The organism is Sphingopyxis terrae subsp. terrae NBRC 15098 (assembly GCF_001598815.1).
Lineage (GTDB): Bacteria > Pseudomonadota > Alphaproteobacteria > Sphingomonadales > Sphingomonadaceae > Sphingopyxis > Sphingopyxis terrae.
Window position 1 is genome coordinate 112,989 of sequence record NZ_BCZQ01000018.1, and the last position, 54,548, is coordinate 167,536.

A 54,548-nucleotide genomic window follows, 5' to 3' on the forward strand; every position below is an offset into this window, starting at 1 on the left:
GCGCAAACAGCGGTTCGCGCGCCGTCCCGACCGCGAGGGCGACGATGGCGGCGAAGGCGAGAGCAACGGCGGCCAGCACGCGCTTTTCGATCCGGCCCGCGCCGTCGACCGTCGCGCGGTAGAGGCCCGCGGCCGGAATATGGCGCGTCGCGGCGAGCGGTGGCAACGCAAAGGCAATCGCGATGAGCAGGCCGTAGGCGGCGCTGACCGCGAGCGGGAGCGGATAGACCGCCAGCCCCGGCTTGACCGGCAGGACGTCGCCCGCAATCGCGCCGATCGCCGCGGGGGCCAAGGCGCCCGCAATCAACCCGGCGGCAATCGCGGCAGCGGCAACCGCCAATATCTGCAAGCCATAGATACGCAGCACCGCCGCGCTGTCGGCCCCGAGCACCTTCAATGTCGCAAGCCCGGGGCGCTTGCCCGCAAGATAGCTGGCGACCCCGTTGCCGACCCCGATCCCGGCGATCACCAGCGCGGCGAGGCCGACGAGCGACAGGAACTGCCCCATGCGTTCGATAAAGCGCCGCGTGCCCGGCGCGCCGTTGCTACGGTCGGTCACCTCCCAGCCTGCGTCGGGGAAGGCCGCGCTCAGCCGCTTGCCCACTGCCACCGGATCGGCACCGGCGGGTAGGCGGACGCGATATTTGCTTTCGTAGAGGCTGCCGGGCTGGATCAACTGCGTTGCGGCAAGGTCGCCGAGGCCGATGATTGCCACCGGGCCCAGCGTAAAGCCTTCGCCTAGCCGGTCGGGCTCGTCGGCGATGATGCCGTCGATGCGGAAGGATTTGTCGCCGAATTTCACCGCGCCGCCGACCGACAGGTCGAGCCGCGACGCGAGATCCTTGCCGATCCAGATCGCCCCCGGGGGCGGCGGGCCGCGGCGCGCGCCGCTTTCGAGCCGCATCGTACCGTAAAGCGGATAGGCAGCATCGACCGCCTTGAGTTCGGAGAGCAGCGCGCCGCCGCCCGGTGCGTTCGCCATCGCGCGCATCCGCACCGTCGCCGATGTCGCGCCCGCACCGCGCAGCCCCGCGAGCTCGGCCTCGCTCGCCTGCCGCTGCGGCAGGCCGAATTGCAGGTCGCCGCCCAGGATCGTTTGCCCGCGCGTCGCCAGTTCGGCGGTGATGCCGCTCGTCAGGCTGCCGATGGCCGCCAGTGTCGCGACGCCGAGGAACAGGCATACCGCCAGCAGGCGCAGCCCGCGAATCCGCGCCGCCAGATCGCGCCGCGCGATACGCCACAGGGTGCTGATGGGAAGCATCAGATCCGGTGCTCCCCATTTCCGTTCGTGTCGAGCGAAGTCGAGACACCCATCGATGTTGCGCGTTCCTTCGCGGTGTCTCGACTTCGCTCGACACGAACGGGATTGAACTGCGGTTCCATCATCGTTCCTCGATCCGCCCGTCGTGCATCACGACGACGCGGTCGCAATGGTCTGCCAATTCGGGATCGTGGGTGATGATCAGCAGCGTCGCGCCGAGCGCCGCGCGCCGCGCGAAGATCAGTTCGATGATCGCATGACCGGTCGCGGTGTCGAGATTGCCGGTGGGTTCGTCGGCGAAGATGATCTGCGGCTCGCTCGCCATCGCGCGCGCGATCGCGACGCGCTGCTGCTCGCCGCCCGAAAGCTGCGCGGGATAATGGGTCAGGCGGTGGCCGAGCCCGACCGCGTCCAGCTCGCGCGCGGCGCGCCCGAACGGGTCGTCGATCCCCGCCAGCTCCAGCGGCACGGCGACATTTTCGAGCGCGGTCATCGTCGGCAACAGGTGAAAGGCTTGCAGGACGATACCGATCCGCCCGCGCCGCGCGCGCGCCAGCGCATCCTCGTCCATCGTTGCAAAATCGAGCCCCGCGACCATAACCGTTCCGCCGCGCGCGCGTTCCAGCCCGGCGAGCACCGCCATCAGCGAACTCTTGCCCGATCCCGACGGACCGAGCAGCGCGACCGAGGTGCCGGCGGCGACTTCCAGGTCGACGCCGCGCAAAATTTCGACGGGGGCCTTGTCGCTCCCCAGCGTCAGCGTCACATTATGGGCGGCAATCGCCATCGTCGGCGCGACGGGCGGTTGGGGGCTGTCGGTCAAGAAAGGACCCTTTGGAAATGAGAACGGCCGGATGGCGCTCTTTCGCCCTATATGGTTTTGCAATCGCCCTTTGCCAACCGCTTGCCGGATGCGGCTCGGCGGAGGCCCCCACGGCGCCCGCAGCGGGCAAGGAAAATCCGGCGAAGGCGGCGCCCGTGCTTCCCGCCGACGCGCCGCTCGTCATCGCCTTCGGCGATAGCCTCTACGCCGGTTACCAGCTCGGCCCCAGGGAAGGCCTCGCGCCGCAGCTTCAGGCGGCGCTCGCGGCGGACGGTCACATGGTGCGCGTCCAGAACGCCGGGGTATCGGGCGATACCACCGCGGCGGGGCGGCAGCGGCTGTCCTATGTTCTCGACAATGCGAAGGCGAAACCCGCGCTCGTGCTGCTCGGCCTCGGCGGCAACGACATGCTGCGCGGTATCGGCCCCGACCAGACGCGCGCCAATCTCGACGCGATGCTCGCCGAGCTCAAGCGGCGCGGCATCCCCGTCCTGATGACCGGGATGATGGCGGCGCCCAATCTGGGCAGCGATTATGCGAGCAAATTCAATCCGATATTTCCCGAACTTGCCGACAAATATGGCGCGAGCCTCTATCCCTTCATCCTCGACAATGTCGTCACCGACAAATCGCTGATGCTCGGCGACAATATGCATCCCAATGCCAAGGGCGTGAAAATCGTCGCCGCGTCGCTGGCGCCGCTCGTCGAACAGGCGCTGCCCGAGCCGCGCTAACCCAGCAGCTTGTCGGCGCGGGCGCGCCAGTTGGCGGCGAGCAGGTCCATCGCGGCGAGCGCGCGCAGCGCCGCCGGTTCGCGCTTGCCCGCCCCGCCGATCAGCAGGTGAAAGACGTGCTCGACGCTCCAGTCGGGCAGCGGACGGTCGATCAGCTCCAACGCGTCGCCTGCGCCGACCGCGCCATCCTCGATGACACGGTAATACCAGCCGCCGCGGCGAGAGGTGACGACGGTGGCGGGCAGCGTCGCGATGCCGAACCGGTGGCCGAGCTTCCAGCACGGCTGGCGGCCCTGGCTGATCTCGACCAGCGCGCTGCCGAGGCGATAGCGGTCGCCGATGCACGCCGCGCTCTCGGTCAGGCCCGATGTCGAGATATTCTCGCCGAACGCGCCGGCGTCCTGCAACAGCGCATGGTCGCCGATCGTCTCGGCCCACCAGTCATAATGATCGCGCGGATAATGGTGGATCGCCTTGTCGGGGCCGCCGTGGACCGAAAGGTCGGCCTGCTCGTCGCCCGCGATGCCCAGCGCGCCGACCGCGTGCCGTCCTTCGACCGCGCGCTTGTCGATCGCGCTCGGCTCGCCCTTCGCGCCGAAGCGGCGGGCCTTGCCGGTCAACAGGGCGTCGATCGTGTAGCGCATCGCCCTGCTGTGGCGGCTTCCCGCGCAAAAGAAAAGGGGCGACCCCGCGGGGCCGCCCCTTTCCGTTCGTCTCGCTGACCGAAGGATCAGAAAGCGAAGCCGACGCCGACCGCGAAGGCGTCGGTGTCGTCGAAGTTGTTGATGAACTGGTGGCGATATTCGACCTTGCCATAGACGTTCTGGGTCAGCTTGTGCTGATAACCGGCGCCAACATAGGGATCGTCGATCTGGCCGAAGGTGTAGCCGCCGGTCGCGTAGAGCTTGCCGTTCGTGCCGAGGTTGGCGCCCAGGCGCGCACCCGACGAGAACTGGACCTTGGCGCCGTCGATCAGCACCTTGTCGCCCGCGATTTCGACGCCGGCAAAAGCCTTGTCGCCCAGGTTGTAATCATAGCCGCCCGCAACGCCCAGGGTGGCGTCGTCCAGGCCGCTGCCGGTGATGTACCCGCCGCGCACTTCGACATGACCTTCGCCGTTCTGGGCGAGGGCAGGCGTGGCAACGACAGCCGAGAGGAGAGCGGCAGCAACTGCGAACTTCTTCATTGTCTTTTCCTTTTCTTTGACAGGGGGCGCCCTTTGGGTCGCGTCCCGTGTGCAAAGATGGCGTTCGCACCTGTCGTTTCAATGAACGCATCGTTCAGAAAATGACAATTTTATTACCTGTGTTGTTTTTGCAACACAGCATAGCTATGCAAGTCGGCCTCAGCCCAGCGCCGCCTGCTTCTCTTCGGCGATCCGGTCGAGTTCGGCGCGCGAGGGTTTGGTCGCCGCGCTCTTGAGCTGGCCGCACGCCGCCATGATGTCGCGCCCGCGCGGGGTGCGAATCGGCGCCGAAATTCCGCTTTCGAAGATGATGTTGCTGAACGCGCGCACCCGCTCGGGCGACGAACATTCATAGATCGCGCCGGGCCAGGGGTTGAACGGGATCAGGTTGACCTTCGCCGGCAGCTTGTACTGCTTGATCAGCCGCACCAGCTCGCGCGCATCGGCGTCGCTGTCATTCTTGTCCTTCAGCATCACATATTCGAAGGTGATGCGCCGCGCATTGTTCGCGCCGGGGTAGGCGGCGCAGGCGGCGAGCAGTTCCTCGATGCCGTATTTGCGGTTGAGCGGCACGATCTCGTCGCGGATTTCCTTGTTCACCGCGTGGAGCGAGACGGCGAGGTTGACCCCGATTTCCTCGCCCGCGCGCGCCATCATCGGCACCACGCCGCTCGTCGACAGGGTGATGCGCCGCTTCGACAGCGCCAGCCCGTCGCCGTCCATCACGATCTTCAGCGCGCCCTTGACCTCGTCGAAATTATAGAGCGGCTCGCCCATCCCCATCATCACGATATTGGTCAGCATACGGCCGTCCGCGGTATAATGGCCCGCGTCGTCATCCTCGTCGTCGATGTCGGCGCTTGATGCCATCGTGCCCTTCGGCCATTCGCCCAGCGCATCGCGCGCGAGCAGAACCTGGCCGACGATCTCGCCGGCAGATAGGTTGCGGACGAGCCGCATCGTGCCGGTGTGACAGAAACGGCAGTTCAGGGTGCAGCCGACCTGGCTGGACACGCACAGCGTTCCCCGATCGGCGTCGGGAATGAACACCATTTCATATTCCTGGCCGTCCGCCGCCGCGAGCAGCCATTTGCGCGTGCCGTCGGTTGAAACCTGCGCGGTGACGACGGTCGGGCGGCCGACGATGAAGCGTTCGGTGAGCCAGGGGCGCATCGCCTTGGCGATGTCGGTCATCGCGTCGAATTCGGTGACGCCGCGATGATAGATCCAGTGCCAGATCTGCTTGGAGCGCAGCTTCGCCGCCTTGGCGTCGAGCCCCGCCTCCTCGAGCGCGGAACGGATGCCCTCGCGCGTCAGTCCGACAAGGTCGACGCGGTTGCCGCCGCGCAGGGGAACGGTGCCCGTCGTAACGGGATCGATGTGGCCGGGGATCTGCATGATGCGCGGCCCTATAGTCGCGATGCGCGCTTTGCGCAATTGCGCGCGTCAGCGCGGCCCTTCACGCGCCGTGATAGGGGTCCATCGCATCTTCGAAATCTTCGAGCGTCCCGACATGCTCCAGCGGCGGTTCGCCGGGGGCGGCGGGAAAGATCGCGTCGATTCGGCGGCGCAGCGTGTCGTCGAACGCGGCATGGTTCGAAATGCGCGCGTTGCTGCTGACCGTCAGTTCGGTGCGGATCGCGCCCTTGATGCGCTCCAGCCCCTCGGGGCTCAGCACCCCGCTGTTCAGCAATTCCTCGCAAAGCTGGATCAACCCGACGGTCGTCGCATGGGCACGCAGCCCGATGAAATCCAGCGCCCGGTGCCGCTCACGTGCGGCGGCATCGCATCTGCCAATGGCATTCATTGGCCCATCTCCTCATCCCACTAACCTCGCCGTCGGGCGCGCCTCTGTCGGGCGTCGTCCTTTCGGGCCGGTCGATCATGCGCGCCGGACGCCGCCTCGGCAAGAGCCGATGTGGCGTCCGGCGCATCATTTCGGGATGAGCGCGCTGCCGGTGATCGGAATGCGGCGATCAGAGGGTGGCGAGGAACGCCAGTCGTTCGGCGACCGCGCCTTCGGCTTCGGCGTGCCGCAGCGGGAGGACATTGCGCACCAGAATCTCCGCCGGGGTCGGCGTTTCGGCGAACAGGGCCATGACCTCGTCGGCAAAGGCGTCCAGCGGCATATAGGCGTCGCGCGTCGACTGGCCGGGGGTCAGTTCAGTCCGCACCGCGGGCGGCGCCAGCTCGATCACCTCGACCCGGCCGGCAAGCTGGACGCGCAGCGCCTGCGTATAGCTGTGCAGCGCCGCCTTGGTCGCCGAATAGGTCGGCGCCTTGGGCAGCGGAACAAAGGCCAGCCCGGACGTCACGTTGACGATCGCGCCGTCGCTGCGCGCGACGAGATGGTCGATCAGCGCATCGGTCAGCCGGATCGGGCCGAGCAAGTTGGTGACGACCGTCGCTTCGGCGTCGCTCAGGTCGCGCTCGCCGTCCAGCGCCTCGTACATCATCACCCCGGCGTTGTTCATCAGGACGTTGAGATCGGGGAAGCGCTGCACGATATCGGCGGCAAAGGCGGCGATCGCGTCGGCGTCGGTCACGTCGAGCGGCAGCGCGTGCATATTGGCCCGGCCCGCGATCGCCGCATCCAGCTTGGCGCTATTGCGTCCGGTCACGATCACCACATTGCCGGCATCGTGCCAACGCTGCGCGAGCGCCAGACCGATGCCCGATCCGCCGCCGGTGACCAGGATGGTGTTGCCTGTCGTTTTCATCGATTGTCCTTCGTTTCGGGGTTGGGGAGGCGGCCAATTTATGCCAATACTCTCCAATGGAAAGTAGGCACCTGAAAGTGCTATACTTACGCGATGGAGAGAATTGGGATTTCTGCCGTGCCCGCGATGCAAAATTATTCGGCCGCCGCCGATCCCGCGCCCGATCCGCGCGTCGAGATGCTGGTCAACGACCTGATCGGTCGAGTCGCCGACAAATGGACGCTGCTCGTGCTCGAGGAGTTGGAAGAGCATGGCACCTGCCGCTTCACCCGGCTGGCGCAGCTTGTACCGGGGATCAGCCAGAAGATGCTGACCCAAACGCTGCGCGCGATGGAGCGCGACGGGCTCGTCCGCCGCACCGTCTATCCGGTGGTGCCGCCGAAGGTCGAATATGCGCTGACCGATCTCGGCCACAGCCTGGGCGAAGCCTTTTGCGGCGTGTGGCATTGGGCCGAAGCGCATCTCGCCGCGGTCGAAGCGGCGCGCAGCGCTTTCGACGCCGGCACCTGACCGCGGCGGCGGCGCGCTGCGCGCTTATTTGGCGCCTATTTGGCGAGCGTCACCTGGATCGGTTCGCCGCGCGTTGCGGCGCTGGCGATGACGCGTTCGGCCTCGGCCGATGCCTGGCGCATCGTGTCGCGGCGGCATTGCTGGACGTCATTCTTGCCTTCCAGATCATAGTCGGGCGCGCTGCCGCACACCGCGACGACCGCCCGCCAGATGCGGCGCTCGAGCCTATGGGCGCCGCGTGCGCTGCCAAGGTCGAGGTCCGAATGGACGACCGTCGCGCTGCGCGGTGCGGGCGCGGGTTCGGCATGGACGGGCAGGGCGGATGCCGCCGCGGCGAGCGCGACAAGGGTCAACATCATCTTCATCTTGTTTCTCCGTCGACCGGCGGGTTGGGGAGGGGAGGAAGCCGGTAAGGCCAAGATAGGCCGGCGCGCCGCGCCGCAGGAGCAACGATGTTGCGCGATCATTCTGCATAATTGCAGAATGAAGCGTGGGCGATTATTCCCCACAAGACGCCATGTTCGACTGGAACGACCTTAAATATTTCCTCGCGGTCGCCGAAAGCGGCAGCACGCTCGCGGCGGCGCAGGCGCTGCGCGTCAGCCAGACGACGGTGGCGCGGCGTATTGCCGCGCTGGAGGCGGCTACCGGCGTCACGCTATTTGAACGGCGCCAGGCTGGCTATGCGTTGACGCCGACGGGCGAGGCGATGCTGGCGAGTGCGCTTGCGGTCCGCGACTCTGCGGACCGGTTCGGCGAAGCCGTGGGCGCCCAGTCGCGCGACGCGGGCGGGACCGTCAGCCTGACGACGATGGAGATTATTGCGATCACCCTTCTGCCGCCCATCCTGCGCGACCTGCGTGCAGCGCATCCCGGCATCCATATCGACCTCGACACCGCCGACGAGCCGCGCGACCTTGCAAGCGGCGCCGCCGATATCGCGATCCGCAGCAGCAAGCAGCCGACGGGGGCGGGTCTCGTCGGACGCCGCGTCGCCGATAATCCGTGGACGGTTTATTGCAGCCGCGACTATGCCGGACGCCACGGCATTCCGCACAGCCGCGAGGAACTGGCGAGGCATCCCTTCATCGGCGGCGGCGGCCATATCTGGGAGCCGTATCGGGCGTGGCTGAAGCAATACCGGCTCGAGGATTCGGTGGTCATGCGTTACGATACCGCATCGGGGTTGCTCGCTGGCGTGCGTTCGGGAATGGGGCTGACGATCCTGCCGGCCTTCCTCGCCGACCGCGAACCCGACCTCGTCCGCTGCATCCCGGCGCGGGAGGATGATACGACCGGCCTGTGGCTGCTCACCCACGAACGCCTGCGCCACGTCCCCCGCATCCGCGTCGTACTCGATTTTCTGGCCGGGGCGTTGACGCGGCTTGCACGCAGTTGACTAGGCGGCGGCGCGGACCGGAAAGGCCTTTCCTACAATCGTCGGCTGTGGTTCAAACTGGCCAATGACGACCGGCACCCCTCCACAACATGAAACGCGAGTGGAGTTGAGCGGTTATCCGCGATTTTTCGATCGCACAAAATCTTCTACCTTCGTCACCCCGGACTTGATCCCGGGTCCATTCGCGCCGCGTCGAAGAAGTCCACCACGGATCAGGTCCGGTGCAGCTTGCTACCGTGAATCGCGAATGAAGTTCGGCAGTTTTCTGCCATTTTCCAAACCGGCATCAGCGGATGCTCGCGCACCCCAGCGCTGCCGCGTCGATCGCCGTCGCGGCGCCGCGCAGGCGATAGGTGTCGGCAATCGCGCCGCCCGTCATAGACCGGCTCTCGACGCTCATGCTCGGCGCTGCGCGCATCGCGGCGATGATCGCGGCGTCCATGCGGGCATCGCTGGCCCAGCCGTGGGCGCCATTGCCGGTCAGCACGAAGCGGCGGCTGCCGACCGTCAGCCGCAATTCGCTCTGCGGTGCGCGCGGCTTCGACAGGCGGATATAGAATTGACCGCGGATGCGCGCCTTGGGCCAATATCCGATGCTGGCATAGGCTTTTTCCTGCGCCCGCCCGATCGTCGCGGCGGGGCTGGCGATCGCGTAGCAGCGGGGGGTTGCCGGATCGCGGAAAGCGCCCCAGCCATCGAAGATGCCGAGCGCGGTCGGTGCCGCCCAGGCGAACGCGGGCAGGCCGATGCACAGCAATAGAAGGAATAGCGCCCGCCGCATCGCGCTTCCGTTGCGCGAAAGCCGCCGCAATGCAAGCATGGCTTGCGCGGCGCGGTGCGCGCGTTAAGGAAGGAAGACATTTCCAGGGGCAGGGAATCGGGGCGTCGCTGCGTCCGCGGCGCCGGCTCCATCAGGGACTTCTCCCGCAGAACACAGGATGGCGGATAAGAATGAAAGCGACGATTGAACGCGCAGTGCTTCTGAAGAGCCTCGGCCACGTCCAGTCGGTGGTCGAACGGCGCAACACGATTCCGATCCTGTCGAACGTCCTGATCGAAGCCGATGCGAGCGGCCAGCTCAAGCTGATGGCGACCGACCTTGATCTGCAGGTCGTCGAAACCATCGCGGCAAAGGTCGAAACGCCGGGTACCACGACCGTCTCGGCGCACACCCTGTTCGAAATCGCGCGCAAGCTGCCCGAAGGCGCCGAGGTCAGCCTCGCCGCCGCCGAAGGCAAGATGCAGGTCAAGGCCGGCCGCTCGAACTTCAATCTGCCGACGCTGCCGCGCGACGACTTCCCGGTGATCGCCGAGGGCGATTTGCCGACCAGCTTCGAACTGCCGGTCGCCGAACTCATCCAGATCATCGACAAGACGCGCTTCGCCATCTCGACCGAGGAAACGCGCTATTATCTCAACGGCATCTTCCTGCACGTCGCAGAAGATTCGACGGGTCCGGTGCTCAAGGCCGCGGCGACCGACGGTCACCGTCTCGCGCGTTATACGGTGACGCGTCCCGAGGGCGCCGCGGGCATGCCCGACGTCATCGTGCCGCGTAAGTGCGTCGGCGAAATCCGCAAGCTGCTCGACGAGGCCGAAGGCAATGTCGAAATCAGCCTCTCGGCGTCGAAGATTCGCTTCCAGCTCGGCAATGCCGTGCTGACCTCGAAGCTGATCGACGGCACCTTCCCCGACTATAGCCGCGTCATCCCGACCGCGAACGACAAGCTCCTGAAGGTCGATCCCAAGAGCCTGTTCCAGGGCGTCGATCGCGTCTCGACCATCGCCAGTGAAAAGACGCGCGCGGTCAAGGTCGGGCTCGACAAGGATCGCATCACGCTCAGCGTCACCAGCCCCGAAAACGGTACGGCGGCCGAAGAACTTCCCGCCGGCTACGACGCCGACGCGATGGAGATCGGCTTCAATGCCCGCTATCTCAGCGATATCCTGGGACAGGTCGACGGCGACAGCGTCGAACTCCATCTCGCCGATGCGAATGCGCCGACGCTGATCCGCGAAAGCGAAAAGAGCCCGGCGCTCTACGTGCTGATGCCGATGCGGGTGTAGGCCGGCGTCCGCTTGATCTGGCGGATCAGCCCGCCTTCGCGACCCGCCAGATAATCCCGCCGGTATCGTCGGCAACCAGCGCGCTGCCGTCCTTGGCGACCTTGACATCGGCCGGGCGGCCGCGGGTCGTCTTGCCGTCCTTGGCGACGAACTGGTCGAGCAGGGTGACGGGCAGGGCGTCGAGCGGCTTGCCATTGTCGCCGAACTTGACGAACACGACGTCATATCCCGACACCGGATCGCGGTTCCACGACCCGTGTAGCGCGATCAGCGCCCCGTTCGCCCAGCGGTCGCCAAGGTCCAGACCGTTGGTGAAGGTCATGCCCAGCGGCGCGACATGGGCGCCCAGCGCATATTGCGGCCGCTTGACATATTGCCGCCGATCCTCGGCTTCGGGGGCAACCCGCGGATCGGTGAAACCGCCCCAATAATACCAGGGCCAACCGAAGAAATCGCCCTCGTCGACGTCGGTCAGATAGTCGGGAACGAGGTCCGATCCCAGCATGTCGCGCTCGTTGACCACGGTCCACAGCGTGTTGCTGCCCGGATAGAAGGCAAGGCCGACGGGGTTGCGGATACCGGCGGCATAGGTGCGCATATATTTATTCTCGGGCCGCACCTCCAGAATACGGGCGCGGCGGACCTCGTTGCCCATGCCCTTTTCGCCGATGTTCGAATCGGCGCCGACGCCGATGTAGAGCCAGCCATTGGGCGCCGCGACCAGGCTCTTCGTCCAGTGGCGGTTGGTGCCTTGGGCGGGCAGATCGACGATCTTGGTCGGCTTGCCAGCCATCGCGGTCGCGCCCTCGACAAACGGAAAGGCGAGCAGCGCGTCAGTGTCGGCGACGTAGAGCGTCTTGCCAACGAGCGCCATGCCATAGGGCGAGTTGAGCCCGGTGATATACGCGGTCTTCACTTCCGCCTTGCCGTCGCCATTGGCGTCGCGGAGCAGGGTGATGCGATTGGCCGAGGGGCCGCCGGCGCCCGCCTTGCCCATCAGTGACTTCATCACCTTGCCTTCGATGCCGCTGTCCTTGCGCGGCGGGCTCTGCGCCTCGGCGACCAACACGTCGCCATTGGGCAGCACGAGCATCGAACGCGGATGGTCAAGCCCTTCGGCAAAGCGCGCGACGGTCAATCCCTCCGCGGCCCGAGGCGCTTCGCCGTCCGGCCAGCCCGTGGCTTCGAGCACCTTCATCGTCGGAAATTGTTCGGGGCGCTGCGATGCCATCACCGGCACCCGGCCGCTGAGTTCGGCGGTCGAAAAGCGCGCAATGTCGGGACGTGACGCGACGTAAAAGGCGATCCCGCCCGCGACGATCAACACGACAAGGGCGATGGCGACATATTTCAGGATCTTGCGCATGCCCCCTGCTTACACGCGCAGTGCCGCGCGGCAAAGAGGCGAAAGGCGAAGGCTATGGTTAAGCGCCAAGCCGCTTGCATTAACCTTACCCGATTGTTCATCACGGTTGGGAACGGCGCGGTCAGGCGTGCGCGCTAGGGGAGTGTTTCGAGGCAACGGACGGGGACTCCATGCAGCTTCCAGCACCATTTCTTGCCGACCGCGGTGCGGTCGACGATGCGTATGCGCTGATGACCGAGCATGGCGAGGAAGCCGGCTTCGCGGCGGCCGCGCGCGCCGAACAATATCGGGTGCTCGGCAATCATGTCCATTTCGCGCGCTGGCGGCAGATCGAGCGGCTGATCACCTATCTGTCGATCGATGCCGCGCTCGATACGGTGCACTGACCCTAAAGCCGCAGTCCCGCCGTTTCGGTCAGGCCCGCCATGATGTTGAGATTCTGCACGCAAGCGCCGCTCGCGCCCTTGCCCAGATTGTCGAGCCGCGCGACGAGCCGCGCCTGGCTGCCGTCGGCATTGCCGAAGACGAACAATGCAATGCAATCGTCGCCTTGGTCCGATGCGCGCAGCAGCATTTCGCCGTCCGCGGGGGCGTCGCCCATCACGACGATCGGGCTTGCCGCATAAAAGTCGGCGAGCGCCGCGCGGAGTTCATCGACCGGCGCGGCGCCGGACATCGCGCCAAGCGGCAAAGGCACCTCGACCACCATGCCGCGATGCGCCGGCACGACAGCGGGGGAGAATAGCGGGGCGACCGTCAGCCCGCAGCGCGCCTGCATTTCGGGTACATGCTTGTGTCCCAGCGACAGCGCATAGCCGCGCCAGGCAATGTCGGGGTCGGCCTTGAAGCGCTCGATGAGGCTTTTACCGCCGCCCGAATAGCCGCTGACGGCGTGGCAGCTATAGGGCCAGTCGGCGGGGAGGAGGCCGTCGCGGACCAGCGGCGCGACGAGCGCGATGAAGCCGGTCGAATAGCAGCCGGGATTGCTGACGCGCATCGCTTCGGCCACCGTGCCATGGCCGACGACCTCCGGAAAGCCATAGACCCAGCCGGGCGCGACGCGGTGCGCGGTCGACGCGTCGATGACGCGCGTGCGGTCGTTTTCGATCATCGCCACCGCCTCGCGTGCCGCATCGTCGGGCAGGCAGAGGATGACGAAATCGGCGGCGTTCAGCGCCTCTCGCCGCGCGCTCGCATCCTTGCGCCGCGCCTCGTCGAGCTGGAGCAGCGAAAATTCCTGGCGCCCGGCCAGCCGGTCGGCGATTTCAAGCCCGGTGGTGCCGGCGGCACCGTCGATAAACACGCTCGTCATGGCTCAGCGCGGCCGCTTGCAGCCGGTGACGGCCGGCTCATGCCCCTTGGCGGCCGACCGCGCCACGACATCGGCGAGCGGCTCGGCCTGGACCGCCATCCAGCGGCGGCTCGAGTGGATGATCGTGTCGGCGTCGGCCATGATCCCGACATGACCGGGGAAGAAGATGAGGTCGCCGCGCTGCAAATCGCCCTGGGCGACATCCTTGTCGGCATCGAGCGCAGCGAGTTGCAGATCGCTGTCGCGCGGAAGCTGCACCCCCGCCGCGGCCCAAGCGAGCTGGACGAGCCCAGAACAATCGATGCCCCGCTTCGTGCGGCCGCCGAACAGATAGGGCGCCCCGATCATCGCTTCGGCGACCACCGCGGCATCGGCAACCTGGCTGTCTGCATCGACCAGAGCGCCTAGCGGTAGGTAGCCGTGCGCGGTCGCGAGCCACTCGCCGGCAATTTCGCCCATTACGAGCGCGCCCATCGGCAGCACCGCCGAACCGCCGCTCGCGGCATCGGGGGCGGAGTGGAAGATGGCCTCGGTCGCGGCGACGCGGTGCGTCGGCGCAATCGGCGCGCCGAGCGCATCGGCGGCGAGATAGCCGACATAATGATCGGCCAGACTATAACCCCAGGCCCAGCCCCCGGTCAGGTCGAGCAGCGCGAAACCCTCGCCATAGAGAAGTTCGCTCGTCTGTTCGGCATCGGGCGACGGCGTGCCGCGCAACACGGCGGCCGGCAGGACGCTGCTCATCATCATCGGCGCCGCATAATGCGGTGCGAAATACTTGCCGGCGACCGCGATGTCGGCAAGGTCGGGACGGATCGCGACGATGCGCGGATCATAGCTTTGCGAGGTGCCTGCGAGCCCGAAGCGGTCGCGGCCCGCGCCCGCAACGCCGGGGCGCCCCATCCGCACGCGATTGGTCGCTAGATTGTCACCACTGTCAGCGTTCACTGGCTATCCTGTTTTCCGGTCGATCCGCCCACGGCGGACAATCGCGCGCCATTAGCGCAGCGCGCGGCGCTTTATCAAGGATGTTCAACCTTTGGCGCGCCGGTCGTAGCGCGCCTGCAACATCGCCCAGGCCGCGCGCAGCCCCAGCGCCGCGCCGCCCTTCGGCCGCCCGGGCTTCGCAGAAGGCCGCCACGCGAAGGTGTCGAAATGCGCCCAGGCGGCGCCGTCGGGCACGAAGCGCTTGAGAAACAAGGCCGCCGTGATCGAACCGGCAAACGACGAGGAACCGGCATTGCCAAGATCGGCGATATCGGTTTCGAGCAGATCGGCGTAGCCGTCCCACAGCGGCATGCGCCAGACGGGATCGTCGCGATCGATACCGCCGGCGAGCAGATCGTCGGCGAGCGCATCTTCATTGGCATAGAGCGCGGGCAGGTCGGGGCCGAGTGCGACCCGCGCCGCGCCGGTCAGCGTCGCAAAGTCGACAAGCAGTTCGGGCGCTTCCTCGCCCGCCTTGGTCAGCGCGTCGCCGAGGACAAGGCGGCCCTCCGCATCGGTGTTGCCGATTTCGACCGTCAGCCCCTTGCGGCTCTTCAGCACATCGCCGGGCCGGAAGGCATCGCCCGAGATGGCGTTTTCGGCCGCGGCAACCAGACAGTGAAGGCGCACCGGCAGGCCGCTTTCCATAATGAGCTGCGCCAGGGCGAGCGCATGCGCAGCGCCGCCCATATCCTTTTTCATCAACCGCATGCCCGATGCGGGTTTGATGTCGAGCCCGCCGCTGTCGAAGCTGATCCCCTTGCCTATCAGCGCAACGCGCGGGTGATCCGCCTTGCCCCAATGAATTTCAATCAGCCGCGGCGCATGATGCTTTGCTGCAGCGCGCCCGACCGCATGGATCATCGGATATCCCTGCTCGAGCGCTTCGCCCTTGGTTACGGTCAGCTTGCCGCCATGCGCTTTGGCGATCCGTTCGGCCACCTTTTCAAGCTCGGCGGGCCCCATGTCGGCACCGGGCGTGTTGACCAGATCGCGGACGAGCGCCGTTGCACGCATTTCGGCCACCATCGGCGCAATTGCGCCGACATCGGCGGTCAAAAGCACGCGCGGGCCGCTGCCTGCCTCTTCCTTGCTGCGATAGGCGTCGAAGCGATACTGACCGCTCATCCAGCCGAACAGCGCCTTGCCGGGCTGGCGTCCGTCGAGCCGGTAGCGCCCCTCGGGCAAGAGTGGCGCGATTTTGGCGAGACACCAGGCCGACAGATTGTCGACATTGGCGACCGCGGTGACGACCGACCAGCTTTCGGCGTCGTCGCCCGGAAGGATGGCGTGAGCATAGCCGTCAGGCTTGTAGCGCATGGCCGCAAGCGCGGCGCGTTCGCGCGCGCTGCGGCCCTTGAGCCAATCGTCATAGCTCTTCTTGTCGACAAGGTGGATGGTGCGTGCATCCTGCCCCTTGTCGGGCTGGATCAGGTCGGAATAATCGGTCATGCAAATTCTGCTAGGCTTCCCCGGAAACTTTGTCGATTCCCCGCGTTGGAGCTGTCATGACAAGCAAAAGCCTTCCGATCGTCCTGATCGCCGCCACCCTGTGTTCCGCCTGCTCGAAAGAGCCCGAACCGACCCCGGCCGAAAAGGTCGCGGCGGCGTCGGTTCCGGGCGCGCCGCCAGGCGCCGCCGACGATGTGGCGATGAAGGCCGCGACTGCCTCGGACGTCAAGGAAAGCAGCGACCTCATCGAATTCGCCTACAGCTATCCGCGCGAGGCCGCCGCGATCCCGGACCTTGCGAAATGGCTCGACAATGATCGCGCCAAGAAGCGCGAGGCGCTGATCGCCGATGCGACGCGCGACCGCGACGCGGCGAAGAAGGAGGGTTTCCCCTATCACGCGCACAGCCATTTGCAGGCGTGGGAGCGGGTGACGAACACGCCGCGCTTCCTGAGCCTGTCGAGCGACATTTCAACCTATACCGGCGGCGCGCACGGCATGACGAGTTTCGACACGCTGATCTGGGACCGTAACCGCGCGATCCGGCTGAAGCCGCTCGACCTGTTTACCAGCGGCGAAGCGTTCGACGCCGCGATCCGCAAGCCTTTCTGCGATGCGATCGTGCGCGCCAAGGCCGCGCGCGGCATTGCGCCATCGGACGATCCCGACGGCATCTTCGACAAATGTCCCGCCGCGTCGACGCAGACCGTGTGGCTGGGATCGTCGGACGGCAAATATCTCGACCGGCTGACGATCGGCATCGCGCCCTATGAGATCGGCCCCTATGCCGAGGGCAACTACAAGATCAACGTCCCCGTAACCGGCGCGCTGGTGAAGGTGGTGAAGCCCGAATATCAGCGCGATTTCCTGCCGCTGAACTGAAGCAGCCGGTCACGCGTTGGTCGGACGAGGGGCAAGCAGGAGACATGTCATGCCAGCCAAGTCCAAGGCCCAGCAAAAGGCCGCCGGCGCCGCGCTGAGCGCGAAGCGCGGCGATACGCCGAAATCGGAGCTTCGGGGTGCATCGAAGGAGATGTACGAATCGATGAGCGAAAAGGAGCTCGAAGACTTTGCGTCGGGATCGACCAAGGGGAAGCCGGATCACGTCGATTAGAAGGCGCTCGGGGCGCAACGTGTAGCGACCGATGGCGGCTTTTGGGTGGGAAGCGGACGCTGCCACTTCCCCAGCCGCTCACCCTGAGCTTGTCGAAGGATGGTTCTGAGCACCCTTCGACAAGCTCAGGGTGAGCGGAAAGGTGGCGCTGAATAGTCCTTCTTTCGTCATCCCGGACTTGATCCGGGATCCATTCACGCAGCGTCGAAACAATGGATCCCGGATCAAGTCCGGGATGACGATACCAAGAAGGTCGGTTGCTGCCCGCAACCGGTCGCCACCAATCCTTTGGATATGGCGAAAACCGAACCCGCCGATTACTCCGCGGCTTCGAGGGCCGGGGCCGATGCCTCCTTCGATACCGACGCCGCCTTGCCGAACTTGAGCACGCCGTCGTCGACCGGGCCGGTGCGCATGTCGATGCGGTCCTGGACATAATTCTGGCTGAGCCGCCACGGCAGCTTGTCGGCATTTTTGGGCATGATGTGGAGCGCGCGCTGGATATAGCCTGACGAAAAGTCGAAGATATTCTCTTCGGTCAGGCTCGTCGGATCGGCGAGCAGCGGCGTCGCGACCGTCGTGCCCGTATCGCGCATATGGTTGAGGACGCGGCAGACATATTCGGACACGATGTCGGCGCGCAGCGTCCAGCTGGCGTTGAGATAGCCGAAGACGACCGAAAAATTCGGCACGTTCGAGAACATGCACGCCTTGTAATAGAAATGCTCGTTCCACGCGACCGGCTCGCCATCGACGCGGACGGGGATTTTGCCCGCGACCGCGAGCTTGAGGCCGGTCGCCGTAATGATCACGTCGGAGTCGAGATGCTGGCCCGATTTGAGCTGGATGCCGGTCTTGTCGAAGCGTTCGATATGATCGGTGACGACCGAGGCCTTGCCCGCCTTCATCGCTTCGAAAAAGTCGGCATCGGGGACAAGGCAGAGCCGCTGGTCCCACGGATTATAGGGCGGGGTGAAAGCGACGGGATCGTAACGGTCGCCGAGCGCCTGCTTCAGCTTCTTGGTCAGGAAATCCGCAACCTTTTCCGGCTTTTCGCGCGCGCGGCGGAAAACGATGTCCTGAAGGCGGATATTCTTGAACCGCGTCAGCCGGTAGGCGGTCTTTTCGGGCAGGACCTTGCGCAGGAAATTGGCGAAGCCGTCCTTCGCCGGACGGATGGCATACCAGGTCGGCGTGCGTTGCAGCATCGTCACATGCGCGGCCTTGTCCGCCATCGACGGGACGATCGTCACCGCGGTAGCGCCCGATCCGATGACCACGACCTTCTTGCCCGAATAGTCGAAATCCTTCGGCCAGAATTGCGGGTGGATGATCTGCCCCGCAAAATCCTCGCGCCCCGTGAAATTGGCGTCGAACGGCTCGTCATAATCATAATAGCCCGAGCCGAGGTAGAGCCAGCGCGCGGTCGTCGTGCTGACCGCGCCCTTGTCGTCTTCCATCGTCACGGTCCAGCGCGCGGCGGCGCTGTCCCAGTCGGCGCCGACAACCTTGTTGTTGAAGCGGATATGCTCGCGGATGCCGCGCTCGTCGACGATGCGGTTGAGATATTCGAGGATCGAAGGGCCGTCGGCGATCGACTTTTCGTGCCGCCACGGTTCGAAGACGAAACCCAGCGTGTGCATGTCGCTGTCCGACCGGATGCCGGGGTAGCGGAACAGATCCCAGGTGCCGCCCAGATTGGCCCGCCGCTCTACCAGCGCGAAGCTGCGGTCGGGACTGTGCATCTGGAGATGCGCGGCCATGCCGATGCCCGAAAGGCCGGCGCCGACGATCAGAACGTCCTGATCCACGGGGCTGTCCATGCCTGCCATCATTTCGTCTCCCATTTGTCTTTAAGGTCGCAGCTTACGCACAGCGTTGCATTTTGCAATCGAATTGACGTTTACGGAAAGGGCATCGCGGGCAATGCGCCATTGCCGCTGTCACAATATTGTCATAGGGGCGTCACCGAATGGCAATGAAACACCGCGGCTCCGGCGGTAGTTTAGGATTTCGGCCGGTTTATGCGTCAGATTGCGGTGCTTCCTTATCGATTCGCGGGTGTGGGCAAGGATGGCCCGACCGAAATCATGCTCATCACCTCGCGCGGCACGGGCCGCTGGGTGATCCCGAAGGGCAATCCGCTGACCGGGATGGACCGTCACGCTTCGGCGGCGGTCGAGGCCGAGGAAGAGGCGGGGGTGATCGGCGCGGTCTGCCCGACCTCGATCGGTAGCTATGAATATCGCAAGCGCCGCGCGAACGGTGCCGCAATCATGTACAATGTCGAGGTGTTTCCGCTCGCGGTGACGCGGGAGCTTTCCGAATGGAAGGAAATGGACGAGCGCGAGCGGCGCTGGTTCACTTTCGACGAGGCCGCGGGAGCGGTCGACGAACCCGATCTTCAGGCCCTTATCCGGTCGTTCGGCGACAGCGGTTTTCGCGTCGCGGCGCAGCGATCGGGGGTCATGTTCAACGTTGCGGAAAAGACAGGGGTCAATCGCATGTTTGCCTGGTTCCAGCGCCTGCTCCCGAGGCAGGGCAATTTCTTCGACCTGTTCGAAGCGCATGCTGCGACGCTCGCCGCGGGATCGGAAGCGCTGGCGCGGCTACTCCAGGGCGGCGAGGGCATGGCCGACCATATCCAGGAGATCGTCGAGCGCGAGCATGACGCCGACGCGATCACGCGCGAGGTGCTGCAGACCGTTCGTCGCACCTTCCTGACCCCCTTCGATCGCAGCGCGATCACCGACCTCATCGCCTCGATGGACGATGCGATCGACGAGATGCAGAAGACTGCGGGCGCGATCGACCTGTACGACGTCAAGGAATTCGATCCCGAAATGCGCGACATCGCGGCGATCATCGTCGATGCCGCGCGGCTGACGGTCGAGGCGCTGCCGCTGCTGCGCAATGTTGCCGCGAACGGCACCCGCCTGCACGAACTCACCGAGCGGCTGGTCCGCATGGAGGGGCATGCCGACGAGATCCACGCGGCAGGGCTGAAGCGATTGTTCAAGGAACATGGTGCGTCGAACACGATCCACTTCATGATCGCGCGCGAACTCTACAGCCACCTCGAGCGCGTCGTCGACCGGTTCGAGGATGTCGCGAACGAAATCGACGGTCTGGTCATCGACCACGCGTAAGCGGGGCGCGCGCTCATGCACGAACTGGCATTTCCTCTTCTCGTCGGGCTGGTCCTCCTCGCGCTGGCGTTCGACTTTCTGAACGGCCTGCACGACGCCGCAAACAGCATTGCGACCGTTGTCGCGACGCGGCTGCTGAAGCCTGTGCAGGCGGTGATGTTCGCCGCCTTCTTCAACTTCGCGGCCTATTTCCTGAGCCTCGCTTTTCCGCAATTGCACAAGGTGGCAGAAACGATCGGCGCCGGGCTGATCGACAAGGATTTGGTCACGCCAGCGGTGGTCTTCGGTGCGCTGGTCGGCGCGATGTTCTGGAATGTCGTCACCTGGCTGAAGGGCATCCCGTCCTCGTCGAGCCATGCGCTCGTCGGCGGCATCGTCGGCGCGGGTATCGCCCATGCGGGATTCGAGGGCATCCAGTGGTCGGGGCTCAACAAGACGGTCATCGCGATCTTCCTCTCGCCGCTGCTCGGCATGCTGCTCTCGATGCTCGTGATGCTGCTCAGCAGCTGGGCGTTCCGGCGTTCGACCGCGAAATTCGCGGAGGTCACGTTCCGCCGCCTGCATCTCGTTTCATCGGCCGCCTATTCGCTCAGCCACGGTCTTAACGACGCGCAGAAGACGATGGGCGTCATCACCGTGCTGCTGTATTCGACCGGCTATCTGACCGGTGATTTCCATGTGCCCCACTGGGTAGCGATCAGCTGCTATATCGCGATCGGTCTCGGCACCTTGTCGGGCGGGTGGAAGATCATCGAGACGATGGGCGGACGCATCACCAAATTGTCGCAGCATCAGGGCTTTGCCGCCTCGACCGGCGGGTCGATCATGGTGTTCAGCGCCAGCCTGCTGGGTATCCCAGTGTCGACCACCCATACGATCACCGGCAGCATCATCGGCGCCGGTGTGGCGCGCCGCGCAAGTGCGGTGCGCTGGGGCGTGGCGAGCAATGTCGTCGTCGCCTGGTTCATCACCATCCCGGCGAGCGCGATGGTCGCCGCACTCTTCTATTCGCTTACGCGCCTCTTCTGATCATTTTGCCGGGCGATAATCGATGCTCGCCGCCCCGACCATGCGGACGGGGAGGTAGAGGCCGTTGCCATACGCCTTGATCTCGCCGGTTTCGAAGCTGTCGATACGGGTTCGGATGACGAAGTCGCCTTCGCGCCGCTGGTCGATCGCGCGGCGGATCTTGGCTTCGAGTTCGGTGAGATCGCGGGTGAAATTCTGGGTCAGCGCGTCGGCGATCATCGGCGCGAAATCGGGTTGCTGTGCCAACAGCACGAAGATGTCGCCTTTGATCCCGTTTGTATCGCCCTTGACGTGCAGATCGGTGAAGCGAACCTCGGCCGATCCGGGCTTGTTCACCGGACGCGCGGTCAGCCAGACGCGGCCGCGGGTGGGCGCACGCTTCGCGCCGACCGGCAGCACGTCCATGTCGACCCCTACCGCGATCCTGTGGTCGGGGGCGCCATAGACAGTGACCTTGCCGATGCGCGCATCGACCGGACCGACGGCGGGCAGGTCGAACGGCCGTAGCGATCGTTTGGCGAGCGCCCGCGCGATCACGGGTCCGAGCTGCGCATAATCGGCGATCACCGGCACGCGCACGTCGAAATGCGGTTTGGGCATTTCGCGCACCAGCCGCGGCAGCGGCGTCGGCGCGGGATCCTGCGGCCGGTTCGACACGAAGCTTTCGGTCACCGCCTCGACCGCGAGATTGAGGTCGAGCCGCAGGCCATTGACGCGGAATCCGCCGAACAGGATACGCTGCGGCGTGACCCGCATCCACACGGGGGGATTTTCGCGGTTGAGCTCGATTGTCGTAAACGCCTGGCGCCAGATGTCGGCCGCCTGGGCGCGGATGTTGATGCGGGCGATCTCGCGATTCACTTCGCGTTCGACATCGCGGATCACCGGGCGGAGCTTTTCATCCGCCTCGTCGGTGAAGGTGATGCGCTGGCCCAGAAAGTCGATGCCGGGGGGATTGGTCCAGCCATAGCTGATCCGCGCCTTACCCTGCATCCGCCAGTCGCTGGTCAGATCGACGCGCACGCGCGCATGCGCCATTGCCGATCCGGTCGCGGTTTCACCCTTCAGCACGCCGCCGACGTCGCGCGCGCTGATCCGCGCATGCAGCGGTACATCGACGACGATCTCGTTTCCTTCGCCGCGCATGCGCAGCGCCCCGCGCGTGACCTGCCCGACGATGGTGCAGGGGATCGCCGGCGTCACCTTGACCTTCTTGCCGAACAGCTTGACGCGTTGCGGTTCGACGCAGGCCCTTTCGCGCCGGTTGATCGTCCACAGCGTCTTTGGGATCGCCCGTTCGAGTTCGCGTTTCAGTGGGGCGATGTCGGCGTTGACCGGGACCGCGATCAGCGACGTTTGCGAGGGGGTGGGCGCCGTGTCGGTGGCATGCGGCGGAGCTTCGTCGCCGCCCTTCGCGGGATCGCAGCCGGCGAGCGTAGCCGCCAGACATGATGCAACAATCAGCCCCTTGATCGCGTGCATGGCCCCATTCCCGATCGATATCTGTCAGATAACATCGATCGGCGAAAGCCGTTCCAACAATTTGCGCGCACCAGGAAGAGGGCGATCAGCCTGCGATGACCCCGAACAGGTCGTGCTCGTCGGCATCTTCGACCACCACATCGACGATGTCGCCGGCTTTCAGCGTCGCGGCGACATCGCGCAGATAGACATGCCCGTCGATTTCGGGGGCGTCGGCCTGGCTGCGGCCCGTGGCGCCGATGCTGCCGTCTTCGTCGGCTTCGCCCACTTCGTCGATGATGACGGCAAGCGTACGGCCGACCTTGGCGTCAAGCTTGGCGGCGCTGATCGCTGCGGTCTTCGCCATGATCCGCTGATAGCGTTCTTCCTTGACCTCTTCGGGGACCGGATCGGGCAGGGCATTCGCCTGCGCGCCCGCGACGGGTTCGAAGCGGAAGGCGCCGACGCGGTCGAGCTGCGCCTCGTCGAGCCAGTCGAGGAGATATTGGAAATCCTCTTCGGTTTCGCCGGGGAAACCGACGACGAAGCTCGAACGGATCGCGATGTCGGGTGCGATCGCGCGCCATGCCTTCAGCCGTTCGAGCACCTTTGCTTCGTTCGCCGGGCGCTTCATCGCCTTCAGAACCTTCGGGCTCGCGTGCTGGAAGGGGATGTCCAGATAGGGCGTCAACAGCCCCTCGGCCATCAACGGGATCACCGCATCGACGTGCGGATAGGGATAGACATAGTGGAGCCGCACCCACGGCGCGCGACCTTCGCTGGTGCGAAGCTGGCCGAGTTCGCGGGCGAGGTCGGTCATGTGCGCGCGCACCTCATGACCCTTCCATTCGCGCGGCTGGTGCCGGATGTCGACGCCATAGGCCGAGGTGTCCTGGCTGATCACCAGCAACTCCTTCGTCCCTGCCGCGACGAGCTTTTCAGCCTCGCGCAGCACCGCGTCGATGCGACGGCTGACGAGCTTGCCGCGCAGATCGGGGATGATGCAGAAGGCGCAGCTGTGATTGCAGCCTTCGCTGATCTTCAAATAGCTGTAGTGGCGCGGTGTGAGCTTCAGCCCGCCTTCGGGGATCAAATCAACGAATGGCCCCTGCGTCGGCGGCGCCGCCTCGTGGACCGCGTCGACAACCTGTTCATATTGATGCGCGCCGGTGACCGCGAGGACGTTGGGGAAACGCGCCCGAATGACCTCCGCCTCGTTGCCCATGCAGCCGGTGACGATGACGCGGCCATTCTCCGCCATGGCCTCGCCGATCGCCTCCAGGCTTTCCTCCTTCGCGCTGTCGAGGAAGCCGCAGGTGTTGACGAGCACGACGTCGGCGCCGGCGTAATCGGGCGACAGGCCATAGCCGTCGGCGCGCAATTTGGTCAGAATCCGTTCGCTGTCGACGAGTGCCTTCGGACAGCCGAGCGAAACCATGCCGACTTTCGGCTGGGCGGGGAGGGTCTTGATTGTCATGATCGGCCGCGCGCATAGGCGATTTTTGCGCCCTTGTCACGCGCCCGCTGCTTGGGCGTTAAGCCTAATCGGCTTCGCACGCCTCGCACGGGATGACTTCGACCAATATGTCGCCGCTCTGCAGGGATTTTGCACCCGCTTCCCAGAAGCCGATCGGCTGACCGCCGCGATAGATGCGCAGGCCGCGGCCGCCGCTGGCGAGTTCGTCGATGCTCTTGCCGATTTCCTCGGGCCGCACCGGGCGTTCGTTGAGCTGCACCTTGCCCGATACCGAGGCAAGGTCGGCCATATAATCGGCGATATGCGCGCCTTGCGCCGATCCGGCGAGCAGTAGCCCGGTGAAGCTGACCGGGTTGATGACGTCGTTCGCACCCGCTTGCCGCGCGAGCAATTCATTGTCCTGAGTCCGGATGACGACGCTGATCGGTACCTGCGGCGCAAGATGCCGGACGGTCAGGACGATCAGGATCGACGTGTCGTCGCGTCCCGCCGATACCAGCACCGAGCGGGCCTGCGCGATCCGCACATCGAGCAAGGTTTCGTCGCTCGATGCATCGCCTTCCAGCACGTTGCAGCCCATCGCTTCGGCGGCATTGATGCGCTGGCGCGACGGATCGATGACGACAATGCAAGCGGGATCGGTGCCGCGCGCGATCAGTTCGTGAACCGCCTCGCCGCCGCTGACGCCGAAGCCCAGAACGACGATGTGATCGGTGAGTTTTGCCTGGATGCGAGCCATGCGCCATTTTTCCCATGTGCGTTTGATGACGAAACTATAGGCCGTGCCGACAAAGATGAAGAGCACGGCGATGCGGATCGGGGTCACGATCAGCGCCTCGATCAGGCGCGAGCGGTCCGATACCGGCGCAATATCGCCGAACCCGGTGGTCGTGACAGAAATCATCGTGAAATAGACGACGTCGAGGAAGCTGATGTGGCCGTCGTGGCTGTCCTTCAGTCCGGCGCGATCGATCCAGTGAACCAGAACAACGAAGGCGATCAGCAGGAAGGCAAGGCCGAGCCGCGCGGTGACATCCGCCCAGACGGGCCATTTGCTCGCGCGGCGCAGCGGTTGAAACCGGTGCTGGAGCTTCAGTCGGTCGGACGGACGACGGCTCATCGCGGCGGCAACTGCTTCATCGGATCGACGGGTATCCGATTCTTGCGGAGCTGGAAATGGAGTTGCGGCGATTGCACCTGCCCGGTGGCGCCGGCGAGGCCGATCACCTCGCCCGCCTTGACTGCCTGTCCGCGCTGGACGTTGATCTTGGCCGCATGGCCATAGGCGCTCATCCAGCCGCCGCCATGGTCGATCAGGATCAGGCCGCCATACACCGCGATCTGATCGCCGGCATAGGCGACCACCCCGGCCGCCGCGGCATGGATCGGCGTCCCGCGCGCGGCGGCGATGTTGATCCCGTCATTGACCTTGCCGGGCGCAAGCGGCCCGAAACGTGCGATCAGCTTGCCCCGCAGCGGCCATTGGAAACGACCCGAAAAGGCGGCGGGCGGCGCGATGGCGGTGGTGACGGGCGCGCGCGGCGCGGCGCTGGCGGCGGCGGGACGCGTTTTAGCGGCGAGTGCGGGCTGGCTGCCGGTCATGATATCGTCGATATCGAGACGGAAGGCGGCGGCGCGCGCGGCGACATCGACCTGTTCCGGTGTCAGCGGCCGGGCCGACGCGGGCAGGCGCAAGCGCTGGCCGACGCGCAGGATATAGGGCTCGGCAAGCGCGTTGATCGTCAGCACCTCGCCCCAATCGACGCCATAGGCATGGGCGATGCCGATGCCGGTCTCGCCCGCGGCGACGCGGTGGTAGCGACCCGCCGGAATCCGCAGTTGTTGCCCAGGGCGCAGCGTATAGGGCGGCGCAAGGTCGTTCTCCATCGCGATGGCCTCGGACCCCGCACCGGTCATCGCACCGATCGCGCGCAGCGTGTCGCCGGGGCGCACGATATAGGTCGAAGCGGCAATATCGCGGGCGTTGGCCGCGACAGGCTGAAGCGTCCAGGTCGGTCGCGCGTCGCCGCCGACAACCTCCCCGAGCGAACCCCGCTCGAAGTCGGAGGCCGGCGCCTTATGCGCAGCCGAAGGGGCGCGCGGAGCCGGAGCGGTGGTGGCCGGAATACAGGCCGACAGGAAGAGGGCGCCGGTCAACGCGCCGATATAATGATGAATTTTCCCCACTGCGTCCCTTTGGCAGAGCCGCGCGGGGAAAGCTACTATGGTTAATCCGAAGCCAGCCCGGCGGCATAGGCCCCGCGCAGCGCGGCGAGCGAGGCATCGTGGGTGAGGTCGAGCTGCAGCGGGGTCACGGCGATATAGCCATCGTCGATCGCCTCGAGGTCGGTGTCGTGGCCGGGCGAATGTTCGATCCCGTGCAGCCCGAACCAGTAATAGCGATAGCCGCGCGGGTCGGTGCCCTCGACGATCGAGCCGCGGCTGTAATCGTGGAAGCCCTGCCGCACGACGCGTATGCCCTTCACCGCTTCGGCGGGGATGGCGGGGAAATTGATGTTGATCAGCGTTCGCGGCGTCATCGCCATGGCGACGAGCGGGCGCAGCACCTTGGCACCCCATGCCTCGGCCGCCTCGAACGGCACGGCGTCACCCATGCCTTCGCGCGCATAGACCTGGCTCAGCGCGATGGCGGGGATGCCTGCCAGCGCCCCCTCGATCGCCGCCGAAACGGTCCCCGAATAGGTGATGTCGTCGCCAAGGTTCGCGCCGCGATTGACGCCCGAGAGGATCAGGTCGGGCTTGTCGGGCATCAGCTTGCCCATCGCGATCATCACCGAATCGGTCGGCGTGCCGGTGCACGACCAGCGCCGTTCGCCATGCTCGCGCACGCGCACCGGACGCGAGAGGGTGAGCGAGTGGCCGGCGCCTGACTGCTCCTCTGCCGGCGCGCAGATCCAGATGTCGTCGGAAAGCTGGCGCGCGATCGCTTCGAGCACCGCCATGCCGGGGGCGTGATAACCGTCGTCGTTGGTCAGAAGGATGCGCATGTCTTTTCCAGGCTTTGTGTCATTGCGAGGAGCGCAGCGACGAAGCAATCTCCAGCGGAATATCTGCGCTTGGTCGAAGGCTGGAGATTGCTTCGCTGCGCCCGCAATGACGGATCAGGGCACCAGCCGCGTGATCCCGCCCATATAGGGCAAGAGCGCGGGCGGCACATCGACGCTGCCGTCGGCTTGCTGATAATTTTCCAGGATGGCGACGAGCGTGCGCCCGACCGCAAGCCCCGACCCATTGAGCGTATGAACGAATTCATTCGCCTTGGCGCCGTCGCGGCGGAAGCGGGCGTTCATCCGGCGCGCCTGGAAATCGCCGCAGTTCGAGCAGCTCGAAATCTCGCGATAGGCGCCCTGGCCCGGCAGCCAGACTTCGAGGTCATAGGTCTTGCGCGCCGCAAAGCCCATGTCGCCCGCACATAGCAGCATCTTGCGATAGGGCAGGCCGAGCGCTTCGAGCACCGCTTCGGCGCAGCGGGTCTTGCGTTCGAGTTCGGCGTCCGCATCCTCGGGCCGGACGATCGAGACAAGCTCGACCTTCCAGAACTGGTGCTGGCGGATATATCCGCGCGTGTCGCGCCCCGCCGATCCAGCCTCCGACCGGAAGCAGGGCGTGAGCGCGGTCATGCGGACGGGAAGGTCGGCCTCGGGCAGGATCTCTTCGCGCACCGCATTGGTCAGGCTCATCTCGGAGGTCGAGATCAGCCAGCGACCGTCGGTGGTCTGGAACAGGTCTTCACGGAATTTGGGCAGTTGCGTGGTCCCGAACGCCGCCTCGTCGCGCACCATCAGCGGCGTTGCGCATTCGACATAGCCCGGCTCGCCCGTTTGCATGTCGAGCATGAACTGGCCGAGCGCGCGTTCGAGTCGCGCCATCTGCCCTTTCAGAAACGCGAAGCGCGCGCCCGACATCTTGGCCGCGGTTTCGAAATCCAGCCCCAGCGCGGGACCGAAATCGGCATGTTCGAGCGGCTGGAAATCGAAGCTGCGCGGCGTTCCCCAGCGCGCGATTTCGACATTACCCTCTTCGTCGAGGCCATCAGGCACGTCGTCGGCCGGCAGGTTGGGCAGCGCCGCCAATATGTCCTGCAGTGCGGCGAGCCGGTCGCGTTCGGCCTGTTCCTCTGCCGGGAGCTTTTCCTTTAGCGCGGCGACCTCGCTCTTGAGCGATTCGGCACGATCCCTGTCACCCTGTGCCATCGCCTGGCCGATCAGCGTCGATGCTTCGTTGCGGCGCGCCAGCGATGCCTGGATCGCGGTCTGGAGCGCACGCAATTCGGCGTCGGCGGCGAGGATCGTCGCGGACATGGGTTCGAAGCCGCGGCGCGCGAGGCCGGCGTCGAAAGCTTGCGGGTTTTCCCGGATCAGGCGGATATCGTGCATCGCCGCGCTATGGCGTTGCTGCCTTCGCGGCGCAACCCTGCGCGGATATCATCGGGACGCAAAAAAGGGGGCCACCCCTAAGAGTGGCCCCCAGAAGGTGGTCTGGGTCTCCCCCCCCATGACCTCCAGTGGATTCGTTAGGCCGCGTCAGCTTCGTCGCCGTTGCGATTCGCGGCACGGCGGCGCGCGACGAGCGCGGCTGCTGCTGCACCGAACAATAGCATCATCGGAGGCGCAGGAACAGGGGTTGGATCACCGGACGATCCGCTGCTCGTGCTGCCGCCGGAACTGGACGAGGAGGATGAGCTCGACGAGCTGCTGCTCGACGAAGATGACGACGACGAGCTGCTGCTCGATCCGCCGAAACTGCTGCTGCCACCGGTCGCGCCCGACGAGGTCGCGCCGCTCGACGAACTGCTGCTCGATGAAGAGGAACTGCTGCTCGACGACGAGCTTGAGGAGCTGCTGCTGCCCGAACCGCCCGAGCTGCCCGAGCTTCCGCCGTGCGACGACGACCCGCCGTGCGACGAGCTTCCGCCTTTCGACGAGCTGCCCCAGCCAGAGCTGCCATGCGAGGAGCCGCCTTTCGACGAACTGCCCCAACCAGAGCTGCCGTGCGAGCTGCCACCGCCCGACGACGACGAGCTCGACGACGAGGAAGAAGAGGAGGACGAGGAACTCGACGACGAGCTGCTGCTCGACGAAGAGGAGCTGACATTGCCCGACGAGGTCGAAACGCCGCCGGTCGAGGTGCTCACGCCGCCTGTGGAGGTCGATACGCCGCCCGTCGAGGTGCTGACGCCACCGGTCGAGGTCGAAACGCCGCCGGTGGAGGTGCTGACGCCGCCCGTCGACGTGGTCGAGCTGATGCCGCCCGTCGAGGTTGAAACGCCGCCGGTCGAGGTCGAGGTGCTCACCCCGCCCGTCGACGTCGAAACGCCGCCCGAGGTGCTGCTGGTAGTCGAGCTGAGGCCGCCGGTGGTGGTCGAGGTAACAACCACGCTGCCGCTGCTGCCACCCGAGCTGCCGCCGAAGAAACCGCCGAAGAAGCCGCCGCCGAAGCCGCCGCCAAAGCCGCCGCCGATAACGGTCACGCCGCCGCCGCTGCTGCCGCCGCCAAAGCCTTCGCCGCGCGGCGGGAAGGGGGCATAGGGGATCGGGGGCAGAGGGATCGTCTGCGTGACGACCTGCTGCTGCGGGGTCACGGTACGAATGACGCGCTTGGTCGTGACGACGCGCCGGACGCGCTTGACGGGCTTCTTCGCCACGTAGCGCTTGCGCACGACCTTCTTGCAACAGGAGCCCGATTTCTGGACCTGTGCAGCCGCCGCCGGCACGTCGGCGATCTGCATCGCGCCGCTACCGATGATCGCGCCGCCGCAGGTGCAGGCACAAAGCTTGGCGAGGGCCATTCGGACAGACATAGGTTACTCTCTCTTTCCCGTTGCAGGTGCGCCCCATGTCGTTGACCGACACCCGTGCGCGCCTTCGCTAGCGCCAAAAGGCCAAAGCTTTGTGAACGCGGCAATTGCGTTAACCGCGTTTGATTGTCCGACAGCGGGAATTGATACGCGAAATCAACCGAAATGCGCGTAACTGTCCCAAAACAATACGTGTTTTACGCCAAATGGCCTCAACCGGTTAATTTGCAGCGGCATGCGGCGGTCGAGGGAGCTGGGGCGCGGCTTGTCGTGAGGGTGCCTCCGTCGGGCCGGTTCAGCACTGCTTCAGCCGCGCGCGGGCAAGCGGTCCGCTTCGCGCTTGTATCGCATCGGAGGGCTGGTTATAGGCCCGGCGCAATCCTTGGTTCGCCAAGCTCGGCGAGCCAGGCGATCAGGAAAGGACTTGGACGCTCCTCATGCCGACCAATGTTGCCGAAGTAGGTGCCGACGCTCTCCGCGAAGCCAAGTCCAATCTCGATTCGGATTATGTTCCCAGCGATGACGAGCCGTTCATGAACGAGCGGCAGCAGGAATATTTCCGCAACCTGCTGCTCGCCTGGAAGAAGTCGATCCTCACCGAATCCGAATCGACCCTGGCGCATTTGCAGGACGGCCCGCTGCGCGAGCCCGATCTTGCCGATCGTGCCTCGAGCGAGACCGACTGGGCGATCGAGCTGCGGACGCGCGACCGCCAGCGCAAGCTGATCGCGAAGATCGATTCGGCGCTGCGCCGCATCGACGAAGGCGAATATGGCTATTGCGCGGTGACCGGCGAACCGATTTCGCTCGCTCGCCTGCAAGCGCGTCCCATCGCGACGATGACGCTGGAAGCGCAGGAGCGCCACGAACGCAACGAGCGGATTTCGCGCGAAGACTGATCCCAATCGGGACAGAAGCGCTGCTGTTTACGATTCGGTAAAGTACCGGGCCCTAGGGTCGCTCCGAACGCAATTCGGGGAACGGGTCGCCATGGAATCGCGCATACCATCAACGCTGGACGAAGAGGTCGCTTCGCTGTCGCGCAGCGCCGACCGCGACAGCCTGTTCATGCAGGCCAATCTTTTGTTTCCGGGTCAGTCCAGGCCCGTGACGGTGCGTGTGCGCAACCTGTCGGCGGGCGGCATGCTGGCCGAAGCCGTCGTGCCGGGGCTCGCCCAAGGCGCAACGGCCGAGATCGAACTGCGCAATATCGGCTTTGTGCCGGGGCATATCGTCTGGGTAGGCGAAGGCAAGTTCGGGGTGGCGTTCGACCGACCGATCGATCCGCATGCGGTGCGGCGGCAGGTGGTTCAGAAGATGGACGTTCCGGCCTATATTTCGGCGCTCGACAAGAAGGCTACGCTCTACCGCCGACGCTGATGCGTTTCGCGTCGAAAGGCATCAGCGGGCGATAGCGCTCGGCTCGCCTCAGGTTTCGGCGAGCAGCTCTTCCTTGATCTTGAGTTTCTGCTTCTTCATTTGCGCCAGCAAGGCCATGTCCGGGGCGGGGCGGCGCTCTTCATTCGCAATTTTCGCGTCGAGGTCCGCGTGGCGGGACTTCAGGGCGGAAAGGTGCGAGCTGCTCATAGGCCATTCTCCTTTTCGACTCGGTTGGCAGCTCCGAGTAAAGCATGATTCGCCCCGCTTGTCCCGCCCGGATGGTCGCGTTTCGGCCAGATGGTCCCCGTTGCGGACGGGCCGTGATCGTGGCAGGGAAGCGGCGTGAACCCGGAAGAAATTGCCCAGCGCCTGGAACTGCTTCGGCTCGAGCATCGCGATCTCGATGCCGCGATCATCGCACTGGGCGACGCCACAGTTCCCGATCAGCTCCAGCTCGCCCGGATGAAGAAACGCAAGCTCAAGCTGCGCGACGAAATCAGCTGGTGCGAGGATCAGTTGCTGCCCGACATAATCGCCTGATTCAAAACGGGACGCTCCCTAAAATCATGGTTAGCGTCCTTGCGGGGCGGCGGCGTGGCGTGGCATTCGATGCCGATGTTCAGGGGACCGATCCGGAACGGCATGGCGGCGCAGCCGGTGCAGCGCGCGCAGGTCGAAAATCTCTATGTCGAGGCGATGCTGCTCGCCGACGAGGCGCATGCCGCTTTCCGCGCGCATCGCGATTTCGAGGCGGTGGCGCGCGATCCGATCCTGCAGGTCGGGCTGGCGTGCGAATCGCTGAAGACGACAACGCGGCTGATGCACATCATCGCCTGGCTGCTCCACCGCCGCGCCATGTTCGCCGGCGATCCCGGTGCCGGCCCCGAGGACAGCGCGGCGCATATCGGCACCCCGGTTCCCGCCGATCATGCGCTGTGCGCGCATTTCGACGATAATCTTCAGAGGATCGTCGCGGCGAGCGAGCGCCTGTTCGATCGTATCGCGCGGATCGAGGCGGGATGGACCGCCGACGAAGCGGCGCGGCCGGTGCAGGCGCTGCTCGCCCAACTCGAAGCAAGGCTTTGATCGAACTGGTCCCGATCAAGCGTTGACGCGGCATTAACCAATCTGCGCCAAGGTTCGCCCGGAGTCACAAGTGGGTGCGCCAATGAAATTCGAACCGATCAGTTCCGCCGCGCAGAATCTCGACCAGTCGGTTGCCAGCGACTGTGGCGAGCTTGCCGTCGGCTGCAGCGATGCCGCGGGCCAGATCCAGCGTGCCACCGACCAGATGCAGCGCCAGATTTCGGAACTGGGCCGGCTGGAGGATTATGTCGTCAGCCTGGAGGCCGACCAGCGCCAGATTGCCGATTCGACCGACGAGGCGAAGCTCTTGTCGGCGCGTGCGTGCGAACAGCTCGACGCCGGGGCCGAGCGCGTCAACAGCGCGGTCACCGAATTCCGCTCGGTCATCGATCTGGTCGCGCGGCTGGGCACGCATGTCACCAATTTCGCGTCGGTGATGGAGCAGGTCCAGCAGGTCAGCCAGTCGATCGAGCAGATTGCCAAGACCACCAACATGCTCGCGCTTAACGCCGCGATCGAGGCCGAGCGCGCGGGCGATGCCGGCCGCACCTTTGCCGTCGTCGCCGCTGAGGTGAAGAAGCTGGCGCAGAATACGCGCAGCGCCACCGATGAAATCCGCCGTTCGATCGGCAGCCTGTCGACCGAAGCCGCCGGTCTCGTCACCGAAATCCAGTCGGGGGTCGAGCAGTCGGGGCGCGCGGAGGCGCAGTTCGAGACGATCACCGATGCGCTGCACGATGCGACGCACCTCGTCGCGCTGCTCGACGATCAGAGCGACCGCATCGCGCAATCGAGCGCGATGGTGCACGCCAATGGCGCCAAGGTGCGCGAGGCGCTCGACCGCGTCGTCGGATCGGTGCGCGACAATGGCGCAACGCTGAACAGGACGCGCGATTCGATCCTGACGATGGAAAATGTGTCGAACCGCATGTTCAACGCGGTGATTTCCGCCGGCGTCAGCCCCCAGGACAGCGCGATCGTCGATCTGGCTGCGTCCGTCCGCGACGAATTCGTCGCCTTGGCCGAAGCGGCGCTGGCGCGCGGCGAGCTGACGATGGAGCAATTGTTCGATACCAATTATGTGCGCGTGCCGGGATCCAACCCCGAACGCTTCCGTACCAGCCTTTGCGACTGGGCCGACGCCCATTGGCGGCCACTGTTCGACCGCACCGTGGCGCAGCATCCCGAAATCAAGATGTCGTCGGCGGGCGACATGAATGGCTTCCTGCCGACGCACATCACCGAATGTTCGCGCGCGCCGACGGGCGATCTGGAACATGACACCGCGCATTGCCGCAACGGCCGCATCCTGTTCGACGATGTCGACGCGGCGGCAAAGCGCAGCAGCGCGCCCTTCTTCATGTCGGTGTACCGCCAGGAAGGCGATGGCACCAACTATGTGACGGTGCGCAACGTCTATATGCCCGCGATCATCAACGGTCGCCGCTGGGGCGACGTCGAGGTTGCCTACCAGCTTTAACGGCGGTCCTTGCGAGCGAGGCGGCTCAGCTACCCTGCCGCCGCGCCATGAAGGCGAGCTTTTCGAACAGCATCACATCCTGCTCATTCTTGAGCAGCGCGCCGTGGAGCGGCGGGATCGCTTTGCCGACGTCGCGGTTCTGCAGCACCTCAAGCGGCATGTCCTCGGCGAGCAGCAGCTTCAGCCAGTCGATTAGCTCGCTGGTCGAGGGCTTTTTCTTGAGCCCGGGCACGTCGCGCACGTCGTAGAAGATGTCCATCGCGCGGCTGACGAGCGTTTTCTGGATGCCGGGGAAGTGGACCTCGACGATTTCGGCCATCGTGTCGCGATCGGGGAATTTGATGTAATGGAAGAAACAGCGGCGCAGGAAGGCGTCGGGCAGTTCCTTTTCATTGTTCGAAGTGATGACGACGATCGGGCGTTCGCGCGCGGTCACCGTTTCGTTGGTTTCATAGACGTGGAACGCCATGCGATCGAGTTCCTGAAGCAGATCGTTCGGAAATTCGATATCGGCCTTGTCGATCTCGTCGATCAGCAGCACCGGCAGCTGCTCGGAGGTGAAGGCCTCCCACAGCTTGCCCTTTTTGATATAGTTGCGGATGTCGTGGACGCGCTCTTCGCCGAGCTGTCCGTCGCGCAGGCGCGCAACCGCGTCATATTCATAGAGGCCCTGCTGCGCCTTGGTCGTCGATTTGATGTTCCAGGTGATCAGCGGCGCACCGAACGCCTTGGCAACTTCTTCGGCCAGCACGGTCTTGCCGGTGCCGGGTTCGCCCTTCACGAGCAGCGGGCGGCGCAGCATTGTCGCGGCATTGACCGCGACCTTCAGGTCGTCGGTTGCAATATAGGCGCTGGTTCCTTCGAAGCGCATGGCGGCTCGCCCTTTCCCTTAACGTGAACGTCAACCGGGATGGGCATAGCGAGCGCGAGGGAAGGGTGCAAGCGGAGCGTCGCCACGACTGCCGCGGCGTGGACGTTCCCGGTCAGGCGTGCGTGCGGCTGGCGGCGCGGGCGGCCATCAGATCCCACAGGCCGCTGTGCTGTGCGATGAGCTGCTGTGCGCCAAAGGCCATCGCGCGCTCGACCGCCGGTGTTTCGGCGACGGCATTGGCAAGACGAGCGGTTTCGCGCAGGTCGGGCAGGGTGCAGCGTGGGACTTTCATTTCAAGCCGCTGGGCACTGATGTCGAGCAGGACGCGGATCGTCCGCCAATCGAGTGTCAGCGCGATCGCCGCGCCAATCGCGCAGCCATTGCGATCGGATTCGGCGAGCATGTCGAGCGCCTTGCGCTGCGCGGCGACTGCCGCCTCGCACTGGGCTTGGCCCTGCGTGCTCGGCACCGGACCGACCGCGGCCGCGATTTTCGACAGGAAGGCGCGTTCCTGCGCAAAGGCTTGCGCGGTTTCGTCCATCCATTTGCGCGATGCCGCATCGACCGCCTTGCGCGCCGCGCTATCGACGATGCCGGGATAGCGGCCGTGGAGCAGGCAGAGAAAATGGACCGCGTCGGCAAGGTTGCGCATCGCGTCGGGGCCGCTCGACAGCGCACCCGATTTGACATGGCCGTGCGCGCCCGTTCCCTCGCTCGCGACGAGCGTGTCGAGCAGTTCGGCAATGCCGCGCGTCTGGGCCTGGGGCTGGGGCGACTGGCTCAAGGCTGCATCCTCGTCTGTTGCGGCGGCTCTTGCGACCGGCGCCGTTGCAAATCAGGGGATCAGCATTAGCCGAACGTCGTAAACGTCGCGTTTATGAGGGGCGAGCGATTTCAGGTGCTTCTGTCCCACTCCTGCACAGCGGGCCTCGGTTCAACGCGCAAAGGGACCGGCAGCGGGTTGAGCTGCCGGTCCCTGCGCTGTTGCGGTCCAGTGGAGCGCCGCAACATGGGCGGGGCCGGTGCAAGGGAGAGGGAGAGCCGGCCCCGGTTCGAATCAGGCAGCGAGCGCTAGTTCCTCGGCCTTTTCGGTCTTGGCAGCCGGCGCCGCTTCGGCGAGCGCCGGGGCGTCGACCGTATCGGCAGCGCGCTGCGACGGGAAGAAGAAGCGCGACGCGAGCACGATCAGGCCGAGGCCGAAATAGGCCGCGAAGGTCTGCACCGGGAAGAAGAAGAGCGGTGCGACGAACGCGAGACGCAGATACAGGGGGTTGAAGCCGAAATCCTGGCCCACCGCTTCGCAGATGCCGAAGAAGGTGTCCTGGCGGGAGAAGATATTCTGGTTTTCGTTTGCCATCGTTCGGTCTTTCCTCTTGGCGGCGGTGGGGAGGCCGCTCCTGCCCATGACTAAGCAATGGGCGTGCCAATTGGTCATTCTCTCCATTTTCCGGGCTTTTTTGCATCCCTGCTTGAGGAATACGCCCGTGTTTGTTGAAATTATTCCCATCAATCGGGACAATGTGCCAATCGGCGTGATCGCCTGAACCGAGGCTGAAGCGATACGCCGACGGCGTCTCATCTGGTTGGGAAAGATGAAAATTTTAAGATGCTGCGCCAGATTTTTGTGCGATGCAGCAAAAATGTCACGCCGAGGCCGAAGCAAAACACCCCGCCGGTTGGGGCGGGGTGTCTGATTTTTCGGTGCGGATCGCCCTATTGGTCGAGGAAGCTGCGCATCTTGCGGCTGCGGCTCGGATGCTTGAGCTTGCGCAGTGCCTTCGCTTCGATCTGGCGGATACGTTCGCGCGTCACGCTGAACTGTTGGCCGACCTCTTCAAGGGTATGGTCGGTGTTCATGCCGATGCCGAAGCGCATGCGCAGTACCCGTTCCTCGCGCGGCGTCAGCGACGCCAAAACGCGCGTAACCGTTTCCTTGAGGTTCGACTGCACCGCAGCGTCGACCGGGATGACGGCATTCTTGTCCTCGATGAAATCGCCGAGGTGGCTGTCTTCCTCGTCGCCGATCGGCGTTTCGAGGCTGATCGGCTCCTTGGCGATCTTCATCACCTTGCGGACCTTTTCGAGCGGCATCGACAGACGCTCGGCCATTTCCTCCGGCGTCGGCTCGCGGCCGCTTTCGTGGAGGAACTGGCGGCTGCAGCGCACCAGCTTGTTGATCGTCTCGATCATATGGACCGGGATGCGGATCGTACGCGCCTGGTCGGCGATCGAGCGGGTGATCGCCTGCCGGATCCACCAGGTCGCATAGGTGCTGAACTTGTAGCCGCGGCGATACTCGAATTTGTCGACCGCCTTCATCAGGCCGATATTGCCTTCCTGAATGAGGTCGAGGAACTGCAGGCCGCGGTTGGTATATTTCTTCGCGATCGAGATCACGAGACGCAGGTTCGCCTCGACCATTTCCTTCTTGGCGATGCGCGCTTCGCGCTCGCCCTTCTGGACCATGTTCACGACGCGGCGGAACTCGGGCAGGCTCATGCCCGCCGCCTGGGCGATTTCCGAAATCTCGGTCCGGATGCGGTCGACCGCCGCGCCCTCATTCTCGGCGAACGCCGCCCACTTCTTGTCGAGCTTGCCGACTTCGTCGAGCCAGTTTTCTTCGAGTTCCCGCCCGACATAATGGTCGAGGAAGGCCTTGCGCGGCACCTTATGGCGTTCGGCAAGGCGCAGCATCTGGCCGCCGAGCGCAGTCAGGCGCCGGTTGTAGCTGTAAAGCTGGTCAACCAGATATTCGATCTTGGTACCGTGGAACTGCACGCTTTCGACCTGCGCGGTAAGTTCCTCGCGCAGCTTGTGATATTTCTTTTCCTGCGCGTCGGGGAAGTCGCCCGCCGTCGACAGCGCCTCGAGCCGGGCGTCCTGAAGCTTCTGGAACGCCTTGAAGCTCTTGGTGATATTAGCGAATTTCTCGAGCGCGTCGGGCTTGAGCAATTCTTCCATCGCGGCGAGGCTCAGCGTGTTGTCCTCGTCGTCTTCCTCAAAGCTTTCGCGCTTGCCCGACGAGCCTTCGCCGTCCTCGTCATCGCCGTCAGCCGAAGGTTCTTCCTCGACCTCGTCCTCGTCCTTGAACGAGACGCCCGCGGTCTTTTCGCTGATTTCGCCGTCGTCGCCTTCACCCTCGTCATCGAGGTTTTCGGGCGCCGGATCCTTCGACAACATCGCTTCGAGGTCGACGATCTCGCGCAGTTGCATGTCGCCGTTGTTGAGCGCGTTCGACCATTCGATGATCGCGTTGAAGGTCAGCGGGCTTTCGCACAGGCCGAGGATCATCGTGTCGCGGCCCGCCTCGATGCGCTTCGCGATCGCGATTTCACCTTCGCGGCTCAAAAGCTCGACCGCGCCCATTTCGCGCAGATACATGCGCACCGGGTCGTCGGTGCGATCGACCGTTTCCTTCTTCTTTTCGATCGCGGGATTGGACACCGACCCCGTGTTGGCGCTGACGTCGATATCGTCATCGCTTTCCTGTTCGGCTTCTTCCTGCACATCCTCGTCGCTTTCGACGATGTTGATGCCCATGTCGGAAATCGCCGACATGATATCCTCGATCTGCTCCGAAGACATCTGATCCTGCGGCAGGGCTTCGTTGAGCTCGTCGTAGGTCAGGTAGCCGCGCTTCTTGCCGCGCGCGATCAGCTTTTTGACGTCGGCCTCGTTGAGGTCGATCAGCGGCGCGTCGGTGTCGGCTTCGGTGTTCTTGGTGGCCATATGCTTCAGTCGTTCCTGCCTTGGGGCAATATATGTCAGCTCTGGCTGCTGTCGGACAGCGCGGCCAGGCGGCGGGTCAGTTCCTCATCCATCGCGCGCAGCTTTTGCTGTCGGGCATGGCCCTCGTCGTCCATCGTGCGCATATAGTCCGCGGTCGCCTCGGAAAGCCGAGCGCGGATTTCAGGCTGCGTCACGAGCACGCCGATATATTCGTCAAGGTCACGCAGCGCGATTTCCCGAGCCGCTTCAACCTCTTCGCCTTCGAGCCTTCGATTGAATGAGAAGTGCATTCCGTCGGCTCTGAGCAATGTCGTCGCCCTATTATACACTTTCATTGGCTCCAATATGGCAAGCAACCCCTCGGTATCAAGCCCTTCTTGCGCTGCCGCGCTGTCAAGTATTGCGCGGAGCAGTTCGGCGTCGGCAGAATCGGGCACAGCGAGCCGTATGAGCGCCTCTTCATTGCGGGCGATCGCCTGCGGATAGCGGAGCAGTCCGCCGAGCAACGCCGCGGCGAGCGGCGCCGCGATTCCGGCCTTGCCGATGGAACGCGTCTCGTCGGCCGGAGGTTGCAGGCGCGGGTCCGGCGCGAAGCGGCGCCCGCCCCCGCGTGATGCCTGCGGCGCCCAGGGCACGCGCCCGCCACGCTCGGCGCGCGGGCGCGCGAACAGCGCGTCGAGCCGCTCGCGAAACGCCTCGCGATAATGGTGCCGCACGTCGGCATCCTGGATCGCGTCGGCATGGGCGAGCAGCCGCGTCTTGAGCGCCGCGCGCTCTTCGGGGGTGGTGAGCGGCCCCGCCGCAACCTCATGCGCCCACAGCCGTTCGACGAGCGGCTGCGCCTCGTCGAGGATGGCGGCAAAGCCTGCGGCGCCCTTGGCGCGGACAAGGTCGTCGGGATCCTGCCCCGCCGGCAGGGTCGCGAAGGCAAGGCTGAAGCCCGGGCGGAGCAGCGGCAGCGCGCGCGTTGCCGCGCGCATCGCGGCCTTTTGCCCGGCATTGTCGCCGTCGAAGCAGAGCAGCGGCACGGAAACCATCCGCCACAACATGCCGAGCTGGTTCTCGGTCAGCGCGGTGCCGAGCGGCGCAACGGCGTCGGCGATCCCCGCTTCGGCGAGCGCGATGACGTCCATATAGCCTTCGACGACGATCACCCGGTTCGTCTGGCGCGACGCGGGGCTTGCCTTGTCGAGATTGAAGAGCGTGCGCCCCTTGTCGAAGAGCGGCGTATCGGGCGAGTTCAGATATTTGGGTTCGCCGTCGCCCAGGATCCGGCCGCCGAACGCGATCACGCGCCCGCGTGCATCGCGGATCGGGATCATCAGCCGGCCGCGGAAGCGGTCGTAAGGCTCTTTGTCGTCGACGGCGATGAGCATGCCGGACTCCACCAGCATCGCGGTGGGGAATTTCTTGAGCGCCTCTTTCAGCGCGCTGCGACTGTCGGGTGCGAGGCCGAAGGCAAAGGCGCGGCGGGTGGCGTCCGAAATGCCGCGCCTCGCCAGATAGTCGCGCGCCGGGGCACCGTTGGTGCTTTCAAGCTGCTGCGCGAACCAGTCGGCCGCGCCCTGCACCACGTCGCGCAGACTCGCCTGCTCCTCGGCCTTTTTCGCGGCGCGCGGGTCGGGGGCGGGGACGTCCATCCCCGCCTCGGCAGCGAGTTCCTTGACCGCGTCCATGAACGACAGGCCGCGCTGATCGGTCATCCAGCGGATCGCATCGCCATGCGCCGAGCAGCCGAAGCAGTGGTAGAAGCCCTTTTCGTCGTTGATCGTGAAACTGGGGGTCTTTTCGTTATGGAAAGGGCAACAGGCCTTATACTCGCGCCCCGCGCGCGTGATCTTCACCGTCCGCCCGATCAGGGTCGACAGCGTGATCCGCGAGCGCAATTCGTCCAGCCATTGCGGGGTGAGGGTCATTCTTCTCCCCTCACTTGGCGAGCCATCATCCCAATCCCGTTCGTGTCGAGCGAAGTCGAGACACGTTTGCGCCCGGCCTCACGTCCCTCGACTTCGCTCGGGGCGAACGGAGTGGGAGAGTGTGTCTCGGCAGAAGCCGGCAGGGGAGGACGTTCTTTAGGCGGTTTGGCGAAATGCCCCACCATAGCCCAGTCGCCGCGGATCAGCGCTTCCTTCTTGGCTCGCGACCAAGGCTTGATGCGCCGTTCTGCCTCCAGCGCTTCGACGCGCGTCGCAAAATCTTGCGACCAAGCCAGAGTCACGGGCTTCCGTCGCGAGGTAAAATCGCAAAATCCGCCATGTTGATGCTCAGCGATGCGGCGTTCCAAATTATCGGTGTGTCCCGTGTAATAGCGACCGTCGGAGCAGCGCAGCATGTAGGTCCAGAACACCATCCCGCCACATAACCGTTCGTCCCGAGCGAAGTCGAGACACGTTGGCGTGGCGCAAGGTAGAACGTCCGTCGACTACGCTCGGGACGAACGGAGAAAAAGGCCGTGTTTGAGGTTTAACTCAGCGCCGCCTTCACCCATCCGCTTGCCTTGCTCATGTCGAGCTGGCTGCCGTGGCGGTCTTTCACCGCCGCCATCACCTTGCCCATGTCCTTGACGCTGGTCGCGCCGAGTTCGGCGACGATCGCGCGGATTGCGGCGGTGGCGTCGGCTTCGGAGAGCTGCGCGGGCAGGAAATCCTCGATCACCACGACCTCGGCCGCTTCGGCGTCGGCAAGTTCCTGGCGGCCGCCCTGTTCGTACATGGCGATCGATTCGCGGCGCTGCTTGACCATCTTCTGGAGCACGTCGGTGACGAGCACATCGTCGTCGGCCGGCGCCGTCCCGGTGCGCAGCTCGATGTCGCGGTCCTTGATCTTGGCCAGCATCAGCCGGATGGTGCCCAAACGCGCCTTGTCGCCGGCCTTCATCGCGGCAACCTGCGCAGCCTTGATGTCATCGCGAATCATGCGTGTCCCCATGTGCTGCAAATTTCGGAAAGAGCCTCTCTAGCGGGAAGATTCCAAATCCGATAGCTTGTGAATCACTTTTTTGCCGCCTACTTGGTCGGCCGTTTAGCCCCCCGTCCGGAGCAGTTTAAATGGCACCAGCCAATCCATCCGCCGCGCCTTCTGGAGCGACCGGCGTCCTCGTTCTTGCCGATGGCACGGTCCTGTGGGGCGTGGGCTATGGCGCCGCCGGGGCGGGTGTCGGCGAAATCTGTTTCAACACCGCGATGACCGGATATCAGGAGATACTGACCGACCCGAGCTATGCCGGGCAGATCATCACCTTCACCTTTCCGCACATCGGCAATGTCGGCGCGAATCCAGAGGATATCGAACGCAGCGCGCGGGCGGCCATCGGCTGCATCACCCGCGAACTGCCGACCGCACCGAGCAATTTCCGCAGCGTCCAGACGCTGCCCGAATGGATGGCCGAACAGGGCCTGATCGGGCTGGCCGGTATCGACACGCGCGCGCTGACCCGCCGTATCCGCGATGCGGGCGCCCCCAATGGCGTGATCGCGCACAGCCCCGACGGCAAGTTCGACATCGACGCGCTGCTGGCGATGGCGCGCGGTTGGCCGGGGCTGGAGGGCATGGACCTAGCGAAGGAAGTCAGCCGCACGGATACCGGCGATTGGGATGCGGGGACATGGGCGCTGGGCAAGGGCTACGCTTCTCCCCTCCCGCATGCGGGAGGGGCCGGGGATGGGCCGACGTCTGCACCGGCATCTGGGAACATGCCCACCCCTAACCCCTCCCGCGAGCGGGAGGGGGATAGCAGACCCCATGTCGTCGCGATCGATTATGGCGCGAAGGACAATATCTTCCGTAACCTCGTGAAGGCCGGCGCGCGGGTCACCGTGGTCCCCGCGACTGCGACCCTCGACGAGGTGCTGAGCCACCAGCCCGCGGGCGTTTTCCTGTCGAACGGCCCCGGCGACCCCGCGGCGACCGGCGAATATGCGGTGCCGGTGATCCAGGGGCTGCTCGAACGCAATGTTCCGATCTTCGGCATCTGCCTTGGCCACCAGATGCTCGCCATCGCGGCGGGCGCGAAGACGGTGAAGATGCACCAGGGCCACCGCGGCGCGAACCATCCGGTGCAGCGCGTCGGCGGCGACTTCGCCGACGGCGTGGTCGAGATCACCAGTATGAACCACGGCTTCGCAGTGGACGCCGCGACACTGCCCGCAGGCGTGGTCGAGACGCACAAGAGCCTGTTCGACGGATCGAACTGCGGCATCGCGATCACGGGCAAGCAGGCGTTCAGCGTGCAATATCACCCCGAGGCGAGCCCGGGGCCACAGGACAGCTTCTATCTGTTCGAGAAGTTTGTGGGTGGGTTGAAGTGATTGCTCGCGCCGTTACGGCAATCACGCTTATGCTGACATTGGCGGGATGCGCGGCCAGCCCCACAGATTCCGACGCGGAAAGATTGAAGGCGGGGCTGGCACGTGTGGAGACACAATGCGGCGCAAAGCCGGGCACGTTAAAACTCGATAGCGATAACTTGGTCGCAGTGATGCCGACGCCGGATGCAAAATACGAAACGATCGATTGCGTGTTTCGAGAGCTGAAGAAGCCCGAGTTCTCGGACCACATCAAACTCGGCTTCGTCGGCAACGAATCATACGCAGCAGAAGAACAGAAATAATGCCCAAAAGAACCGACATCCAATCCATCCTCGTCATCGGCGCCGGCCCGATCGTTATCGGTCAGGCGTGCGAGTTCGACTATTCGGGGACGCAGGCGATCAAGGCGCTGAAGGAGGAGGGCTATCGCATCGTCCTCGTCAACTCCAACCCGGCGACGATCATGACCGATCCCGAGCTGGCCGACGCGACCTATGTCGAGCCGATCACGCCCGAGATCGTCGCGAAGATCATCGAGAAGGAGCGCCCCGACGCGGTGCTGCCGACGATGGGCGGGCAGACCGCGCTCAACACCGCGCTGGCTTTGTTCAACGACGGCACCTTGACCAAATATGGTGTCGAGATGATCGGCGCCGATGCCGAGGCGATCGACAAGGCCGAGGACCGGATCAAGTTCCGCGACGCGATGGATAAGATCGGGCTGGAAAGTGCGCGCTCGGGCATCGCGCACACGCTCGACGAGGCGTTTGCGGTGCTCGAACGCACCGGCCTGCCCTCGATCATCCGCCCCAGCTTCACCATGGGCGGCACCGGCGGCGGCATCGCGTACAACCGCGAGGAGTTCGAGCACATCGTTCGCGGCGGCCTGATCGCCTCGCCGACCACCGAAGTCCTGATCGAGGAATCGCTCCTCGGCTGGAAAGAATATGAGATGGAGGTGGTGCGCGACCGCAAGGACAATTGCATCATCATCTGCTCGATCGAAAATGTCGATCCGATGGGTGTGCATACCGGCGACAGCATCACCGTCGCCCCCGCGCTGACGCTGACCGACAAGGAATATCAGATCATGCGCAACGCGAGCATCGCGGTGCTGCGCGAGATCGGGGTAGAGACGGGCGGGTCGAACGTCCAGTTCGCGGTCAATCCGAAGGATGGCCGCCTGATCGTGATCGAGATGAATCCGCGCGTGTCGCGCTCGTCGGCGCTCGCGTCGAAGGCGACGGGCTTCCCGATCGCCAAGGTCGCGGCGAAGCTCGCGGTCGGCTACACGCTCGACGAAATCATGAACGACATCACCGGGGTGACCCCGGCGTCGTTCGAGCCGACGATCGACTATGTCGTCACCAAGATCCCGCGCTTTGCCTTCGAAAAGTTCAAGGGCGCCGAGCCCTTGCTGTCGACGGCGATGAAGTCGGTCGGCGAGGTGATGGCGATCGGCCGCACGATCCATGAATCGATGCAGAAGGCGCTGCGCGGGCTGGAGACCGGATTGTCGGGCTTCAACTTCGTCGACCGGCTGGTCGGCGCGAGCCACGAACAATTGAAGAGCGAACTGGCGCAGCGCACCCCCGACCGGCTGCTGATCGCGGCGCAGGCGATCCGCGAGGACGTATCGCTCGCCGAGATCAACCGCATCGCGGGTTACGACATGTGGTTCCTCGATCGCATCGCAGAGATCGTCGAGGCCGAGAACGGCGTGCTCGAAAACGGTCTGCCACGCGATGCCGAGGGGCTCCGCCGGCTGAAGGCGATGGGCTTTTCGGACAAAAGGCTCGCCTATCTGGCGCTGCAGTCGGCGCATCTGCGGCCCGGCACCGGCGCGGCAGCGGCGCGCGGCAGCGGGCTGATCCACGAGGCCGTAAAGGCGATGACCGGCGGCGTCACCGAAGGCGAGGTGCGTGCGCTGCGCCACAAGCTCGGCGTGCGGCCGGTGTTCAAGACCATCGACACTTGCGCCGCCGAATTCGCCGCCAAAACGCCCTATCTCTATTCGACCTATGAAGCGCCGACCTTCGGCGAGCCCGAGAATGAGGCGAACCCGTCGGACCGCAAGAAGATCGTCATTCTCGGCGGCGGGCCGAACCGGATAGGGCAGGGGATCGAGTTCGATTATTGCTGCTGCCACGCCTGCTTCGCGCTTGAGGAGGCGGGCTATGAAACGATCATGGTCAACTGCAACCCCGAAACGGTGTCGACCGACTATGACACGTCGGACCGCCTCTATTTCGAACCTCTGACCGCCGAGGATGTGCTCGAAATCTTGCACGTCGAGCAGTCGAAGGGCGAGCTTGTGGGCGTGATCGTCCAGTTCGGCGGCCAGACGCCGCTCAAGCTCGCGCAGGCGCTCGAGGAAGCGGGCATCCCGATTCTCGGCACCTCACCCGACGCGATCGACCTCGCCGAAGACCGCGAACGCTTTGCGGCGCTGGTCAACAAGCTGGGCCTCAAGCAGCCCGAGAACGGCATCGCGCGCAGCCGCGAGGAAGCCGTCGCGGTCGCGGCGCGCATCGGTTACCCGGTGCTCACGCGCCCCTCCTATGTGCTCGGCGGCCGCGCGATGGAGATCGTCGACGATCAGGCACAGCTGGAAAATTATATCGAGACCGCGGTGCAGGTGTCGGGCGACAGCCCGGTGCTGATCGACCGTTATCTGCGCGATGCGATCGAGGTCGATGTCGATGCGCTGTGCGACGGCACCGATGTCGTGGTGGCCGGCGTGCTCCAGCATATCGAGGAAGCGGGCGTCCATTCGGGCGACAGCGCCTGTTCGATCCCGCCGTACAGTCTGCCCGCCGACATCGTTGCCGAAATCGAGCGGCAGACCGACGCACTGGCGCGCGCCCTCAACGTCCGCGGGCTGATGAACGTGCAATATGCGGTGAAGGATGGTGAGGTCTACCTGATCGAGGTCAACCCGCGCGCGAGCCGCACCGTGCCCTTTGTCGCCAAGGCGGTCGGTTCGCCGATCGCCAAGATCGCGGCACGAGTGATGGCGGGCGAGAAGCTGGCCGATCTGCCGAAGATCAACCGCGACATCGACCATGTCGCGGTCAAGGAAGCGGTTTTCCCCTTCGCGCGCTTCCCCGGCACCGATCCGGTATTGTCGCCTGAAATGAAGTCCACCGGCGAAGTCATGGGAATCGATAGCGATTTCAATCTCGCCTTTGCCAAGGCACAGCTCGGCGCGGGCGACCGCCTGCCGACCGACGGGCGGCTCTTCGTGTCGGTGAAGGACAGCGACAAGCCGCGCATCGTCGCGTCGGTGAAGCAGCTCGCCGCTTGGGGGTGGCAGGTGATCGCGACCGGCGGCACCGCCGACTATCTGGCGGGGCAGGGCATCGACGTCGAACGAGTGAACAAGGTCGCCGAAGGGCGCCCGCACATCGTCGACCGGATCAAGGACGGCGATGTGCAGTTGATCTTCAACACGACCGAGGGTTGGCAGTCGCTTCAGGACTCGCAGTCGATCCGGGCCTCGGCGCTCGCGGCCGACGTCGCCTATTATACGACGGCGGCGGGCAGCGATGCCGCAACCCATGCGATTGGCGCGCTGCGCTCGCACTCTCTTGAAGTAAAGCCGCTTCAGGACTATTATTGAGGGACCGCTTCATCTCCCTACATTGACGGAAACAGCGGCTCAGCCGCCCCGGCGAAGTTTCGCTGGCGGTGGATTATTGACGAAGGACAACAGGATAATGGCAAGCGTTGAAAAGGTTCCGATGCTGCAGGAAGGCTATGAGAAGCTGAGCGCACAGCTCGCCACTCTCAAAGCCGAACGCCCCCTCATCGTCGATGCGATCGAGGAAGCGCGCGCGCATGGCGACCTTTCGGAAAATGCCGAATATCACGCCGCGAAGGAACGCCAAGGCCAGGTCGAAGCGACCATCGGCGATCTGGAGGACAAGCTGTCGCGTGCGCAGGTCATCGACCCGACGACGCTGTCGGGCGACCGCATCGTATTCGGTGCGACGGTGACGCTCGCCGACGAGGACGACAAGCCGGTCAAATATCAGATCGTGGGTCAGGCCGAGGCCGACGCCAAGGTGGGCAAGATCAGCTATAATTCGCCGCTCGGGCGCGCGCTAATCGGCCGCAAGGTCGATGACGAGATCGAAGTCACCGTTCCGGCGGGCGACAAATATTATCTCGTCACGAAGATCGAATTCATCTGACGATCGCGCCGAAATGAAACCGCAGGACACACCGCTGGTCACGGGAGTTTCCGTGCTATGCGCGGTGATCTTCATCCTGCTGTCGATCAGCGGCTATCAGGTCGAGGCGATCGTGCGCGCGGGTTTCATTCCCGCGCGCTTTGCGATGGAGCCGATTGCGGCGCCGGGCTTTTTCGTGCCCTTCGCGCTCACCCCGTTGACCTCCGCCCTTCTGCACGGCGGAATCCTCCACCTGGTGTTCAATCTGGTCGTCTTGCTGTTCATCGGCCGCCAGCTCGAAGCACCGCTGGGGTCGAAGGCGATGGCGATATTGCTCGTCGCCGGCGCCTATGCGGGGGCCTTCGCGCAATATCTGGCCGATCCGCAATCGCCGGTGCCGATGATCGGCGCCTCGGGCGCGATTTCGGCGCTGATCGCGGTGTTCGCGCTGATTTTCAGCCGCTCCGAGACGCAGGCGCTAGGGCCGATTCCGGCGCATTGGGTGCGCGCACTGTGGCTGGCGGCAGCATGGATCGGGGTGCAGGTCCTGATCGGCTTTGCGGGCGGCGCAGGATTCGGCCTCGTTGCGATCTGGGCGCATGTCGGCGGCTTCCTCGCGGGGATCTTGCTCGCACGGCCGTTGCTGCGCTGGCGCTTCGGCGCGCGCTGACCGTCAGGACAGCGCGAGCAGCCCGCCCGCGAGCAGCATCGCGACGCGCACGTCGATACCGCAGCCTTCGGCGCGCTTTGCGGCGATAAAGGCGGCGATTTCGGGCAGCGGGACGCGGTGGACCGCAATGTCCTCGCCATCGACGCCGCCGCCTTCGCCGACCTTGGTCAGCCCGGTCGCGCGGAGCAGGGTGAAGCTTTCGCTGACCATGCCGGGCGAACTGTAGAATTCGCCGACGGTCAGCCAGTCGGCCGCGCGGTAGCCCGTTTCCTCTTCCAGTTCGCGCACGGCGGCCAGCTCGGGCGCCTCGCCCGCGCTGTCGTCCCCGACAAGCCCCGCGGGCAGTTCGAGGCAATATTTGCCGAGCGGGACGCGATATTGTTCGACCAACAGGATGTGCCGCCCGTCGGCGTCCTCGTCGATCGCCAGGATCACCGCGGCGTGAATGCCGCGCGACCGCGACACATATTCCCAATTGCCTTGCTGTTTCACCGTGATGAAGCGGCCTTCCCAACGCGTTTCGACGGGCGTGCCGGCTGCGGGGCGGGTCATATCGTCTCCGTCGGCGGAAAGGGTAGGGATCAAAGCTCGATCAGCCGGTCGGGCAGCTCGTTGGGGTTGCCGTCGCTCTTCGGGAAATGTTCGGCCAGCACGATACCCATGCGGCGGACCGCCTCGGCCATGCCGTGGCCGGGGCGACCGGCGCGCACCTCGTCGATTAGCGCCTCCATCGCTTCGCCCCAAATCGAGGGCGCGACCTTGGCGGCGATCGCTTCGTCGGCGACGATGTCGGCGCGATGTTCGCGCAGGCTGACATAGAGCAGGATGCCCGTGCGGCCCATCGTCTTCGCCTCGGTCCCGACCTTGAACAGGTCGATGGCGCGGGCGCGGACGCGCGCGGCGCGGATCGCGCGCGGCGTCAGCCACAGGCGCAGCGGACGCCACAGCAGGACCAGCCAGACGCCGATCCATTTGAGCACCCCGACCGCGATGACGGTTCCGAGCCATTGATTGGCGGTCAGTTCATGCCCCCAGCCGCCGCTCAGCCGGTAGTAGAGACCCTGATAGAAATCGGGAAAAAGCGCGATCACCGACATGGCGATAAAGGCGATGACGCTCGCCCAGACGAGCGCGACATCGTCATAGTCGTTCGACTGCGCGGCGATCACCGTGACGATCTCGCCATCGGTGTGTCGTTCGGCCTCGGCGACCGCGGCGGTCACGATGTCGTGATCGGCTTCGCTGACATGGCTGACTTTCATTGCGCGTCCCCCTTACCAGCCGCCCGAGGCGCCGCCGCCGCCGAAGCTGCCGCCGCCGCCCGAAAAGCCGCCTCCGCCGCCGAAGCCGCCCCCGCCGCCCCAGGAACCACCGCCCCAGCCGCCACCCGAACCGCCGCCCCAGTCATTGTCGCCCCAGATGATGATCGGGGCGCCGCCCCATGGGCGATGCTTGCGATGCCGCCGTCCGCGACGCCCGAAGGCGCCGAGCATCGGCAGGATGAAAAAGAAGAAGATGATGAAGGCCACGAAGATCAGCCCGCCGATATTTCCATTGTCGGCGCGGTCGCGCTCGGCCTTCGCGGCCTTCGCGGCGCGCGCCGCGGCTTCCTCCGGCGGCAGCTGGATCTGCTCGGCGATCGCGTTCACGCCGTCCTGGATGCCGCCGGGCATGTCGCCGGCCTTGAATTTGGGCGTCACCACGTCGCGGATGATCCGGCCCGACAGCGCATCGGTCAGCACGGGTTCAAGCCCATAGCCGACCGAGATGTTCATTCGCCGTTCGTTGGGGGCGATCAGGAAGACGACGCCGTCGTTATTCTCCTTGCCGCCGATGCCCCACGCGCGGCCGAGCTTGTAGCCATAGTCGCTGATGTCATTGCCATCGAGGCTGTTCACCGTCGCGACGACGAGCTGATGCCCCGTGGTCTTTTCCAGCTGTTCGAGCTGGACCGTCAGATTGGCTTCCTCGGCCGCCGGAATGATATCCGCCTGATCGACGACGCGCCCGCTGAGCTTGGGGAAATCCTGCGCCGCCGCGGGAAGGGCAAGCAGTGAAAAGCCCAGCGCCCAGCCGAGCAGGAGCGATTTCATGGCTTGTCTCCCGTCTCTGCGGCGATGGCGTCGATGCCCACGGATAGGCCGCCAGAATAGTCCGCCTTGGCAAAATAGGGCGTCATCCGGTGCACGATCGCGAGCGCCTTGTCGTCGGTCAGTATTTTTTCCATTCCAAAACCGGTGGCGATCCGCATCTGCCGTTCATTCGGTGCAATCACGACGATCACGCCATCGTCATGACCCTGCCGTCCAATCTTCCAGCGATTGCCGAGGCAGGTGCCAAAATTGTCGATGCGGACGCCGTGAAGACTCGGCGTGGTCACGATGACCATCTGATGCTGCGTATCTCTTTCGTAGCGAGCAAGGCGCCCGGACAGGCGCGCCTCGTCTTCGGCGGGCAATATATTCGCCGCATCGGTCACTCGGCCGGCCAGCGCCATTTGAGGAACGCCGTCGCATGCCGCCGTTTCCTTCGCAGCCGCTGGGCCGGATCCACCGTTGCAGCCGCCCACGATGATCAGCATCGTGAGCGAAGCTGCGATGGCGGCTGCGCGCATATTATTGACCGAAATCGACCTTGGGCGCGACGTTCGCGTTGGGATCGACCGCCTTATAGGGGGTCATCGGCTTGGCGCCGTGGACGATCTTGGCACCGATTATGTCGGGGAAGGTGCGGATCGTCGTGTTATAGTCCTGCACCGCGGCGTTATAGTCCTGGATCGTGACGTTGATGCGGTTTTCGGTTCCCTCGAGCTGGGTCATCAGGTCGGCAAAGCGCGCCTGGCTCTTGAGCTCGGGATATTGTTCGACGGTAACGAGCAGGCGGCCGAGTGCGCTCGACACATTGCCCTGCGCTTGCTGGAAGGCCTGAACCTTCGCGGGGTCTTCCAGGTCGTCGGTGCTCAGCTTCACCTGCGTTGCCGATGCGCGCGCCTGGATAACGCCTTCGAGCGTCGATTGCTCGATCTTCGCGGCACCCTTGGCGGTTTCGACGAGGTTGGGGATCAGGTCGGCGCGGCGCTGATAGGCGGCTTCGACATTGGCCCATTTGGCCTTCGCGGCTTCTTCCTTAGTCGGAACGCTGTTGATGCCGCAGGCCGACAGGCTCATCGCGGCGGCCGGAACAATCAGCCAGCGGGCGGAACGATAGGACATGGTCATCAGGCTCCCTCAGGCGGCGTTTTGCCGCAACAATACACATAATAGGATGCCCCTTGCTTTTGCGCAATGACCGGCGCACCACCATGACGGCAGGATCAGCAGTTCGGGGAGCAATAAGATGCTGAACGAGTTCAAGGAATTTATCGCGCGCGGCAATGTCATCGATCTGGCCGTCGGCGTCATCATCGGCGGCGCGTTCGCGACGATCACCGGATCGCTGACCGAGGACGTCATCATGCCGATCGTCGGCTGGCTGTTCGGCGGAGTCGATTTTTCGAGCAAATTCATCCTGCTCGGCAGCATTCCCGACGGCATCGCCGCGACCGACTATGCGGCCTTGAAAAAGGCGGGCGTCGCGATGATCGGCTATGGTGCCTTCATCACCGCGGTGATCAACTTCCTGATTTTGGCATGGATCATCTTCCTGCTCGTGCGCGCAGTGAACAAGGTGGTACGCAAGGAAGCGCCGGCCGAAGCGCCCGCGGGACCGAGCGAGGTCGATCTGCTTACCGAAATCCGCGACGAACTGCGCAAGAAATAGCATTTCATCGCGCGCCGGCGTGGGTCCGGTGTCGATTCAGGACGAAAGGCCCGCCTGCGCTCTTCCAAAGTGCGGGCGGGCTTCCTATATGGGAAGGGCCGGTTTCGACCGGCTATGAGGATAAATGGTGTCGTGGAATAGACACAGCGGACCCGGGGGCAGTACCCGGCGGCTCCACCACAAGCCCGCGTCCTTTTCGAAGGGGTGCGCGGGCTTCTGACGGGGCCGAACCAGGATCGACGTGTGTTCAAAGACGATGTTTTCTTCCGGGCTGAGTAACCCGTTAAAGGCTCAAAACCAATAGGTGCTAACGATAACGAAGCACTCGCTCTTGCTGCCTAACCGATAAGCCTCACGGCCTAAGGTTAGACAAATAGAACGCGGTTCGGACCGAACCGGGCAACAGAATCGGATACCAGCGGCTGGGGACGAGCCGGGCAACAGAATCGTCCCACCTTTCCCTTTTCAGCTGTCGCCTCTCGCGTCGCCCCTGCGACCGCGTCTCATCAATGCGCGCCCCCGCATTGACCATGATCACCCAGCGCCTCGATCACCCGGCAATCGCCCGCGAGCCCGCCGCGGCAGCGGCCGACGATGCGGGTCAATTCATCGCGTAGCGCCGAAAGCTGTGCGATCTTCGCCTCGACCTGTTCCAGATGCGCGGACGCGATGCGGTCGGCGTCGGCGCAGTCGCGTTCGGGATGATCGGAGAGGTCGAGCAGCGAGCGGATTTCGTCGATCGTGAAGCCCAGTTCGCGCGAATGGCGTACGAAGCGCAGCCGCGCGCGATGCGCGTCGCCATAGCTGCGGTAATTGGCATCGGTCCGCGCCGGGGCGGGGAGGAGGCCGATCCGCTCGTAATAGCGGATGGTTTCGATGTTGGTGCCGGTGGCACGCGACAGTTCGCCGATCTTCATCGCTTGACCCTGTAGTTGCTACAGGGTGCATATAGGATGCCGACTCGAAGAACCAAGCGGCCGCCCGGCAATTCCTGCGGCGGCCGAGACGGAAGGAGATGCAGGCGATGGCCGATCAATGCTGCGCCGGAAAAAGCGGAGCGACCGCGCTGAACGACCCCAAGTGGCGGCGCATCCTGTGGATCGCGCTGCTGATCAACGGGGCGATGTTCCTCGTCGAAATCGTCGCGGGCGTCGCAGCCGATTCGCGCGCGCTGCAGGCCGATGCGCTCGATTTTCTGGGCGACAGCGCCAATTATGCGATCAGCCTGACGGTCGCCGGCATGGCGATCGCCTGGCGTGCACGCGCGGCGATGCTGAAGGCTGCGACGATGCTGGCGTTCGGGCTGTGGATATTGGGCTCGACGATCTGGGGCTTCATCGGCGGCAGCGCGCCGCACGCCGAAACGATGGGGATGATCGGCGTCGTCGCGCTCGCCGCCAATGTCGCGGTTGCGCTGATGCTCTATCGCTACCGGACCGGCGACGCCAATATGCGCTCGGTCTGGATATGCTCGCGCAACGATGCGGTCGGCAATCTGGCGGTGATGGCGGCGGCGCTCGGCGTGTTCGGCACCGGGCAGGGCTGGCCCGACCTTCTGGTGGCCGCGATCATGGCGCTGCTTGCTATATGGGGAAGCGCCGAAGTCTTCCGCCACGCGCGCCGCGATCTCACCGCCGCCTGACGCGCGCCGCCCTATAGGTGCCATTCGTATGCGCCGCGCGGAACCGAACTGGCGGCAAAGCATTTCCCCGCTTTGCCTTCGCCGGTCAGGAGCATATTGTGGCGCACAGGATGCGGATCAGGGGCGCCTTGCACTTCGGCCCGGCGCGTGCGTGCCGGCGGCCGCGCGCAGGATGGAGGCATGCGCGTGGCTGATCCCGCAGCGCCCGCGGCAGCCGGCGGCGCCTATGTGTTCAAGCCGCACGAACGCCCGATCATGCCGGGGTCACCCGCGTCGCCTGACCATCCCGTCGGGCGCAAGGTCGGTTATTTCGTCATTGGCCTGTATCTTGCGATCGTCGGCGGTTTCCAGAATGGCCTGCTCATCGCCAATCTGACGGTGCTGCAGGGGCATCTCGACCTGACGCCCGCAGATGCGGGCTGGGTCACCGTTTCCTATAATATGACCAATGCGTGCATGAGCATCCTGCTCTACAAGTCGCGCCAGCAGTTCGGCATTCAGCGTTTCGTGCGCGCGACGATGATCGCGCTCCTGATTGCCAATTTCGTCCAGCTTTTCGATGCCGGTTACCGCATGGAACTCATCGCGCGCGGCGTGTCGGGGATCGCCGCGAGCGGGCTGACGACGCTTGCTGCCTTCTACATGATGCAAGGCTTGCCGGCGAAGATGCGGATTGCGGGCTTCCTGCTCGGCATCGGGCTGGGACAGGTGGCGATTCCGCTCGCGCGCGCCATATCGCCGCTGTTGCTCGCCGACGGCGACATCGGCAATCTGTTCGTGCTGCAATTCGCGCTCTCGCTCGTCGCGGTCGGCGCGGTCAACATATTGCAGCTCCCGCCGGGCGAAACGATCCGTTCATTCGAAAAGCTCGACCTTATCACCTTTCCGATCCTGGCGGTCGGCGTCGGGCTGCTCTGCGCCTTTCTGGTGCAGGGGCGCATCATATGGTGGTCGACGCCGTGGCTCGGCGGCGCGCTGGCGGCGTCGGTGGTGCTGATCGGCACCGCCTTCCTGATCGAACATTACCGGCGAAATCCAATGCTCCACACGCGCTGGATCGGCAGTCGCAACCTCATTAAATTTGCGCTGACCGGCGCACTGGTCCGCGTGCTGACGTCCGAACAGAATTTCGGGGCGAGCGGGCTGCTGTCCGCCACCGGCCTCGTCAACGATCAGCTTGTCACCTATTATGCGGTGCTGTCGTTCGCGACGCTGATGGGGGCGGTGCTGTCGATCGCGCGGCTCGATCCGACCGACCTGCGGCGGCCGATCCTCGTCGCGCTTGCCGTCATCACCGTCGGCGCGTTCCTCGACACCCATTCGGGTCTGCGCACCGGGCCGGTGAACCTGTATTTCTCGCAAGGCGCGATCGCCTTTGCCGCGGTCTATGTGATGGGGCCGCTGCTGCTCGAAGGGCTGCTGCGCGCCATTTCGCGTGGCCCGGCCTATATGGTCAGCTTTCTTGCGGTGTTCAGCCTGTCGCAGACGATCGGCGGGCTTGCCGGGGTCGCGGCGTTATCGGCCTTTCACACGCTGCGCACCAAGGCGCATCTGATGACGCTGGGGCAAAGCCTGTCGACGACCA

General features: G+C 64.9%; 57 protein-coding genes and 1 other RNA gene (2 of these 58 cut by a window edge). 24 read left to right on the forward strand and 34 right to left on the reverse strand.

Annotation, left to right across the window (positions count from 1 at the left end; all coding sequences use genetic code 11):
- Both STE01S_RS12080 and STE01S_RS12085 read right to left on the reverse strand, forming a co-directional pair.
- A protein-coding gene (locus STE01S_RS12080; protein ID WP_062767917.1) for an ABC transporter permease crosses the window boundary here: on the reverse strand, positions 1-1,261 show its 5' portion. The gene continues 1,241 nt to the left of window position 1, outside the view; only the first 1,261 of its 2,502 coding nucleotides appear in the window; it begins with the start codon at positions 1,259-1,261; its stop codon lies beyond the left edge, outside the window.
- A 121-nt stretch (positions 1,262-1,382) separates the two neighbouring features.
- Positions 1,383-2,048, reverse strand: coding sequence for an ABC transporter ATP-binding protein (locus STE01S_RS12085; protein ID WP_062768015.1), 666 nt, complete (start codon positions 2,046-2,048; stop codon positions 1,383-1,385).
- Positions 2,049-2,101: 53 nt separating this feature from the next.
- Between STE01S_RS12085 and STE01S_RS12090 the strand changes: the two genes are divergently transcribed.
- A complete protein-coding gene (locus STE01S_RS12090) occupies positions 2,102-2,818 on the forward strand; it encodes an arylesterase (RefSeq protein ID WP_062767919.1) in 717 nt (238 codons plus the stop codon).
- Here the strand turns inward: STE01S_RS12090 and STE01S_RS12095 are convergent.
- The 5 genes from STE01S_RS12095 to STE01S_RS12115 all read right to left on the reverse strand — a co-directional run bounded on the left by STE01S_RS12095 (position 2,815) and on the right by STE01S_RS12115 (position 6,724).
- Complete coding sequence (locus STE01S_RS12095; RefSeq protein WP_062767921.1) at positions 2,815-3,462, reverse strand: MOSC domain-containing protein; 648 nt, start codon at positions 3,460-3,462, stop codon at positions 2,815-2,817. The genes STE01S_RS12090 and STE01S_RS12095 overlap by 4 nt on opposite strands.
- An 86-nt stretch (positions 3,463-3,548) precedes the next feature.
- The gene (locus tag STE01S_RS12100; protein WP_003047453.1) at positions 3,549-4,004 is read right to left on the reverse strand and encodes an outer membrane protein; all 456 of its coding nucleotides are present in this window, start codon (positions 4,002-4,004) and stop codon (positions 3,549-3,551) included.
- A gap of 159 nt (positions 4,005-4,163) precedes the next feature.
- Positions 4,164-5,402: a 23S rRNA (adenine(2503)-C(2))-methyltransferase RlmN gene (gene rlmN / locus STE01S_RS12105; protein WP_003047451.1), complete on the reverse strand. Its 1,239-nt coding sequence runs from the start codon at positions 5,400-5,402 to the stop codon at positions 4,164-4,166.
- Between the two features lie 61 nt (positions 5,403-5,463).
- Complete coding sequence (locus tag STE01S_RS12110; RefSeq protein ID WP_058813415.1) at positions 5,464-5,811, reverse strand: hypothetical protein; 348 nt, start codon at positions 5,809-5,811, stop codon at positions 5,464-5,466.
- Between the two features lie 169 nt (positions 5,812-5,980).
- Positions 5,981-6,724, reverse strand: a complete 744-nt coding sequence (locus tag STE01S_RS12115; RefSeq protein WP_062767923.1) for an SDR family oxidoreductase — start codon at positions 6,722-6,724, stop codon at positions 5,981-5,983.
- A gap of 126 nt (positions 6,725-6,850) precedes the next feature.
- On the opposite strand from STE01S_RS12115, the gene STE01S_RS12120 reads away from it, so the two are divergent.
- Positions 6,851-7,234 carry a winged helix-turn-helix transcriptional regulator gene (locus STE01S_RS12120; RefSeq protein ID WP_062767925.1) on the forward strand — a complete coding sequence of 128 codons (384 nt, stop codon included), beginning with the start codon at positions 6,851-6,853 and terminating at the stop codon, positions 7,232-7,234.
- Positions 7,235-7,269: 35 nt separating this feature from the next.
- On the opposite strand, the gene STE01S_RS12125 is transcribed toward STE01S_RS12120, so the two are convergent.
- Positions 7,270-7,599 carry a UrcA family protein gene (locus STE01S_RS12125; RefSeq protein ID WP_255265941.1) on the reverse strand — a complete coding sequence of 110 codons (330 nt, stop codon included), beginning with the start codon at positions 7,597-7,599 and terminating at the stop codon, positions 7,270-7,272.
- A 125-nt stretch (positions 7,600-7,724) separates the two neighbouring features.
- On the opposite strand from STE01S_RS12125, the gene STE01S_RS12130 reads away from it, so the two are divergent.
- Positions 7,725-8,633: a LysR family transcriptional regulator gene (locus tag STE01S_RS12130; RefSeq protein WP_255265942.1), complete on the forward strand. Its 909-nt coding sequence runs from the start codon at positions 7,725-7,727 to the stop codon at positions 8,631-8,633.
- Between the two features lie 286 nt (positions 8,634-8,919).
- Here STE01S_RS12130 and STE01S_RS12135 read toward each other — a convergent pair whose 3' ends face one another.
- Positions 8,920-9,414, reverse strand: a complete 495-nt coding sequence (locus tag STE01S_RS12135; RefSeq protein WP_062768021.1) for a hypothetical protein — start codon at positions 9,412-9,414, stop codon at positions 8,920-8,922.
- Positions 9,415-9,584: 170 nt separating this feature from the next.
- Between STE01S_RS12135 and dnaN the strand changes: the two genes are divergently transcribed.
- Positions 9,585-10,700, forward strand: a complete 1,116-nt coding sequence (dnaN, locus tag STE01S_RS12140; protein WP_062767928.1) for a DNA polymerase III subunit beta — start codon at positions 9,585-9,587, stop codon at positions 10,698-10,700.
- Between the two features lie 25 nt (positions 10,701-10,725).
- Here dnaN and STE01S_RS12145 read toward each other — a convergent pair whose 3' ends face one another.
- Complete coding sequence (locus STE01S_RS12145) at positions 10,726-12,066, reverse strand: PQQ-dependent sugar dehydrogenase (protein WP_062767930.1); 1,341 nt, start codon at positions 12,064-12,066, stop codon at positions 10,726-10,728.
- Between the two features lie 170 nt (positions 12,067-12,236).
- On the opposite strand from STE01S_RS12145, the gene STE01S_RS12150 reads away from it, so the two are divergent.
- Entirely contained in the window at positions 12,237-12,452 is a 216-nt protein-coding gene (locus STE01S_RS12150; protein WP_003047427.1) for a hypothetical protein, read from the forward strand.
- Between the two features lie 2 nt (positions 12,453-12,454).
- On the opposite strand, the gene argC is transcribed toward STE01S_RS12150, so the two are convergent.
- The 3 genes from argC to STE01S_RS12165 form a co-directional block, all read right to left on the reverse strand.
- Positions 12,455-13,378, reverse strand: coding sequence for an N-acetyl-gamma-glutamyl-phosphate reductase (gene argC / locus STE01S_RS12155; RefSeq protein ID WP_062767933.1), 924 nt, complete (start codon positions 13,376-13,378; stop codon positions 12,455-12,457).
- 3 nt (positions 13,379-13,381) lie between these two features.
- Positions 13,382-14,326 (reverse strand): C40 family peptidase, encoded by a 945-nt coding sequence (locus tag STE01S_RS12160; protein ID WP_255265943.1) that lies wholly within the window; start codon positions 14,324-14,326, stop codon positions 13,382-13,384.
- 84 nt (positions 14,327-14,410) lie between these two features.
- A complete protein-coding gene (locus STE01S_RS12165) occupies positions 14,411-15,817 on the reverse strand; it encodes a leucyl aminopeptidase family protein (protein ID WP_062767937.1) in 1,407 nt (468 codons plus the stop codon).
- 56 nt (positions 15,818-15,873) lie between these two features.
- Here STE01S_RS12165 and STE01S_RS12170 point away from each other — a divergent pair, with 56 nt between their 5' ends.
- Together STE01S_RS12170 and STE01S_RS12175 are read left to right on the forward strand one after the other, a co-directional pair.
- Positions 15,874-16,698: a DUF3298 and DUF4163 domain-containing protein gene (locus tag STE01S_RS12170; protein ID WP_062767939.1), complete on the forward strand. Its 825-nt coding sequence runs from the start codon at positions 15,874-15,876 to the stop codon at positions 16,696-16,698.
- A 49-nt stretch (positions 16,699-16,747) separates the two neighbouring features.
- Complete coding sequence (locus tag STE01S_RS12175; RefSeq protein ID WP_003047410.1) at positions 16,748-16,930, forward strand: DUF3008 family protein; 183 nt, start codon at positions 16,748-16,750, stop codon at positions 16,928-16,930.
- 317 nt (positions 16,931-17,247) lie between these two features.
- Here the strand turns inward: STE01S_RS12175 and STE01S_RS12180 are convergent, their stop codons facing one another.
- Positions 17,248-18,753: a flavin-containing monooxygenase gene (locus tag STE01S_RS12180; RefSeq protein WP_082813319.1), complete on the reverse strand. Its 1,506-nt coding sequence runs from the start codon at positions 18,751-18,753 to the stop codon at positions 17,248-17,250.
- A gap of 201 nt (positions 18,754-18,954) precedes the next feature.
- On the opposite strand from STE01S_RS12180, the gene STE01S_RS12185 reads away from it, so the two are divergent.
- Positions 18,955-20,079, forward strand: coding sequence for a DUF47 family protein (locus STE01S_RS12185; protein WP_162928274.1), 1,125 nt, complete (start codon positions 18,955-18,957; stop codon positions 20,077-20,079).
- Positions 20,080-20,094: 15 nt separating this feature from the next.
- The gene (locus STE01S_RS12190) at positions 20,095-21,108 is read left to right on the forward strand and encodes an inorganic phosphate transporter (protein WP_062767943.1); all 1,014 of its coding nucleotides are present in this window, start codon (positions 20,095-20,097) and stop codon (positions 21,106-21,108) included.
- Here the strand turns inward: STE01S_RS12190 and STE01S_RS12195 are convergent, their stop codons facing one another.
- The 6 genes from STE01S_RS12195 to serS form a co-directional block, all read right to left on the reverse strand.
- Positions 21,109-22,590, reverse strand: a complete 1,482-nt coding sequence (locus STE01S_RS12195) for a DUF4403 family protein (protein WP_062767945.1) — start codon at positions 22,588-22,590, stop codon at positions 21,109-21,111.
- 85 nt (positions 22,591-22,675) lie between these two features.
- Positions 22,676-24,046 carry a 30S ribosomal protein S12 methylthiotransferase RimO gene (gene rimO / locus STE01S_RS12200; protein ID WP_062767947.1) on the reverse strand — a complete coding sequence of 457 codons (1,371 nt, stop codon included), beginning with the start codon at positions 24,044-24,046 and terminating at the stop codon, positions 22,676-22,678.
- Between the two features lie 64 nt (positions 24,047-24,110).
- Positions 24,111-25,166, reverse strand: coding sequence for a potassium channel family protein (locus STE01S_RS12205; protein ID WP_003047390.1), 1,056 nt, complete (start codon positions 25,164-25,166; stop codon positions 24,111-24,113).
- Positions 25,163-26,233 (reverse strand): M23 family metallopeptidase, encoded by a 1,071-nt coding sequence (locus STE01S_RS12210; RefSeq protein WP_062767949.1) that lies wholly within the window; start codon positions 26,231-26,233, stop codon positions 25,163-25,165. The genes STE01S_RS12205 and STE01S_RS12210 overlap by 4 nt, the downstream gene beginning before the upstream one ends.
- A gap of 41 nt (positions 26,234-26,274) precedes the next feature.
- Positions 26,275-27,054 carry a 5'/3'-nucleotidase SurE gene (surE, locus tag STE01S_RS12215; RefSeq protein WP_062767951.1) on the reverse strand — a complete coding sequence of 260 codons (780 nt, stop codon included), beginning with the start codon at positions 27,052-27,054 and terminating at the stop codon, positions 26,275-26,277.
- A gap of 114 nt (positions 27,055-27,168) precedes the next feature.
- The gene (gene serS, locus STE01S_RS12220) at positions 27,169-28,443 is read right to left on the reverse strand and encodes a serine--tRNA ligase (RefSeq protein ID WP_062767953.1); all 1,275 of its coding nucleotides are present in this window, start codon (positions 28,441-28,443) and stop codon (positions 27,169-27,171) included.
- Positions 28,444-28,605: 162 nt separating this feature from the next.
- Here serS and STE01S_RS20820 point away from each other — a divergent pair, with 162 nt between their 5' ends.
- From STE01S_RS20820 to STE01S_RS12235, 3 genes are all read left to right on the forward strand, one after another.
- Positions 28,606-29,595: a ribosomal eL19 family protein gene (locus tag STE01S_RS20820; RefSeq protein ID WP_255265944.1), complete on the forward strand. Its 990-nt coding sequence runs from the start codon at positions 28,606-28,608 to the stop codon at positions 29,593-29,595.
- 706 nt (positions 29,596-30,301) lie between these two features.
- On the forward strand, positions 30,302-30,763 hold the full coding sequence (gene dksA / locus STE01S_RS12230) for an RNA polymerase-binding protein DksA (RefSeq protein ID WP_003047377.1): 462 nt from the start codon (positions 30,302-30,304) through the stop codon (positions 30,761-30,763).
- Positions 30,764-30,854: 91 nt separating this feature from the next.
- Positions 30,855-31,244, forward strand: coding sequence for a PilZ domain-containing protein (locus tag STE01S_RS12235; protein ID WP_062767955.1), 390 nt, complete (start codon positions 30,855-30,857; stop codon positions 31,242-31,244).
- A 48-nt stretch (positions 31,245-31,292) separates the two neighbouring features.
- Here STE01S_RS12235 and STE01S_RS19710 read toward each other — a convergent pair whose 3' ends face one another.
- A complete protein-coding gene (locus STE01S_RS19710) occupies positions 31,293-31,451 on the reverse strand; it encodes a YdcH family protein (RefSeq protein WP_003047371.1) in 159 nt (52 codons plus the stop codon).
- Positions 31,452-31,586: 135 nt separating this feature from the next.
- Here STE01S_RS19710 and STE01S_RS12240 point away from each other — a divergent pair, with 135 nt between their 5' ends.
- The 3 genes from STE01S_RS12240 to STE01S_RS12250 all read left to right on the forward strand — a co-directional run bounded on the left by STE01S_RS12240 (position 31,587) and on the right by STE01S_RS12250 (position 33,810).
- Positions 31,587-31,784: a YdcH family protein gene (locus tag STE01S_RS12240; protein WP_003047369.1), complete on the forward strand. Its 198-nt coding sequence runs from the start codon at positions 31,587-31,589 to the stop codon at positions 31,782-31,784.
- 75 nt (positions 31,785-31,859) lie between these two features.
- A complete protein-coding gene (locus tag STE01S_RS12245; protein ID WP_255265945.1) occupies positions 31,860-32,330 on the forward strand; it encodes a DUF1465 family protein in 471 nt (156 codons plus the stop codon).
- Between the two features lie 82 nt (positions 32,331-32,412).
- Positions 32,413-33,810, forward strand: coding sequence for a methyl-accepting chemotaxis protein (locus STE01S_RS12250; RefSeq protein WP_062767956.1), 1,398 nt, complete (start codon positions 32,413-32,415; stop codon positions 33,808-33,810).
- A gap of 25 nt (positions 33,811-33,835) precedes the next feature.
- Here the strand turns inward: STE01S_RS12250 and STE01S_RS12255 are convergent, their stop codons facing one another.
- The 7 genes from STE01S_RS12255 to STE01S_RS12280 form a co-directional block, all read right to left on the reverse strand.
- A complete protein-coding gene (locus STE01S_RS12255; RefSeq protein ID WP_003047362.1) occupies positions 33,836-34,681 on the reverse strand; it encodes an AAA family ATPase in 846 nt (281 codons plus the stop codon).
- Positions 34,682-34,793: 112 nt separating this feature from the next.
- Positions 34,794-35,465, reverse strand: a complete 672-nt coding sequence (locus STE01S_RS12260; RefSeq protein WP_003047360.1) for a DUF6975 family protein — start codon at positions 35,463-35,465, stop codon at positions 34,794-34,796.
- 273 nt (positions 35,466-35,738) lie between these two features.
- Positions 35,739-36,038 carry a PspC domain-containing protein gene (locus STE01S_RS20665; RefSeq protein ID WP_003047358.1) on the reverse strand — a complete coding sequence of 100 codons (300 nt, stop codon included), beginning with the start codon at positions 36,036-36,038 and terminating at the stop codon, positions 35,739-35,741.
- Between the two features lie 356 nt (positions 36,039-36,394).
- Positions 36,395-38,410, reverse strand: coding sequence for an RNA polymerase sigma factor RpoD (rpoD, locus tag STE01S_RS12270; protein ID WP_058813480.1), 2,016 nt, complete (start codon positions 38,408-38,410; stop codon positions 36,395-36,397).
- A gap of 35 nt (positions 38,411-38,445) precedes the next feature.
- Positions 38,446-40,326 carry a DNA primase gene (gene dnaG, locus STE01S_RS12275; RefSeq protein ID WP_062767958.1) on the reverse strand — a complete coding sequence of 627 codons (1,881 nt, stop codon included), beginning with the start codon at positions 40,324-40,326 and terminating at the stop codon, positions 38,446-38,448.
- Positions 40,323-40,760 (reverse strand): GIY-YIG nuclease family protein, encoded by a 438-nt coding sequence (locus STE01S_RS19715; protein WP_082813317.1) that lies wholly within the window; start codon positions 40,758-40,760, stop codon positions 40,323-40,325. Before STE01S_RS19715 ends, dnaG begins: the two co-directional genes overlap by 4 nt.
- Positions 40,761-40,873: 113 nt before the next feature.
- Entirely contained in the window at positions 40,874-41,326 is a 453-nt protein-coding gene (locus STE01S_RS12280) for a GatB/YqeY domain-containing protein (RefSeq protein WP_058813483.1), read from the reverse strand.
- Between the two features lie 131 nt (positions 41,327-41,457).
- On the opposite strand from STE01S_RS12280, the gene carA reads away from it, so the two are divergent.
- The 5 genes from carA to STE01S_RS12305 all read left to right on the forward strand — a co-directional run bounded on the left by carA (position 41,458) and on the right by STE01S_RS12305 (position 47,562).
- Positions 41,458-42,717 (forward strand): glutamine-hydrolyzing carbamoyl-phosphate synthase small subunit, encoded by a 1,260-nt coding sequence (carA, locus tag STE01S_RS12285; RefSeq protein ID WP_062767959.1) that lies wholly within the window; start codon positions 41,458-41,460, stop codon positions 42,715-42,717.
- Between the two features lie 29 nt (positions 42,718-42,746).
- On the forward strand, positions 42,747-43,019 hold the full coding sequence (locus STE01S_RS12290; protein ID WP_062767961.1) for a hypothetical protein: 273 nt from the start codon (positions 42,747-42,749) through the stop codon (positions 43,017-43,019).
- Positions 43,019-46,339 (forward strand): carbamoyl-phosphate synthase large subunit, encoded by a 3,321-nt coding sequence (gene carB / locus STE01S_RS12295; protein WP_062767964.1) that lies wholly within the window; start codon positions 43,019-43,021, stop codon positions 46,337-46,339. The genes STE01S_RS12290 and carB overlap by 1 nt, the downstream gene beginning before the upstream one ends.
- A 97-nt stretch (positions 46,340-46,436) precedes the next feature.
- Positions 46,437-46,913 (forward strand): transcription elongation factor GreA, encoded by a 477-nt coding sequence (gene greA / locus STE01S_RS12300; RefSeq protein WP_003047342.1) that lies wholly within the window; start codon positions 46,437-46,439, stop codon positions 46,911-46,913.
- A gap of 13 nt (positions 46,914-46,926) precedes the next feature.
- Positions 46,927-47,562 (forward strand): rhomboid family intramembrane serine protease, encoded by a 636-nt coding sequence (locus tag STE01S_RS12305; protein WP_062767966.1) that lies wholly within the window; start codon positions 46,927-46,929, stop codon positions 47,560-47,562.
- A 3-nt stretch (positions 47,563-47,565) separates the two neighbouring features.
- On the opposite strand, the gene STE01S_RS12310 is transcribed toward STE01S_RS12305, so the two are convergent.
- Genes STE01S_RS12310 through STE01S_RS12330 form a run of 5 tightly spaced genes read right to left on the reverse strand, consistent with a single transcriptional unit; the run spans position 47,566 to position 50,780 of the window.
- A complete protein-coding gene (locus tag STE01S_RS12310) occupies positions 47,566-48,114 on the reverse strand; it encodes an NUDIX hydrolase (RefSeq protein ID WP_062767969.1) in 549 nt (182 codons plus the stop codon).
- 29 nt (positions 48,115-48,143) lie between these two features.
- Positions 48,144-48,824 (reverse strand): TPM domain-containing protein, encoded by a 681-nt coding sequence (locus STE01S_RS12315; RefSeq protein WP_003047334.1) that lies wholly within the window; start codon positions 48,822-48,824, stop codon positions 48,144-48,146.
- Between the two features lie 12 nt (positions 48,825-48,836).
- Positions 48,837-49,655, reverse strand: a complete 819-nt coding sequence (locus tag STE01S_RS12320; RefSeq protein WP_062767972.1) for a TPM domain-containing protein — start codon at positions 49,653-49,655, stop codon at positions 48,837-48,839.
- Positions 49,652-50,176, reverse strand: a complete 525-nt coding sequence (locus STE01S_RS12325) for a TPM domain-containing protein (RefSeq protein ID WP_062767975.1) — start codon at positions 50,174-50,176, stop codon at positions 49,652-49,654. Before STE01S_RS12325 ends, STE01S_RS12320 begins: the two co-directional genes overlap by 4 nt.
- 1 nt (position 50,177) lies before the next feature.
- On the reverse strand, positions 50,178-50,780 hold the full coding sequence (locus STE01S_RS12330; RefSeq protein WP_003047327.1) for a LemA family protein: 603 nt from the start codon (positions 50,778-50,780) through the stop codon (positions 50,178-50,180).
- Between the two features lie 118 nt (positions 50,781-50,898).
- Here STE01S_RS12330 and mscL point away from each other — a divergent pair, with 118 nt between their 5' ends.
- The gene (gene mscL / locus STE01S_RS12335) at positions 50,899-51,321 is read left to right on the forward strand and encodes a large conductance mechanosensitive channel protein MscL (RefSeq protein ID WP_062767978.1); all 423 of its coding nucleotides are present in this window, start codon (positions 50,899-50,901) and stop codon (positions 51,319-51,321) included.
- 58 nt (positions 51,322-51,379) lie between these two features.
- Positions 51,380-51,738, forward strand: a transfer-messenger RNA (tmRNA) gene (gene ssrA / locus STE01S_RS12340).
- 89 nt (positions 51,739-51,827) lie between these two features.
- On the opposite strand, the gene STE01S_RS12345 is transcribed toward ssrA, so the two are convergent.
- On the reverse strand, positions 51,828-52,238 hold the full coding sequence (locus tag STE01S_RS12345; protein ID WP_062767980.1) for a MerR family transcriptional regulator: 411 nt from the start codon (positions 52,236-52,238) through the stop codon (positions 51,828-51,830).
- Between the two features lie 107 nt (positions 52,239-52,345).
- Between STE01S_RS12345 and STE01S_RS12350 the strand changes: the two genes are divergently transcribed.
- Together STE01S_RS12350 and STE01S_RS12355 are read left to right on the forward strand one after the other, a co-directional pair.
- Entirely contained in the window at positions 52,346-52,963 is a 618-nt protein-coding gene (locus tag STE01S_RS12350) for a cation transporter (RefSeq protein WP_062768027.1), read from the forward strand.
- Positions 52,964-53,143: 180 nt separating this feature from the next.
- Positions 53,144-54,548, forward strand: the 5' portion of a protein-coding gene (locus STE01S_RS12355; RefSeq protein WP_062768030.1) for an MFS transporter. The gene runs 284 nt beyond the window's last position; only the first 1,405 of its 1,689 coding nucleotides appear in the window; it begins with the start codon at positions 53,144-53,146; its stop codon lies beyond the right edge, outside the window.

What these genes read in the sequence shown, in the direction of transcription:
- STE01S_RS12245 (WP_255265945.1), top strand. Translation starts at nt 31,860, where the DNA reads ATGTTCAGGGGACCGATCCGGAACGGCATGGCGGCGCAGCCGGTGCAG.
- mscL (WP_062767978.1), top strand. Translation starts at nt 50,899, where the DNA reads ATGCTGAACGAGTTCAAGGAATTTATCGCGCGCGGCAATGTCATCGAT.
- carB (WP_062767964.1), top strand. Translation starts at nt 43,019, where the DNA reads ATGCCCAAAAGAACCGACATCCAATCCATCCTCGTCATCGGCGCCGGC.
- STE01S_RS12085 (WP_062768015.1), bottom strand. Translation starts at nt 2,048, where the DNA reads ATGGCGATTGCCGCCCATAATGTGACGCTGACGCTGGGGAGCGACAAG.
- STE01S_RS12165 (WP_062767937.1), bottom strand. Translation starts at nt 15,817, where the DNA reads ATGACCGATTATTCCGACCTGATCCAGCCCGACAAGGGGCAGGATGCA.
- STE01S_RS12350 (WP_062768027.1), top strand. Translation starts at nt 52,346, where the DNA reads ATGGCCGATCAATGCTGCGCCGGAAAAAGCGGAGCGACCGCGCTGAAC.
- STE01S_RS19715 (WP_082813317.1), bottom strand. Translation starts at nt 40,760, where the DNA reads ATGGTGTTCTGGACCTACATGCTGCGCTGCTCCGACGGTCGCTATTAC.
- STE01S_RS12315 (WP_003047334.1), bottom strand. Translation starts at nt 48,824, where the DNA reads ATGAAAGTCAGCCATGTCAGCGAAGCCGATCACGACATCGTGACCGCC.
- dnaN (WP_062767928.1), top strand. Translation starts at nt 9,585, where the DNA reads ATGAAAGCGACGATTGAACGCGCAGTGCTTCTGAAGAGCCTCGGCCAC.
- serS (WP_062767953.1), bottom strand. Translation starts at nt 28,443, where the DNA reads ATGCACGATATCCGCCTGATCCGGGAAAACCCGCAAGCTTTCGACGCC.
- greA (WP_003047342.1), top strand. Translation starts at nt 46,437, where the DNA reads ATGGCAAGCGTTGAAAAGGTTCCGATGCTGCAGGAAGGCTATGAGAAG.
- STE01S_RS12190 (WP_062767943.1), top strand. Translation starts at nt 20,095, where the DNA reads ATGCACGAACTGGCATTTCCTCTTCTCGTCGGGCTGGTCCTCCTCGCG.
- STE01S_RS12125 (WP_255265941.1), bottom strand. Translation starts at nt 7,599, where the DNA reads ATGAAGATGATGTTGACCCTTGTCGCGCTCGCCGCGGCGGCATCCGCC.
- STE01S_RS12175 (WP_003047410.1), top strand. Translation starts at nt 16,748, where the DNA reads ATGCCAGCCAAGTCCAAGGCCCAGCAAAAGGCCGCCGGCGCCGCGCTG.
- STE01S_RS12100 (WP_003047453.1), bottom strand. Translation starts at nt 4,004, where the DNA reads ATGAAGAAGTTCGCAGTTGCTGCCGCTCTCCTCTCGGCTGTCGTTGCC.
- STE01S_RS12290 (WP_062767961.1), top strand. Translation starts at nt 42,747, where the DNA reads ATGCTGACATTGGCGGGATGCGCGGCCAGCCCCACAGATTCCGACGCG.
- STE01S_RS12280 (WP_058813483.1), bottom strand. Translation starts at nt 41,326, where the DNA reads ATGATTCGCGATGACATCAAGGCTGCGCAGGTTGCCGCGATGAAGGCC.
- STE01S_RS12170 (WP_062767939.1), top strand. Translation starts at nt 15,874, where the DNA reads ATGACAAGCAAAAGCCTTCCGATCGTCCTGATCGCCGCCACCCTGTGT.
- argC (WP_062767933.1), bottom strand. Translation starts at nt 13,378, where the DNA reads ATGACGAGCGTGTTTATCGACGGTGCCGCCGGCACCACCGGGCTTGAA.
- STE01S_RS12095 (WP_062767921.1), bottom strand. Translation starts at nt 3,462, where the DNA reads ATGCGCTACACGATCGACGCCCTGTTGACCGGCAAGGCCCGCCGCTTC.
- STE01S_RS12090 (WP_062767919.1), top strand. Translation starts at nt 2,102, where the DNA reads ATGAGAACGGCCGGATGGCGCTCTTTCGCCCTATATGGTTTTGCAATC.
- STE01S_RS12255 (WP_003047362.1), bottom strand. Translation starts at nt 34,681, where the DNA reads ATGCGCTTCGAAGGAACCAGCGCCTATATTGCAACCGACGACCTGAAG.
- STE01S_RS12330 (WP_003047327.1), bottom strand. Translation starts at nt 50,780, where the DNA reads ATGACCATGTCCTATCGTTCCGCCCGCTGGCTGATTGTTCCGGCCGCC.
- STE01S_RS12195 (WP_062767945.1), bottom strand. Translation starts at nt 22,590, where the DNA reads ATGCACGCGATCAAGGGGCTGATTGTTGCATCATGTCTGGCGGCTACG.
- STE01S_RS12235 (WP_062767955.1), top strand. Translation starts at nt 30,855, where the DNA reads ATGGAATCGCGCATACCATCAACGCTGGACGAAGAGGTCGCTTCGCTG.
- surE (WP_062767951.1), bottom strand. Translation starts at nt 27,054, where the DNA reads ATGCGCATCCTTCTGACCAACGACGACGGTTATCACGCCCCCGGCATG.
- STE01S_RS19710 (WP_003047371.1), bottom strand. Translation starts at nt 31,451, where the DNA reads ATGAGCAGCTCGCACCTTTCCGCCCTGAAGTCCCGCCACGCGGACCTC.
- STE01S_RS12205 (WP_003047390.1), bottom strand. Translation starts at nt 25,166, where the DNA reads ATGAGCCGTCGTCCGTCCGACCGACTGAAGCTCCAGCACCGGTTTCAA.
- STE01S_RS12320 (WP_062767972.1), bottom strand. Translation starts at nt 49,655, where the DNA reads ATGAAATCGCTCCTGCTCGGCTGGGCGCTGGGCTTTTCACTGCTTGCC.
- STE01S_RS12110 (WP_058813415.1), bottom strand. Translation starts at nt 5,811, where the DNA reads ATGAATGCCATTGGCAGATGCGATGCCGCCGCACGTGAGCGGCACCGG.
- rpoD (WP_058813480.1), bottom strand. Translation starts at nt 38,410, where the DNA reads ATGGCCACCAAGAACACCGAAGCCGACACCGACGCGCCGCTGATCGAC.
- STE01S_RS12145 (WP_062767930.1), bottom strand. Translation starts at nt 12,066, where the DNA reads ATGCGCAAGATCCTGAAATATGTCGCCATCGCCCTTGTCGTGTTGATC.
- dksA (WP_003047377.1), top strand. Translation starts at nt 30,302, where the DNA reads ATGCCGACCAATGTTGCCGAAGTAGGTGCCGACGCTCTCCGCGAAGCC.
- carA (WP_062767959.1), top strand. Translation starts at nt 41,458, where the DNA reads ATGGCACCAGCCAATCCATCCGCCGCGCCTTCTGGAGCGACCGGCGTC.
- STE01S_RS12325 (WP_062767975.1), bottom strand. Translation starts at nt 50,176, where the DNA reads ATGCGCGCAGCCGCCATCGCAGCTTCGCTCACGATGCTGATCATCGTG.
- STE01S_RS12115 (WP_062767923.1), bottom strand. Translation starts at nt 6,724, where the DNA reads ATGAAAACGACAGGCAACACCATCCTGGTCACCGGCGGCGGATCGGGC.
- STE01S_RS12120 (WP_062767925.1), top strand. Translation starts at nt 6,851, where the DNA reads ATGCAAAATTATTCGGCCGCCGCCGATCCCGCGCCCGATCCGCGCGTC.
- STE01S_RS12185 (WP_162928274.1), top strand. Translation starts at nt 18,955, where the DNA reads ATGCGTCAGATTGCGGTGCTTCCTTATCGATTCGCGGGTGTGGGCAAG.
- rimO (WP_062767947.1), bottom strand. Translation starts at nt 24,046, where the DNA reads ATGACAATCAAGACCCTCCCCGCCCAGCCGAAAGTCGGCATGGTTTCG.
- STE01S_RS12345 (WP_062767980.1), bottom strand. Translation starts at nt 52,238, where the DNA reads ATGAAGATCGGCGAACTGTCGCGTGCCACCGGCACCAACATCGAAACC.
- rlmN (WP_003047451.1), bottom strand. Translation starts at nt 5,402, where the DNA reads ATGCAGATCCCCGGCCACATCGATCCCGTTACGACGGGCACCGTTCCC.
- STE01S_RS12305 (WP_062767966.1), top strand. Translation starts at nt 46,927, where the DNA reads ATGAAACCGCAGGACACACCGCTGGTCACGGGAGTTTCCGTGCTATGC.
- STE01S_RS12250 (WP_062767956.1), top strand. Translation starts at nt 32,413, where the DNA reads ATGAAATTCGAACCGATCAGTTCCGCCGCGCAGAATCTCGACCAGTCG.
- dnaG (WP_062767958.1), bottom strand. Translation starts at nt 40,326, where the DNA reads ATGACCCTCACCCCGCAATGGCTGGACGAATTGCGCTCGCGGATCACG.
- STE01S_RS12310 (WP_062767969.1), bottom strand. Translation starts at nt 48,114, where the DNA reads ATGACCCGCCCCGCAGCCGGCACGCCCGTCGAAACGCGTTGGGAAGGC.
- STE01S_RS12135 (WP_062768021.1), bottom strand. Translation starts at nt 9,414, where the DNA reads ATGCGGCGGGCGCTATTCCTTCTATTGCTGTGCATCGGCCTGCCCGCG.
- STE01S_RS20665 (WP_003047358.1), bottom strand. Translation starts at nt 36,038, where the DNA reads ATGGCAAACGAAAACCAGAATATCTTCTCCCGCCAGGACACCTTCTTC.
- STE01S_RS12180 (WP_082813319.1), bottom strand. Translation starts at nt 18,753, where the DNA reads ATGGACAGCCCCGTGGATCAGGACGTTCTGATCGTCGGCGCCGGCCTT.
- STE01S_RS12150 (WP_003047427.1), top strand. Translation starts at nt 12,237, where the DNA reads ATGCAGCTTCCAGCACCATTTCTTGCCGACCGCGGTGCGGTCGACGAT.